At 42.0% G+C, this 57,671-nt stretch carries 50 protein-coding genes, 1 tRNA gene and 2 riboswitches (1 of these 53 running past the window's edge); of the genes, 34 read left to right on the forward strand and 17 right to left on the reverse strand.

The window, feature by feature from the left end; translation table 11 throughout:
• Positions 1-23: 23 nt before the first annotated feature.
• Positions 24-98, forward strand: a tRNA-Val gene (locus Q0993_RS16540).
• 137 nt (positions 99-235) lie between these two features.
• On the opposite strand, the gene murF is transcribed toward Q0993_RS16540, so the two are convergent.
• Positions 236-1,516 (reverse strand): UDP-N-acetylmuramoyl-tripeptide--D-alanyl-D-alanine ligase, encoded by a 1,281-nt coding sequence (gene murF, locus Q0993_RS16545; RefSeq protein WP_299535114.1) that lies wholly within the window; start codon positions 1,514-1,516, stop codon positions 236-238.
• Positions 1,517-1,586: 70 nt separating this feature from the next.
• Positions 1,587-3,257: a gliding motility lipoprotein GldJ gene (gldJ, locus tag Q0993_RS16550; RefSeq protein ID WP_299535325.1), complete on the reverse strand. Its 1,671-nt coding sequence runs from the start codon at positions 3,255-3,257 to the stop codon at positions 1,587-1,589.
• A gap of 422 nt (positions 3,258-3,679) precedes the next feature.
• On the opposite strand from gldJ, the gene porV reads away from it, so the two are divergent.
• From porV to Q0993_RS16580, 6 genes are all read left to right on the forward strand, one after another.
• Complete coding sequence (gene porV / locus Q0993_RS16555) at positions 3,680-4,828, forward strand: type IX secretion system outer membrane channel protein PorV (RefSeq protein WP_299535116.1); 1,149 nt, start codon at positions 3,680-3,682, stop codon at positions 4,826-4,828.
• 89 nt (positions 4,829-4,917) lie between these two features.
• Complete coding sequence (gene cdd / locus Q0993_RS16560) at positions 4,918-5,400, forward strand: cytidine deaminase (RefSeq protein ID WP_299535119.1); 483 nt, start codon at positions 4,918-4,920, stop codon at positions 5,398-5,400.
• A gap of 190 nt (positions 5,401-5,590) precedes the next feature.
• The gene (gene pdhA, locus Q0993_RS16565) at positions 5,591-6,589 is read left to right on the forward strand and encodes a pyruvate dehydrogenase (acetyl-transferring) E1 component subunit alpha (RefSeq protein WP_299535121.1); all 999 of its coding nucleotides are present in this window, start codon (positions 5,591-5,593) and stop codon (positions 6,587-6,589) included.
• A 4-nt stretch (positions 6,590-6,593) separates the two neighbouring features.
• Complete coding sequence (locus Q0993_RS16570) at positions 6,594-8,249, forward strand: pyruvate dehydrogenase complex dihydrolipoamide acetyltransferase (RefSeq protein ID WP_299535123.1); 1,656 nt, start codon at positions 6,594-6,596, stop codon at positions 8,247-8,249.
• Between the two features lie 95 nt (positions 8,250-8,344).
• Positions 8,345-9,373 carry a M28 family peptidase gene (locus tag Q0993_RS16575; protein WP_299535126.1) on the forward strand — a complete coding sequence of 343 codons (1,029 nt, stop codon included), beginning with the start codon at positions 8,345-8,347 and terminating at the stop codon, positions 9,371-9,373.
• Complete coding sequence (locus Q0993_RS16580) at positions 9,373-10,050, forward strand: SDR family oxidoreductase (RefSeq protein ID WP_299535128.1); 678 nt, start codon at positions 9,373-9,375, stop codon at positions 10,048-10,050. Before Q0993_RS16575 ends, Q0993_RS16580 begins: the two co-directional genes overlap by 1 nt.
• A gap of 9 nt (positions 10,051-10,059) precedes the next feature.
• On the opposite strand, the gene Q0993_RS16585 is transcribed toward Q0993_RS16580, so the two are convergent.
• Complete coding sequence (locus tag Q0993_RS16585; RefSeq protein ID WP_299535130.1) at positions 10,060-11,790, reverse strand: hypothetical protein; 1,731 nt, start codon at positions 11,788-11,790, stop codon at positions 10,060-10,062.
• A 161-nt stretch (positions 11,791-11,951) separates the two neighbouring features.
• Here Q0993_RS16585 and Q0993_RS16590 point away from each other — a divergent pair, with 161 nt between their 5' ends.
• From Q0993_RS16590 to Q0993_RS16600, 3 genes are read left to right on the forward strand one after another with little or no spacing between them, the layout of a single operon-like run.
• Entirely contained in the window at positions 11,952-12,554 is a 603-nt protein-coding gene (locus tag Q0993_RS16590) for a SprT-like domain-containing protein (protein ID WP_299535133.1), read from the forward strand.
• A 45-nt stretch (positions 12,555-12,599) separates the two neighbouring features.
• Positions 12,600-13,679: a mannose-1-phosphate guanylyltransferase gene (locus tag Q0993_RS16595; RefSeq protein ID WP_299535136.1), complete on the forward strand. Its 1,080-nt coding sequence runs from the start codon at positions 12,600-12,602 to the stop codon at positions 13,677-13,679.
• Between the two features lie 2 nt (positions 13,680-13,681).
• On the forward strand, positions 13,682-15,151 hold the full coding sequence (locus Q0993_RS16600; RefSeq protein ID WP_299535139.1) for a DUF389 domain-containing protein: 1,470 nt from the start codon (positions 13,682-13,684) through the stop codon (positions 15,149-15,151).
• A gap of 39 nt (positions 15,152-15,190) precedes the next feature.
• On the opposite strand, the gene Q0993_RS16605 is transcribed toward Q0993_RS16600, so the two are convergent.
• Positions 15,191-15,958 (reverse strand): ABC transporter ATP-binding protein, encoded by a 768-nt coding sequence (locus Q0993_RS16605; RefSeq protein ID WP_299535142.1) that lies wholly within the window; start codon positions 15,956-15,958, stop codon positions 15,191-15,193.
• A complete protein-coding gene (locus tag Q0993_RS16610) occupies positions 15,958-16,695 on the reverse strand; it encodes an ABC transporter permease (RefSeq protein WP_299535143.1) in 738 nt (245 codons plus the stop codon). The genes Q0993_RS16605 and Q0993_RS16610 overlap by 1 nt, the downstream gene beginning before the upstream one ends.
• Before the next feature lie 112 nt (positions 16,696-16,807).
• Here Q0993_RS16610 and pafA point away from each other — a divergent pair, with 112 nt between their 5' ends.
• Both pafA and murI read left to right on the forward strand, forming a co-directional pair.
• Complete coding sequence (gene pafA, locus Q0993_RS16615) at positions 16,808-18,490, forward strand: alkaline phosphatase PafA (protein ID WP_299535144.1); 1,683 nt, start codon at positions 16,808-16,810, stop codon at positions 18,488-18,490.
• 10 nt (positions 18,491-18,500) lie between these two features.
• Entirely contained in the window at positions 18,501-19,289 is a 789-nt protein-coding gene (gene murI, locus Q0993_RS16620) for a glutamate racemase (RefSeq protein WP_299535145.1), read from the forward strand.
• 68 nt (positions 19,290-19,357) lie between these two features.
• On the opposite strand, the gene Q0993_RS16625 is transcribed toward murI, so the two are convergent.
• Positions 19,358-19,858, reverse strand: a complete 501-nt coding sequence (locus Q0993_RS16625) for a dihydrofolate reductase (protein ID WP_299535146.1) — start codon at positions 19,856-19,858, stop codon at positions 19,358-19,360.
• Complete coding sequence (locus Q0993_RS16630; RefSeq protein WP_299535326.1) at positions 19,855-20,244, reverse strand: 2TM domain-containing protein; 390 nt, start codon at positions 20,242-20,244, stop codon at positions 19,855-19,857. Before Q0993_RS16630 ends, Q0993_RS16625 begins: the two co-directional genes overlap by 4 nt.
• 61 nt (positions 20,245-20,305) lie before the next feature.
• Here Q0993_RS16630 and Q0993_RS16635 point away from each other — a divergent pair, with 61 nt between their 5' ends.
• On the forward strand, positions 20,306-21,394 hold the full coding sequence (locus Q0993_RS16635) for an aminotransferase class V-fold PLP-dependent enzyme (protein WP_299535148.1): 1,089 nt from the start codon (positions 20,306-20,308) through the stop codon (positions 21,392-21,394).
• 148 nt (positions 21,395-21,542) lie between these two features.
• Positions 21,543-21,839, forward strand: coding sequence for an isoamylase early set domain-containing protein (locus tag Q0993_RS16640; RefSeq protein WP_299535150.1), 297 nt, complete (start codon positions 21,543-21,545; stop codon positions 21,837-21,839).
• Positions 21,840-21,892: 53 nt separating this feature from the next.
• Here Q0993_RS16640 and Q0993_RS16645 read toward each other — a convergent pair whose 3' ends face one another.
• The 8 genes from Q0993_RS16645 to Q0993_RS16680 all read right to left on the reverse strand — a co-directional run bounded on the left by Q0993_RS16645 (position 21,893) and on the right by Q0993_RS16680 (position 29,379).
• Positions 21,893-22,174: a DUF427 domain-containing protein gene (locus Q0993_RS16645; protein WP_299535151.1), complete on the reverse strand. Its 282-nt coding sequence runs from the start codon at positions 22,172-22,174 to the stop codon at positions 21,893-21,895.
• A complete protein-coding gene (locus Q0993_RS16650) occupies positions 22,171-23,148 on the reverse strand; it encodes an L-histidine N(alpha)-methyltransferase (RefSeq protein ID WP_299535152.1) in 978 nt (325 codons plus the stop codon). Before Q0993_RS16650 ends, Q0993_RS16645 begins: the two co-directional genes overlap by 4 nt.
• Before the next feature lie 49 nt (positions 23,149-23,197).
• Positions 23,198-24,358 carry an ergothioneine biosynthesis protein EgtB gene (gene egtB / locus Q0993_RS16655; RefSeq protein WP_299535154.1) on the reverse strand — a complete coding sequence of 387 codons (1,161 nt, stop codon included), beginning with the start codon at positions 24,356-24,358 and terminating at the stop codon, positions 23,198-23,200.
• Positions 24,359-24,429: 71 nt separating this feature from the next.
• Positions 24,430-25,254, reverse strand: a complete 825-nt coding sequence (locus Q0993_RS16660) for a thymidylate synthase (protein WP_299535156.1) — start codon at positions 25,252-25,254, stop codon at positions 24,430-24,432.
• 167 nt (positions 25,255-25,421) lie between these two features.
• Complete coding sequence (locus tag Q0993_RS16665; RefSeq protein ID WP_299535158.1) at positions 25,422-26,882, reverse strand: nucleoside transporter C-terminal domain-containing protein; 1,461 nt, start codon at positions 26,880-26,882, stop codon at positions 25,422-25,424.
• A 9-nt stretch (positions 26,883-26,891) separates the two neighbouring features.
• A complete protein-coding gene (locus tag Q0993_RS16670; protein WP_299535160.1) occupies positions 26,892-27,524 on the reverse strand; it encodes a bifunctional nuclease family protein in 633 nt (210 codons plus the stop codon).
• 95 nt (positions 27,525-27,619) lie between these two features.
• Positions 27,620-28,579, reverse strand: a complete 960-nt coding sequence (locus Q0993_RS16675) for an electron transfer flavoprotein subunit alpha/FixB family protein (RefSeq protein WP_299535162.1) — start codon at positions 28,577-28,579, stop codon at positions 27,620-27,622.
• A gap of 53 nt (positions 28,580-28,632) precedes the next feature.
• Positions 28,633-29,379, reverse strand: a complete 747-nt coding sequence (locus Q0993_RS16680; RefSeq protein ID WP_299535164.1) for an electron transfer flavoprotein subunit beta/FixA family protein — start codon at positions 29,377-29,379, stop codon at positions 28,633-28,635.
• 155 nt (positions 29,380-29,534) lie between these two features.
• Here Q0993_RS16680 and Q0993_RS16685 point away from each other — a divergent pair, with 155 nt between their 5' ends.
• From Q0993_RS16685 to Q0993_RS16700, 4 genes are all read left to right on the forward strand, one after another.
• A complete protein-coding gene (locus tag Q0993_RS16685) occupies positions 29,535-30,512 on the forward strand; it encodes a pyruvate dehydrogenase complex E1 component subunit beta (protein WP_299535166.1) in 978 nt (325 codons plus the stop codon).
• Positions 30,513-30,617: 105 nt separating this feature from the next.
• Positions 30,618-33,113, forward strand: coding sequence for a DUF5686 family protein (locus tag Q0993_RS16690; protein ID WP_299535168.1), 2,496 nt, complete (start codon positions 30,618-30,620; stop codon positions 33,111-33,113).
• A 73-nt stretch (positions 33,114-33,186) separates the two neighbouring features.
• Positions 33,187-33,714: an inorganic diphosphatase gene (locus Q0993_RS16695; protein ID WP_299535169.1), complete on the forward strand. Its 528-nt coding sequence runs from the start codon at positions 33,187-33,189 to the stop codon at positions 33,712-33,714.
• A 120-nt stretch (positions 33,715-33,834) separates the two neighbouring features.
• Positions 33,835-36,222 carry a sodium-translocating pyrophosphatase gene (locus tag Q0993_RS16700; RefSeq protein WP_299535171.1) on the forward strand — a complete coding sequence of 796 codons (2,388 nt, stop codon included), beginning with the start codon at positions 33,835-33,837 and terminating at the stop codon, positions 36,220-36,222.
• A 59-nt stretch (positions 36,223-36,281) separates the two neighbouring features.
• On the opposite strand, the gene Q0993_RS16705 is transcribed toward Q0993_RS16700, so the two are convergent.
• Positions 36,282-36,989 (reverse strand): energy transducer TonB, encoded by a 708-nt coding sequence (locus tag Q0993_RS16705; RefSeq protein ID WP_367279632.1) that lies wholly within the window; start codon positions 36,987-36,989, stop codon positions 36,282-36,284.
• Between the two features lie 170 nt (positions 36,990-37,159).
• Between Q0993_RS16705 and Q0993_RS16710 the strand changes: the two genes are divergently transcribed.
• The gene (locus Q0993_RS16710) at positions 37,160-38,167 is read left to right on the forward strand and encodes an App1 family protein (RefSeq protein ID WP_299535172.1); all 1,008 of its coding nucleotides are present in this window, start codon (positions 37,160-37,162) and stop codon (positions 38,165-38,167) included.
• A 6-nt stretch (positions 38,168-38,173) separates the two neighbouring features.
• Here Q0993_RS16710 and Q0993_RS16715 read toward each other — a convergent pair whose 3' ends face one another.
• Entirely contained in the window at positions 38,174-38,788 is a 615-nt protein-coding gene (locus Q0993_RS16715) for a deoxynucleoside kinase (protein WP_299535173.1), read from the reverse strand.
• Positions 38,789-39,162: 374 nt separating this feature from the next.
• On the opposite strand from Q0993_RS16715, the gene metK reads away from it, so the two are divergent.
• The 15 genes from metK to metH all read left to right on the forward strand — a co-directional run.
• On the forward strand, positions 39,163-40,419 hold the full coding sequence (metK, locus tag Q0993_RS16720; RefSeq protein WP_299535174.1) for a methionine adenosyltransferase: 1,257 nt from the start codon (positions 39,163-39,165) through the stop codon (positions 40,417-40,419).
• A 74-nt stretch (positions 40,420-40,493) separates the two neighbouring features.
• A riboswitch (SAM riboswitch) is annotated at positions 40,494-40,629 on the forward strand.
• Positions 40,630-40,749: 120 nt separating this feature from the next.
• Complete coding sequence (locus Q0993_RS16725; protein ID WP_299535176.1) at positions 40,750-42,024, forward strand: O-acetylhomoserine aminocarboxypropyltransferase/cysteine synthase family protein; 1,275 nt, start codon at positions 40,750-40,752, stop codon at positions 42,022-42,024.
• 121 nt (positions 42,025-42,145) lie between these two features.
• On the forward strand, positions 42,146-45,532 hold the full coding sequence (thrA, locus tag Q0993_RS16730; protein ID WP_299535178.1) for a bifunctional aspartate kinase/homoserine dehydrogenase I: 3,387 nt from the start codon (positions 42,146-42,148) through the stop codon (positions 45,530-45,532).
• Positions 45,533-45,565: 33 nt separating this feature from the next.
• The gene (locus Q0993_RS16735) at positions 45,566-46,732 is read left to right on the forward strand and encodes an aminotransferase class I/II-fold pyridoxal phosphate-dependent enzyme (RefSeq protein ID WP_299535180.1); all 1,167 of its coding nucleotides are present in this window, start codon (positions 45,566-45,568) and stop codon (positions 46,730-46,732) included.
• Positions 46,733-46,815: 83 nt separating this feature from the next.
• The gene (locus tag Q0993_RS16740) at positions 46,816-47,226 is read left to right on the forward strand and encodes an Rrf2 family transcriptional regulator (protein ID WP_299535181.1); all 411 of its coding nucleotides are present in this window, start codon (positions 46,816-46,818) and stop codon (positions 47,224-47,226) included.
• 212 nt (positions 47,227-47,438) lie between these two features.
• Positions 47,439-47,702, forward strand: coding sequence for a DUF2061 domain-containing protein (locus tag Q0993_RS16745; RefSeq protein ID WP_299535183.1), 264 nt, complete (start codon positions 47,439-47,441; stop codon positions 47,700-47,702).
• 12 nt (positions 47,703-47,714) lie between these two features.
• Entirely contained in the window at positions 47,715-48,338 is a 624-nt protein-coding gene (locus Q0993_RS16750) for a phosphoadenosine phosphosulfate reductase family protein (RefSeq protein WP_299535185.1), read from the forward strand.
• 80 nt (positions 48,339-48,418) lie between these two features.
• Entirely contained in the window at positions 48,419-49,345 is a 927-nt protein-coding gene (gene cysD / locus Q0993_RS16755; RefSeq protein ID WP_299535331.1) for a sulfate adenylyltransferase subunit CysD, read from the forward strand.
• A 58-nt stretch (positions 49,346-49,403) separates the two neighbouring features.
• Positions 49,404-50,651, forward strand: coding sequence for a GTP-binding protein (locus Q0993_RS16760; RefSeq protein WP_299535186.1), 1,248 nt, complete (start codon positions 49,404-49,406; stop codon positions 50,649-50,651).
• Between the two features lie 150 nt (positions 50,652-50,801).
• The gene (locus Q0993_RS16765; RefSeq protein ID WP_299535189.1) at positions 50,802-52,895 is read left to right on the forward strand and encodes a HEPN domain-containing protein; all 2,094 of its coding nucleotides are present in this window, start codon (positions 50,802-50,804) and stop codon (positions 52,893-52,895) included.
• Positions 52,896-52,899: 4 nt separating this feature from the next.
• Complete coding sequence (gene cobA / locus Q0993_RS16770; protein ID WP_299535191.1) at positions 52,900-53,724, forward strand: uroporphyrinogen-III C-methyltransferase; 825 nt, start codon at positions 52,900-52,902, stop codon at positions 53,722-53,724.
• The gene (locus tag Q0993_RS16775; protein ID WP_299535193.1) at positions 53,721-54,782 is read left to right on the forward strand and encodes an NAD(P)/FAD-dependent oxidoreductase; all 1,062 of its coding nucleotides are present in this window, start codon (positions 53,721-53,723) and stop codon (positions 54,780-54,782) included. Before cobA ends, Q0993_RS16775 begins: the two co-directional genes overlap by 4 nt.
• A 151-nt stretch (positions 54,783-54,933) precedes the next feature.
• A riboswitch (SAM riboswitch) is annotated at positions 54,934-55,041 on the forward strand.
• Between the two features lie 81 nt (positions 55,042-55,122).
• Positions 55,123-56,133, forward strand: coding sequence for a homocysteine S-methyltransferase family protein (locus Q0993_RS16780; protein ID WP_299535195.1), 1,011 nt, complete (start codon positions 55,123-55,125; stop codon positions 56,131-56,133).
• Positions 56,130-56,408, forward strand: a complete 279-nt coding sequence (locus tag Q0993_RS16785) for a hypothetical protein (RefSeq protein WP_299535198.1) — start codon at positions 56,130-56,132, stop codon at positions 56,406-56,408. Before Q0993_RS16780 ends, Q0993_RS16785 begins: the two co-directional genes overlap by 4 nt.
• A gap of 2 nt (positions 56,409-56,410) precedes the next feature.
• Positions 56,411-57,671: the 5' portion of a methionine synthase gene (metH, locus tag Q0993_RS16790; RefSeq protein ID WP_299535200.1), read on the forward strand. Its footprint extends 1,430 nt past the window's final position; the window shows 1,261 of its 2,691 coding nt (coding positions 1-1,261); its start codon is at positions 56,411-56,413; its stop codon lies off the right edge, out of view.

Below are 57,671 nucleotides of genomic sequence, written 5' to 3' on the forward strand. Positions count from 1 at the left end.
GCCGCCCAAATGATTGGAGTTATGGAGTGTTAGCTCAGCTGGTTTAGAGCACCGCCTTGACAGGGCGGGGGTCGTTGGTTCGAATCCAATACACTCCACTTGAAGGGCTATATTTGCCTATCGATATGGCAGACCGGGGGTACCGTCTGTTATAATGAAGGAACTATGGCCATCATTAGAATCCGTTGTGGCCCTCAGAATATTCGTCTTTTCTGCCACAAGGGTTGCTGTTTTTCTATTCAATAAAATCCAACAATCGTTCCAACGCCATACCTCTTGAACCTTTGATGAGAAATGTTTTGTTTTTAGGGAGTGGCTTACTTTTTAGAAAACCTACGATTTCATCCACCGAGGTGAATTTCTTAAATGGGGTTTGGGCAGCATAAAAGTTTTCCCCGATGAAATAGGCATCTTCCAAGTCCATTTCCAAAACCATATCCACAATTTTTTGATGTTCCTTGTTGGCGACCTCCCCCAGTTCGAACATATCTCCTAAAAGGACAATCTTTGGATTCTCGTCCATCCCCTCGAAACTTTCAAGGGCTGCTTTCATGCTTGTGGGATTGGCATTATAGGCGTCCAAAACTATAATCGATTCACGTTTTTCAATAATCTGGGAGCGATTATTTTGTGGTATGTACGCTTCAATGGCCATCTTTATAGTCGGAAGATTCACATTAAAGTATTTTCCCATACAAATGGCAATAGCGCAATTGGTATAGTTATAGCCCCCGATCAATTGGGAATTAATTACAATATCCTCAACCTTTAATCGTACAAAAGGATTGGCCCCTAGGAACTCTATTTTATAATAGGCTTGCTTATCCTTACTGAAACCATATTTTTGAATATAACTTCCCATTTTTTGAAGTTGAATGGGATCGTCGGCATTGAGGAAAACAGATTTATGGTTTGTACGGAGGTAATCATATAGTTCGCTTTTCCCTATTATGACGCCTTCTACACCACCAAAACCCTCTAAGTGTGCTTTTCCGAAATTCGTAATGTACCCAAAATCTGGCTGGGCGATTTCACTCAAAAGGGCAATTTCCTTTTGATGGTTGGCGCCCATCTCCACTATTGCAATTTCGGTGTCCTCTTGAATGGAAAGTAAGGTCAATGGTACCCCAATATGGTTGTTGAGGTTTCCTTGTGTGGCTATGGTTCTATATTTTTTGGAAAGTACGGCATGTATCAACTCCTTGGTAGTGGTCTTTCCGTTGCTCCCGGTTAAACCTATGACCTTGGCCGAACTATAATTTCGGTGGTACGTGGCTAGATCTTGCAGCGTTTTTAATACGTCATTTACTAAAATATGTTTATCGGAAATAGCGTATTCCCCTTCATCGATTACGGCATAGGCTGCTCCTTTTTCAAGGGCCTCTTTCGCATACCTGTTGCCATTGAAATTATCTCCTTTTAAGGCAAAGAAGATACAATTATCTGTCATTCTTCGGGTATCCGTAGATACACTGGAAAACTCCAAAAAGCGTTGGTGTAGGTCTCTTATATGCATGAATCGAAGATAAAAAAAGTCCCGGCATTTGTGCCGGGACTTTCATAAGAATTTTATGCTCCGATCTGTTTTATTTTACTTTTTTGCCTCTAGGAGTCTTGTTCTTTGTCTTCGATTTTGAACCAACCCTGGACATGGCACATCTAAAACCAATATAATCCGTGGCCATGTATTGAGGCAGATATCTACGTTGGGCAGGATCCAGCCAGTAGGCCCTATCTCTCCAAGAGCCACCTTTGAATACCCGAACCTCATCGTTGATCAGTGTAGTTCTATTATTAGACGTATCGTACTGACGAATCAAGTTTCCGATAGAGTCCCTTTCCACTTTGTGCTTGGGAGAGTTGTACATTTTTTTGCCGTCTTCTTCCTGTTCTTCATCACTAAAGCGATCAAAGAATCTTGAAGAGCCTGGATCACCGTCCCGATACCCTCTATTGTCGCTTTTGGAGAAATTGGTTCTTAGATAGGTTTCCTTTTCATCAATAGGAACCATGGCAATTTCGCCGGGAAGGTTTACGGCCACAATTTTACCGTTTGGCAGGGTATCATAAACAATGGAATCTCGGAGGATATTTACTTTCCCATCCTCGCCAATAGCGGTTTTCATGTAGATATTTCCCCTATAGTAATTAAAGTCGCTCACTTCGTCGTCCACTATGGGTCTATATACATCAGAAACCCATTCCGCTACGTTACCGGCCATATCATACAAGCCAAGGTCATTAGGTTTGTAGGACTTCACTTCGGCCGTGATATCGGCACCATCATCGGACCATCCTGCAATTCCGCCGTAATCTCCCTTTCCTTGTTTAAAATTGGCCAATTGGTCGCCACGGCCAACACGTTGTCCATTTCGGGTATAATCTCCTTCCCATGGATATTTTTTTCTTCCCCTATAGTTGTTGTATTCACGGGAACCTTGATTTGCCTGGGCTGCATATTCCCATTCTGTTTCGGTAGGTAAACGATATTCCGGCATAATCACACCACTACTTCTTTTGGCATAACTAGGTACACTATCTTTCTTCTTACTTCCCTGCAAGGAATCAATTTGTCCATTATAAACGGATTCCGGTCTGTTAAGATAGGCTTCGGTGCTAAAAGTCCCTTCCACTTCTCCGGTAACAGCTTGATATTTTGCATCCTTTGCCAAATACCCTTCCCTTTCCAACATAATTTCGTTAACACGATCGGTACGCCATTCCGCAAATTGCGTAGCTTGTATCCAATTAACACCTACCACCGGGTATTCCGCATAGGCAGGGTGTCTTAAATAGTTATTGGTCATTGTCTCATTGAATCCCAATCTATTTCTCCATACCAATGTGTCCGGCAGTGCCCCGGTATAGATATTGGTATACTTTGGATTTTCGGGAGGATAAACACTTTTTAAATAGTCCAGATATTCCAAGTACATGACATTGGTTACCTCGGTTTCGTCCATATAAAAGGACTGAACGTGCTGGGCTGTGGGAGTATTGTTCCAATCATGCATTACATCATCTTGAACCTTTCCCTTGGTAAAAGTACCTCCTTCAACAAAAACAAGACCTGGAGCGGTTTCTTGCTCCTTAAAATCCGTATTGTATTGGAAACCGCCTTCCTTCGCATTTATCTTCCAACCGGTAGCTCTTGATACATTTTTGGAGGAAGAAGAGGATTTTTTACAACTGGTAACCGTAAAACCTCCTGCAATCACCGCAAAGGAAAGTACAATTTTTAAAAACTGTTTTTTCATCATAATTAGGACTTGAGTTCAAATTGTTAAATCGCCGGAAAGCAATGTTAACAGGTCTTTTGATTTATTAAATGGTTGCTTTTCGGCTAATAGAACGAGGTTTTGCACATAATATTTTGTCACCTAAAAAATATTTTCAACATGTACAATCCTTAGGCCGCAAGCGTTTTCTAAAAACATAACGAAGTAATGCTTGTTATAGTATGGACTTTCCCTTCTTTTTCACGATTAGGGCAATTTGCAAACCTTTGACAGAAACAGGTTCAGGTGTCCCCAAGAAAATCCTGTTGACTTAAGTTCAATCTCAAAATTATTCGCTTTCAATACAAGATATTCTTAAAAACCCCGTTTAAGTGTGAATAAGGTGTGAAAGTTTATTTACGTCGGGGCACATGTATTAATAAAATCCAGATTGTTAAGAGATGAAGAAATTAGCCTTACTCGTTTTGTTTGCATTGGTTTTTAAGGTGTCCGCCCAGGAAGACCAAAGGGTTATTACTACTGCAGTTCCCTTTTTGACCATTGCCGCGGATGCCAGGTCTGCAGGTATGGGAGATATTGGGGTGGCTACTTCCACGGACGCATTTTCCCAACAGTGGAACCCGGCAAAATTTGCCTTTGCGGAACGTAAAATGGGTATCGGTTTAAGTTATACCCCTTACTTGGAAAGTATAATTACCGACATATCCCTTTTAAATGCCAGTTTTTATAATAAAATTAATGATCAGAGTGCCTTTGCCCTTAGTTTGCGTTACTTCACTTTGGGAGAGATAGAACTGAGACAATTTGCAAACGATCCCGGAACTTTGGCCAAACCTAACGAACTGGCTTTGGATGGGTCATATTCGCTTAAACTGAGCCCTACATTTTCAATGGCCGTGGGAGGTAGGTTTATCCGTTCAAATCTTAGATTACCACAGCAAGGAGATGTAGACTCACAGGCGGCTAGTTCATTTGCGGTTGATATTGCAGGATTTTATAGATCTAGGGAAATTGCATATAGCAAATTTGATGGACGCTGGCGAGCAGGTTTCAATATTTCTAACTTAGGAGGCAAAATACAGTACGATGAAGGTGGACAGGAAAACTTTTTGCCCACCAACCTGAAATTTGGATTTGGATTTGATTTCATTCTAGACCAGGATAATGTTATTGGCCTTACCTCAGAGTTTAATAAGTTATTGGTGCCCACGCCAAGGGATTTCGATGGTGATGGCGATGTAGATTCAGCGGATAATGATGAGTACCAGAACATCGGGTTCTTTAATGGTGTTTTTGAATCGTTTGGCGATGCTCCGGATGGTTTTAGCGAAGAGTTGAAAGAATTTACTTGGGCCTTAGGCGCCGAATATGTATATCAGGATGCATTTATGGTACGTACAGGTTACTTCAATGAAAGTGAGGAAAAAGGTTCCAGGAAGTTCTTTACCTTGGGTGCGGGGTTTCGCTTTAAAGCTGCCCAAATAGATTTATCCTATCTTTTTTCCACATCACAAGTAAGAAACCCTTTGGAGAACACCTTGCGGTTTTCACTCACCTTCAATTTAGGAGAGGAATATCTTAATGACTAAAGAATTCATTTTCGATACAAATAATAACACAAAACCTGCTTTTGAGCAGGTTTTGTTATTTTTATGGAAGGTCTACTCATCGCTTACCTATGAAGAAAAAGAGAGTGTGTTTTGAATTGCAGGTGTTCGACACAATTGATGAGCTTTCCCAAGAAGGCCAAGAATTAATGCAAAAGGCGGTAGCGGCTCGAAAAAATGCCTATGCACCCTATTCCAATTTTCAGGTCGGTGCAGCGGTTCTTTTGGAAAATGGTAAAGTGGTTATCGGCAACAATCAGGAAAATGCCTCTTTTCCCTCGGGCCTATGTGCGGAACGTGTGGCCGTATTTCAAGCTGGCGCCAAATACCCTGGGGAGACTATCAAGGCCATTGCAATTTCGGCGGCCTCAAATAAATACACCGTGGACAAACCTGCCGCCCCATGTGGCAATTGCAGGCAATCCATATCTGAATATGAGGTGAGGCAGAAGAGCCCCATCGAACTCTTCCTAATGGGAGAAATAGGGCAAATAATATGGTGTGCGTCCATTGCCGATATTCTTCCCTTGGCTTTTGATACCTCTTTTTTATAGGAGTTCATTTTTCATCAACAATATAGTGCTTGGGCCATGAAGGTTTCCCCGCTCTGATTAGAGGTTGCCTTTTGCTTCAATTTTTTTTATCCATTCATTTATATGTGTATTTTTGTTTTTCTTTGAATGCCCCAATTTTTTCAAAAAGATCGGGACTGGGCTGATAGAAGTATCAATAAAAAATCGGTTAATGGAAAAAATCACTAAGGAAACCTATCTGAAATGGTATGAAGACATGCTTTTTTGGAGGAAATTTGAGGATAAGCTTGCAGCTGTTTATATACAACAAAAGGTCAGGGGTTTTCTTCATCTGTATAATGGACAGGAGGCGGTATTGGCTGGAGCGCTACACGCAATGGACCTTACAAAGGACAAGATGATTACGGCCTATCGAAACCATGTGCAACCTATTGGCATGGGCGTTGACCCTAAATTGGTAATGGCGGAGCTTTATGGTAAAGTAACCGGTACATCAAGAGGAATGGGGGGATCCATGCACATTTTTTCAAAGGAACATCGGTTTTATGGTGGTCATGGTATTGTAGGAGGTCAGATACCTTTGGGTACCGGACTTGCATTTGCCGACAAATATTTTAAGCGGGATGCCGTAACCTTATGCTATATGGGAGACGGTGCCGTAAGACAGGGTTCGCTGCATGAAAGCTTTAATTTGGCCATGCTTTGGCAACTTCCAGTGGTCTTTGTGTGCGAAAACAATGGATATGCCATGGGTACCTCGGTCGCGCGTACATCCCATAGTACGGAGATTTGGAAGCTTGGATTGGGTTATGAAATGCCTTGTGGTCCCGTGGATGGAATGGACCCTGTGACCGTGGCAAAAGAAATGCATAAGGCCATTGAAAGAGCCAGAAAAGGCGACGGTCCTACCTTTTTGGAAATGAAAACTTATAGATACAGAGGGCATTCCATGTCCGACGCACAGCACTACCGAACCAAAGATGAGGTAGAGGAATATAAAAAGATAGATCCCATTACCCAGGTCTTGGATGTCATTAAGGAAAACGAATATGCCACGGAAGACCAGATCAAAGAAATCGACAAACGGGTTAAGGACAAGGTTCGGGAATGTGAAAAGTTTGCTGAGGAATCGGAATATCCACCCGTGAGTCAGTTATATGATGTAGTATATGAGCAGGAAGATTATCCATTTGTACAACATAAACAATAGTTAAATGGCGGAAGTGATAAATATGCCCCGTTTGAGCGATACCATGGAAGAGGGTACCGTGGCCAAATGGTTAAAAAAAGTAGGCGACAAAGTTGAGGAAGGTGACATACTTGCCGAAATCGAGACCGACAAGGCCACCATGGAGTTTGAATCGTTTCATGAGGGGACATTACTACATATTGGTATCCAAGAAGGAGACGGAGCTCCCGTGGATACTCTTTTGGCCATTATCGGTGATGAAGGTGAGGATATTTCGGGATTTTTGAACGGTACTTCCCAGGCTGCTGCAACGGAGGATTCCTCTTCCGGTGAGACGTCCAAGACGGATGATATTTCGGAAAGTGCTGCCATGGAAGTTTCCGGGGAAATACCAGAAGGGGTCGAAATTATAAAAATGCCCCGTTTAAGTGACACTATGGAAGAAGGTACGGTCGCCACTTGGTTAAAAAAAGTAGGCGATACTGTAGAGGAAGGCGATATTTTAGCGGAAATTGAAACGGACAAGGCCACTATGGAGTTTGAGTCGTTTTACTCCGGTACATTATTGTACATAGGAATCGAAGAAGGAGGTTCTGCTCCGGTTGACGAGGTTTTAGCCGTCATTGGACCCGAAGGAACTGATGTAGATACGGTCTTAAATGCCAAGCCTTCTACGGGGATGGCTAAAGAGGAGGCAAAGTCTGTTACAAATGAGGAAACGGTTTCGGAACTAAAGGCGGAGGGCACAACAGAAATAATATCGGCAAGCGATGGACAACGTATTTTCGCGTCGCCCTTGGCTAAAAAAATGGCCCAGGAAAAAGGGATAGACCTGAGCGCGGTAAATGGCAGTGGGGATCACGGGCGAATCATTAAGCGCGATATTGAGAACTACCAACCTTCGCAATCCCCTCAACCTGTTACACAACCGGTTACAAGTACATCAGAGGAAGTTCCAGCGAAACAGCCCGTAGTACCGATTAATCTTCCGGTAGGGGAAGAAAGTAGTGAAGAGATCAAGAACTCCCAGATGCGGAAGGTGATTGCCAAACGTTTGGGAGAGTCCAAATTTACGGCGCCTCACTACTATTTGACCATTGAGGTGGATATGGACAATGCAATGGCCTCAAGAAAACAGATTAATGATTTGCCGGATACCAAGGTCTCTTTCAACGACATGGTGGTCAAAGCTTGCGCCATGGCTCTGAAAAAGCATCCACAGGTAAATACCACATGGGGCGGGGATACTACAATTTATAAGCATCATGTACATATTGGAGTAGCTGTTGCCGTAGATGAAGGCTTGGTAGTACCTGTACTTAAGTTTACCGACCAAATGAGCCTCACACAGATTGGAGCCTCAGTGAAAGATTTGGCAGGTAGGGCTAGAAACAAAAAATTGACTCCGGCAGAAATGGAAGGTAGCACTTTTACCGTTTCTAATTTGGGGATGTTTGGAATTGTGGAGTTTACTTCCATTATCAATCAACCTAATTCGGCCATCCTATCTGTTGGCGCCATAGTTCAAAAACCAGTGGTCAAGAACGGTGAAATTGTAGTAGGAAATACTATGAAGGTCACCTTGGCCTGCGACCATAGAACAGTTGATGGGGCGACGGGAGCACAATATTTATTGACCCTACGCTCATATTTGGAGAATCCGGTCACCATGTTGGCTTAATTTGAACCCTTCTTTGTTTGAAGGAAAGCTTTCAAAAAATTTGGCACCCGTTTTTGCGGGTGCTTTTTTTATCTTTATGGTCAAAATTATTTCATATGAAATTTTTCTTTCGGCTTGTGGTCTTGTCTATTCTAATGGGTTGTGGGGCCAAAAAGCTTCAAGAAATTGATGCTGATGCCATTCGAAAAGCACCAGAATCTACCGAAGCAAATGTAGCTGTCCCATCAACTGATGTCAAATCCACCGATTTGAAAATCCGGTTTTCGGACGCTACCCGGGTAAAGGGGATTTTGAATTATTTAGCTTCAGATGAATTGGAGGGGCGAGATCCGGGAAGCGAGGGCATGGAAAAGGCGGCACAATTCATTGAGGGGATATTTATCCAAAACAAACTTGCGCCCTATTTTAACTCTTATAGGGATACGCTTACCAATTTTAAGCCTACTTCGTATAATATGGTGGGCTGGATAGAAGGGAGCGATCCCGTACTTAAAAATGAATTCATCCTCATAGGGGCACATTACGATCACATCGGGAGAATTGAGCCGGAAGGTGGGGATTCCATAGCCAATGGAGCCAATGATAATGCTTCGGGGACCACTACGGTCCTAGAATTGGCCCGCTACTTTGGAAATACCAAAACCAACAAACGCAGTCTTATTTTTGTACTGTTCACTGCTGAGGAAAAAGGGCTTTTGGGATCAAAACATTTGGCCGAAAAATTAAAGGCGCAAAATCTAAACCTATATCTGGTCCTTAACTATGAAATGGTGGGTGTGCCTTTGGTGGATAAAGAATATCTTACTTATGCCAGTGGATATGAGAAATCTAACCTGGCCCAAGTATGCAATACCTATGCCGGAAAGGAATTGGTCGGATTTTTGCCCACGGCCCAGAAATTCGGTTTATTCAAACGATCGGACAACTATCCTTTTTATGAAGCGTTCAATGTACCTGCACATACCTTTTGTACCTTTGACTTCACCAATTTTGATCAATATCATAAAGTTGGGGACGAAGCCGATCTCATGGACTTCCAACACATGGCCCATTTGGTGAATCTATTCATACCGGTTGTGGAAGGAGTGGCCAACGCACCTCAAAAGGAAATACAATACAATTAATGGCAAATGTTATCATTACCGGATGTAGCCGGGGTATCGGATTTGAGCTGGCCCGTTTATTTTCGGACAAGGGGCATCAGGTTTTGGCCCTTTCGCGAAATTCAGATCCGATACTTGATTTAGGCCATTCCAATATTTCCGCATTCCCTTTTGATCTTTGTGAACAGAACGATTTGCAAAAATTGGACGAGTTTTTAAGGGAAAGGGAGGTGGTTGATATTCTCATAAATAACGCCGGAATGTTAGTGAACAAGCCCTTTTTGAAAACTACCTCCGAAGAATTTGAAAAAATCTACAAAGTGAATGTGTTTGGAGTAGCGGAAATTGTAAAAGTCGTTCTTCCTAAGATGCCTAAAAATGGGCATGTAGTAAATATCAGTTCCATGGGAGGCGTTCAAGGGAGTGTAAAGTTTCCCGGGCTTTCCGCCTACAGTTCCAGTAAAGGGGCGTTAATTACCTTAACGGAACTTTGGGCAGAGGAATTCAAGGAAACCGGACCATCCTTTAATGTTTTGGCTTTGGGCGCCGTTCAGACCGAAATGTTGGAAGAGGCTTTTCCAGGCTATCAAGCCCCGACCACCCCTTTGGAAATGGCTACCTACATCAAGGAATTTGCCTTAACCGGGCACAAGCTCTATAATGGGAAAATATTACAGGTGAGCACTAGTACCCCTTGATTTTTTACTTTATAAAATGGAGTTCTCAATTTCCAAATCGGCATGTTTCCAAGCATTTTCAAATTCCTCTTTAATTTTGCCTGCTTCATCCATTTTGCCTTGGGCCTTTAAACTTTGGTATAGCCCCATTAATGACCACCCATTTTGTCTGAGTTCCTGTAGGTCCTCTTTGTAGATTTTCTCGGCTTCTTCATACTTTTCTGCCTTCATCAAAGCGAACCCTAAGGTTTGACGTGATGGAATATGCCACGGGGAAGGTTCACTATATATCAGCTGGTCTTCCAGGACCACGGCCTTTTCAAGATGTTCAATAGCCTTTGAATCGTTTCCCTCATACAAGGCAATTTCACCGGCTACTACCGCATGGGCCACCTTGGCAATACTTGAAGTTGGATTGGTGTAATTCGCGATTACATTCTCAAGTTCAGGGTCATCCTTCATAACGGCAATGGCCTGTAACTCCTCTTTGGCTTCTTTTAGGTTGTTCTTTCTAAGAAAAGCTATGCCACGGGCGTAATGCCATATCAGTTTCAGATGTTTGTAATCGTCCCCTTGATTGGGAATGGTCAGTACTTCATTCCATTTTCCAAATCGGGTATAAGCCAGAAGTGGAGTCGATGCAAAATCCTGTAGGAAAGGTAAGGTCCTTAATTCCGAAATAGGAACTTTCTCCGCAGTTTTTTGGGCGGCTTCTATGGCCATTTCGCTATTCCCGAGCAAACTTGCTGCGGACCATAAAAAATGTAGGTTATGTGGATAATATCCCAAAGGATACATCCCTTGCGAATAACATTGTGAGATATAATCCTCATCTGCAAGTATAGCCTTTTGGTTTGATTTTACAGCATCAAGATACCGACCAACACGAATGTAAATATGAGAGGGCATATGCACGAGATGTCCTGCGGCCGGCATGAGCCTACCCAGTCTGTCCGCACTGGGAATCGCTAAGTCAGGTTGGGGCAACTCTACCATGTGAATATAGTAATGGTGCGCCCCCGGATGGTCAGGATTAATGTTTATGGCCTTTTCCAGGGCGGCCTTTCCCCTTAGGGTATTTGGGGCAGGATTTCCATCGGTATCCCAATAGTTCCAGGGCATGGTGTTCATAATGGCGGCCGCATATAAGGTTTGGATATCGGCATCTTGGGGAAACCTCTCGGCTACCTTGGCCATAGCGTTCATATAGTCCTTGTTCAATTCAACGATATCCTCCTCTAAATCGGCACTATAACGGGAGGCCAAAGCTGAAATGAGTTCCTGTTCTTTTGAGCTTGCCCGGCCGGCTAATTTTTGTGCATGCTGCAACGCTTCAAAGGCCTTCGTCTTTCGTTCATCATCGGGTAGGGCATCATTGATGTTAGGGCCAAGGGCATAGGCCTGTCCCCAAAAGGCCATGGCCGCATTGGGATCCAAACGAGCAGCTTCCATGAAGGATCGATGGGCCTCTGCATGGTTAAAAGCATAGGTTAGGCGTAGACCTTGGTCAAAAAAATCCTGTGCCTTGTCTACGGAGGTAGAAATTTCATAACTGTGATTTCCCAAATTTTCGAAAAGTGGGGCAATCTGTTGGGTAGTGTCAACGGTACTCAACATAAACTTGGCAACGGTACACTTCATAAAGTTCATTGAAGCCATTTGTGGAACTGGCTCGTCTTCTTGCTTGGTTTCTGAAAAAATGAAAGTGGCAACCGCCAAAACGCCCATTGCCCCCAAAATCATGATTTGTCCTTTTTTCATGGTAATGGTAATATATTGAAATTGCTGTAATAAATTGGATGTATAATCCTTTCCGGGGAGAACTGCTTGAAAAGCTCTGTATTTGAGACCTTTAAATATAGGAAAATTTGATGAATTTTGCTTTGGAGAGAACCCAATGGAAAATTCCTATTTTTGTGCCAATGGATAACCCCCTTCGTAAATATCTACCAGAACGCGCGGTAGAACCTTGTTTTGAACTTATCAGAACCTACAGGGTACAGCTTAAAATTGTAAACCATCGCGTTACACGTCACGGAGACTATAGGATGCTACCCAACGGATTGCACCAAATTACGGTAAATGCTACCTTGAATCCCTATCGTTTTTTGATTACTTTGGTCCATGAGATTGCTCATTTAGTAGCTTTTGAAAAACATGGTAGACGAATAAAGCCCCACGGTCCGGAATGGAAGCATACTTTCCAATATTTGATGCTGCCCTTTATTCGCCCGGAAATTTTTCCCTCCAAATTATTGCCGTTATTGGCCAAACACTTCAAAAACCCCAAGGCCAGTAGTGATACGGACACCCATCTGTCCTTGGCCCTCAAGCAATTTGATGTTGGGCATTCAGATAAGACCTACATTTTTCAGTTACCTTTGGGAAGTGTTTTTCGCATTTATAACGGTAAATTGTTCAAAAAAGGAAATAAACGCGTAAAACGCTATGAATGTGTAGAAATTGCTACCGGTAAGGTATATTTATTTCAGCCCAATGCCGAGGTGGAATTGATTACCGATTAAACGGTAATCGTGCACAGTAAGTAAAACTGATTTTTGATTGATACTATGAATACAAACTATTACGCCGTATTGATGGCCGGAGGTGTGGGGTCTCGTTTTTGGCCGATAAGTACGTCCACTTATCCCAAACAATTCCATGATATGTTGGGTACCGGGGACACCCTCATTCAAAAGACTTTTAAACGTCTTAATACCTTTATACCCAAGGAGAATATCCTTGTTCTAACCAATGAAAGGTATAATGATTTAGTATTGGAGCAATTACCTTTGGTAAAGCCGGAGCAGGTAGTGCTGGAACCGGCCATGCGCAATACGGCCCCTTGCATATTATATGCCGCATTAAAGATTCAAAAGATGAATCCCAATGCCGTAATGGTAGTGGCTCCCAGTGATCATTGGATAGAGGATGAAGAGGCCTTTGCCCAGGATGTCATTGCATGCTTTGATAAGTGTGAAAAAGAAACTGCCCTATGTACGCTGGGAATTGTACCAACCTTTCCGAATACGGGATTTGGTTATATAGAATATGAGAAGGAAACGAATGGAAAATTAAAAAAAGTCCATCAATTCCGGGAAAAACCGGATTATGAAACCGCCAAGGAATTCTTGAACCAAGGCAATTTTCTCTGGAATGCCGGAATTTTCATTTGGAGCGTAGATACTATAATAAAGGCTTTTCAGGAGTATCAGCCTACACAATATGAATTGTTTTCCGAGGGTATTTCCTGTTATAACACGGCCGATGAAAAGAGCTTTATTGCCAATAATTATGCAAAAGCCGAAAATATCTCCATTGATTATGCTATTTTAGAGCGTTCCAAAGCCATTTATGTACTACCAGCCTCATTTGATTGGAACGACTTAGGTACTTGGGGTTCCCTGTTCGATAAACTGGACAAGGACGAAAACAACAATGCCCTTGTAAATTGCCAAGTGATATGCGAGGACGCATCGGGGAATATGATTCGGTCCCCAAAGGGAAAGATTGTGGTGGTGGACGGATTAAAGGAATATATTATCGTAGATAAAGAAGAAGTGCTATTGATTTATCCCAAATCCAAGGAGCAGGACATTAAAACGGTGTTGTCTAGAGTAAAGGATACCTACGGGGATAAATATGCATAACAATGAACAACAATCAGAACCAAGAAAATAGCGCTCCCATAGGAAAACCGCAGGACAGTGGAGACGATGTAAAAAAGAATTTTCAAGGACTGTTGGGGAGCACCAAAAAGTTCCTTTTTGAATTGCTGGACATCCGGAGCAATACGGATCAGAGCGCAACAAAGGAAGCCATTATTGCTGATATTCCTTTCAAGGGGCATACATCATGGATTTTGATATGTTCCATTTTTATTGCCTCGGTAGGCCTCAATGCCAATTCTACCGCTGTCGTCATCGGAGCCATGTTAATTTCCCCACTAATGGGCCCTATTTTGGGTATTGGTATGTCCGTAGCAATCAATGATATTGATACCTTAAGGCGTTCTCTCAAGAATTTTGCGGTTATGGTGGTCCTGAGTGTACTTACGGCATATCTGTTTTTTAGGTTCTTTCCACTCCGCGATGAATCCTCCGAACTTTTGGCTCGCACCGCTCCGGATATTAGAGATGTATTGATTGCTTTTTTTGGAGGTCTCGCGTTGGTAATCGCACGGGCAAAGAAAGGAACTATAGCCTCCGTAATTTTCGGCGTTGCCATAGCCACGGCCCTGATGCCTCCTTTGTGTACCGTTGGCTTTGGTTTGGCCATTGGAAATTGGCAATACGCCTGGGGCGCCATGTACCTCTTTATCATCAACACGATTTTTATCGCTTTGGCCACTTTTTTGGTGCTGAAATTACTGCGTTTTCCAATGGTTCGGTATGTGAATTCCAGAAGGCGCAGACTGGTTTCCAGGGTCGCTTCCATTATTGCCATCTTGGTCATGGTACCCGCAGGATTCACATTTTATGATGTCTTTCAAGAATCATTATTTCGGAATCAGGCCAACCAATTTATTACCGAAAAAATAGCGCCATACCAATTTTCAGGTGAAGGTCGCTTCCTGGAGGATTTTTCCGATATAGAATTCAACCATGGCGAAAACCCTTCCATAGAGTTGGTGTTTATGGGCAATGAGACGGTGCCGGACAATATCATAGCAACTTGGAATTCCCAAAAGAATGAATTTTCAAAATTGCAAAACTGTGAATTACGCATTATCCAAGGTTCCAAAAATGACGAATTCGATCAATTGAAATATGTAAACGAACTATATGAATCCCAAAAAGAGGCCTTATTGGGTAAGGATGAAAAGATAGAGCTGTTGGAGTTGGAAGTAAATCGATTAAAACAGTCGGCCACGCAGCAAGTTCCCTTTCGCGAAATCAGTGCAGAAGCAAAGACCAACTATGAGAACCTTTCCACTATGGGCTTTTCATACCTTATAACAACTGACTTCAGTAAAACAGATACTATCCCTATTTTTGAAGTAAAATGGAAGCAAGGCATTTCCACCAATCAAAAAACTAAGGACACCAAAAAACTAACGGATTGGTTAAAACTCCGATTGAACAATAAGAACATTCAGCTGAGGGAAGCTGCCCAAGACTGATTTTTATCGTTTTCGCGAAAACGAATCATCACTAATAAGTTAGTTACGTTCCTCAATATACATCTGCCGCACCTTCTTAAAAAGTTCCGAGGAGTACACAAAATTGGTCACGGCCTCATTATCCGTCTTAAAAATCTCCTTATTGGTCCCCTCCCATTCCTTAATGCCATTTTTCAAGAAAATAATCTTCTCCCCAATTTCCATAACGGAATTCATGTCATGGGAGTTTATTACTGTGGTAATATTGTATTCCTGGGTGATTTCTTGGATAAGATTATCAATCAATATGGCCGTTTTCGGATCAAGCCCGGAATTGGGCTCATCACAGAATAGGTATTTGGGATTCATAACAATGGCTCTGGCAATGGCCACCCTTTTTTGCATTCCACCCGAAATTTCGGAAGGATATTTGTGATGGGCGTCTACCAAGTTCACCCGCCTAAGCACAAAATCTACACGATCTTGCATTTCGGAAACGGACTGTTTCGTAAACATTTCCAAGGGAAACCTTACATTGCCTTCCACGGTCATGGAATCAAAAAGGGCACTTCCCTGGAATACCATCCCCATTTCTTGTCTTAAATTCCGCTGTTCACTGATTGACAATTCGGAATATATCTTACCGTCATAGCTTATGGTACCCTCCTCGGGGGTGAACAGCCCTAACAGACATTTTATAAAAACGGTCTTTCCCGAACCGCTTTGGCCTATAATAAGATTGGTCTTTCCTTTATCAAAGCATGTAGTAATTCCTTTCAATACATGGGCATCACCAAAAGATTTATATATGTTGTCCACTTCAATCATTAGCCCAGCAAAAGTTGTGTTAGGATATAATTTAGAATTATGATAACCACACTGGTCCAAACAAAGGACGTAGTAGCCGCTTTGCCCACTTCCAAGGCGCCTCCCTTCATGTAAAATCCGTGAAAAGAGGGAATAGTGGCCAGTATAAAGGCAAACACCAAGGTTTTGATAAAGGAATAGGTTACATGGAAGGGCCTAAAATCCAGTTGGAGACCTTCCACGAAATCCGCACTGGTACTAAATCCCCCAAAGACTCCAGCTACCCAACCCCCTAAAATTCCAATGTACATGGATATGGCTATGATAAAGGGATAAAACAACATGGCAATAATTTTAGGGAATACCAGATAGTTTAATGCATTGACGCCCATAACCTCCAAGGCATCGATTTGTTCGGTCACCCGCATGGTACCTATGCTTGAGGTGATATAGGAACCCACTTTCCCGGCCATAATTATGGAACAGAAAGTAGGGGCAAATTCTAAGATAATGGATTGTCTGGTGGCAAAACCCACCAAGTACTTGGGAATGATTTCACTAGTAATATTTAAGGCCGTTTGTATGGCCACTACCCCTCCAATAAAAAACGAGATAAAAATAAGGATGCCTAAAGATCCATAGATAAGTTCGTCTATTTCCTTTAAGATCAACGACTTCATTATGCTCCACTTTGTCGGCTTTTTAAAAACCTCCTTTACCATAATTGCATAACTGCCGATCGATGCTATATAATTCATGGATTAAAAATAGACTTCTCGTCGTAAAAATAACAATAAAGGAGTTCATTTCACCTGTATTTAAAGTTTTAAGGGGTATTTTACATACTTTTGTTTTTTGAAAAATATAGGTATGCTTCTGAAAAAAAATCGTCCTTTTTTATGCCTCCTTTTCGTAATTTTTGTATCCACAACTACTCTTGGCCAAAGAAAATCCAAAGCTGTCCCTAAGCAAAAACAGCAGGTGGAGTCGCAAACTTTGCCGAGACTTGTGGTAGGTATAGTGGTGGATCAGATGCGCTATGATTATCTTACCCGATTTTGGAACCATTTTGAGGAAGGCGGTTTTAAAAGAATGATTAGGGGAGGGTTTAATTGTAAGAACAACCATTTCAACTATGCACCTACAAATACCGGTCCTGGGCATACATCGGTCTATACCGGGACCACGCCCGCCACGCATGGCATTATTGGAAATGATTGGTACGATAAGGAATCTGAATTAATGGTGTATTGTGCCGGTGATACAAATTATACATCCATTGGTACAATCTCCAATGCTGGACAAATGTCCCCTCACCATATGAATGTAACTACCATAACGGATGAACTGCGCTTACATACCCAAATGAGAGGAAAGACCATTGCAATTGCCCTAAAGGACAGGGGAGCCGTATTGCCCGGGGGCCATACCGCAAATGCCGCTTATTGGTTTCAAGGTGGAGACGAGGGCAAATGGATCAGCAGTTCATATTATATGCCGGAACTTCCAAATTGGGTCAATGATTTCAATACATCCGGGAAAGCACAAGACTATAAAAGGGCCTGGACTACACTAAAGGACATAAATCTGTATGTGGAAAGTGGTCTGGACAATACGGACCACGAAGGCTTATTTGAGGATGAGACCGCTCCTATTTTTCCACATAGCACACCGAATCTATTGGACAAGAACAAGGATTTTGAAATTATAAAGACTACGCCCTATGGTAACAGCATTACTATTGATTTTGCTATGGAGGCCATAAAACATGAGAATCTAGGCGAGGATACGATAACAGATTTTTTGGCGATTAGTTTTTCCAGTACCGATTATATTGGGCACAAGTATGGGGTTAATTCAAAGGAAGTTCAGGATACCTATTTGAGATTGGACCGGGATTTGATTCGACTTTTCAACGCTTTGGACGAGAATGTCGGAATCGGTGAATATACCCTGTTTTTAACAGCTGATCATGGGGCTATTGATGTACCATCTTATTTAATAGATCAAAAGATTCCTGCTGGTTATTTGGGATGGGAGAATTTAAAACCGGACTTTGAGCAATTTTTGGAGTTTACCTATGGAACAAGCGACATCGTCAAAAACTTTTCCAACTACCAGTTTTTTTTGGACCATAAGATTATTTCCAACTTGGATCTGGATTTACGGGAGGTTCAAGAGACAATCGGGAGGGAACTATTGGGATATGAACCAATTGACGGGGTATATACGGGCTATCAAATGTGGCAGAATCAATACACTTCGGGGATTCCCTATATTCTGCAAAATGGATATCATCAAAAACGATCAGGGGATATTCTGCTAGTATTGAAGCCGGGATATATTGGTTCGCCTAGAAAAGGTTCTACCCATGGATCCCCACAAATTTATGATACCCATGTTCCTTTGTTGTTCTACGGTAAGGGAATTAAAAAGGGTACTACGGTGAAAAGGACCGAAATCCCTGATATAGCTCCAACTTTGGCCGCTTTACTTGGGGTTGCCTTTCCTAACGGCAGTACAGGAAAACCAATTGAAGAGGTTTTGGAATAATCCTTTTGAAATGCAAGATAGTCCAATAGGTATTTTTGATTCTGGAGTTGGGGGGACTTCCATTTGGAAGGAAATTCAAAAGTTACTTCCCAATGAAGATACCCTATATCTTGCTGATAGCAAAAATGCTCCCTACGGCGAAAAACCTAAGGAGGAAATCGTTCGATTGAGCCGAAAAAACACGGAATTCCTTTTACGGAAAAAGTGTAAATTAATCGTAGTTGCCTGTAACACGGCTACCACAAATGCGATTACCCACCTAAGGGAAAATTATGACCTTCCGTTTATCGGCATTGAACCGGCCATAAAACCCGCTGCCCTGAACTCAAAATCCAAAACAGTGGGAGTTTTGGCTACAAAAGGCACATTGGCCAGTAGTCTTTTCCACAGTACCTCGGAAAACCATGCCTACGGTATTCAGGTAATGGAACAGGAGGGTACCGGGTTAGTAGAGTTGATCGAAAGGGGAGAGCTCCAGACTGCAAAAACAAGAGATTTGCTTAAAAAATTTCTAGATCCCATGCTGGATAAGGGAATCGACTATTTGGTTTTGGGTTGTAGCCATTACCCCTATCTGATTCCTCTAATGGAGGAATTACTTCCGCCACATGTAAGGATTATTGATTCCGGGGAAGCCGTGGCCCGGCAGACCAATGCAATTTTGTTGGAACGTAACTTATTGAATGCCAAAAGTGGCCCGGTAAGGCATCAGTTTCTCAGTAATACGGATAACACTGTCTTAAAAAATTTGCTCTTTAATGTGGATGCTGAAATGGAGTTTTCTTGTTTGACTTTTTGATGGCAAATTAAAAAATGTCTTTTAGGAAACCTTAGGTAAACGGTGAATTTGCTTTATGGACAGAGCCATTAATTATTCCTAATATAAGTCAAATAGGTAAAATCAAACTTGTGTTTGGCATCCTTGGGATGATATTCCTGGGAGGTTAATTTCCAGATGTTTTCATCGATTTCCGGGAAAAAGGTATCTGCATCAGGAAAGGTAGTGTGGATTAGGGTCAATTCTATTTTATTGGCAAATTGTTCTCCCTGCCTGTATATTTCGCCTCCTCCAATAATAAAGGACAGCGTATCATCCTTTACCAGAGCAATAGCCTCTTCCATACCGTGTACCGTGATACAATTTTCATACGGGGTCTTATAGTCTTTATCCCGGGTAACAATGATATGCAATCGATTAGGTAGGGGTTTGGGGAAACTCTCAAAAGTTTTTCGCCCCATAATTATTTTATGGCCCGTAGTTAGATTCTTGAAGCGTTTAAAATCATCGGGAAGATGCCATAGCAAATCATTATCCTTTCCAAGGGCTTTGTTTTCGCCTATGGCCGCTATCATGGCAATGGTATTCACAATTCTTTTTTTTTGTTGATTTTGGAAAGTGGAAAATCTGTTTCAATTTCCTTTTGGAGTTCAGCTATCCGTTCTTTCTGTTTAGCTACCAATTTTTCACGTTGTTTTCGCTCCCAGTCCCTTCCCATGAATTTTTGGGTCACAAGGACATTGAAAGCATGTAGGGCAAACAAAAAGGCCCAAAAAGTAATGCCCCATAAAAACCAATCATATTCTTCCCAATATTTTAAGATTTTATTGATCAGTATCAAAAAAACACTCCCGATCAAAAAAACTACAAAATGGGCATACAACCTTTTCTTCTGCTTTATGCGGTGCTGTGCCGTTTCCAAAAGCTCGTGCTGTTCCTGGTCCAAATGCCCCTTGTTTTTATTTTTGGAGAACATGCGAATAGCTATCTTTAACAACAAAGATACGGTAATTGTGGCGTATCTGAAGTTATCGGCAATGGAGAACATACGCAAGGACTTTCCCATATTGAACACCTGTGTTTACCTCAACACGGCTACCTCAGGACTATTGTCCAGGAGTCTCCTGGATTGGAGACATCAGCATGATCGATCTTTTTTTGAGGAGGGAAGTGCAATGAAAGTAAGGGCCATGATGGGTCTTATTCCTGAAACGCGGAGTACGATTGCACATTTTTTTAGTTGCAAAACGGACAATGTTGCCTTGACACCCAATTTTTCACTAGGAATGAACCTTCTGTTGGATGGATTGGACAAAAAACACAAAGTGCTGCTTTTGGAAGAGGACTATCCATCTGTAAATTGGCCTTTTGAAAAAAGAGGTTTCCAAATTGATTATGTTGAGATCGATGAGCATTTGGAAGAGAAAATCTACAAAGAAGTAAAGTCCAAGAAGATTTCCATATTGGCCTTAAGTATTGTTCAATGGTTAGATGGAATTCAAGTCGATCTGGATTTTTTAAAAAACCTAAAAAAGGAATTCCCCGATCTTTGCATAATTGCTGATGGCACACAGTTTTTGGGTATTAGCGATTTCGATTTTGAGGCATCGGCGATTGACGTATTGGGTACAAGTACCTATAAATGGTTGCTATCGGGCTATGGAAACGGTTTTTTTCTTTTCAAGAATAGGGCAAAGGAACTGTTTTCGGTGAGTTCCCTAGGATTCAATTCCGTGAGTGGTGACCTTTCCAGGAAAGGAAAAGTAGAATTTGCAAAACATCTAGAACCAGGTCATTTGGATACCTTCAATTTTGGAAGCTTAAAATTTTCTCTGGAATCCATGAAACGTATTGGAATGCATACTATTGAAGATCAAAATCGACGACTTCGAAAAAAGGCAATGGATGAACTTGGTGGTTTGGGGTTGTTAAAGGAAAGTATTCTTAATAGGAAAAATCATGGAAATATCCTTAACATTTTGGGTGATGAAAGATGCTTTCAAGAATTGACATATAACGGGATCGTTTGTGCACAAAGGGGAGACGGAATCCGATTGAGCTTTCATTATTACAATAACGAAAACGATATAGAGACAGTCATAAATGTCTTAAAAACAAGGGCATAGGATTGGTTCTTTTAAAAATACGTTGCCCTTTTTTATTGAACCTCGTTAAATAGTACTAAAATATTAAGAAAATGATAAAAATGATTTTCATCATTGTAAATGAGCATTTTATTGCATTAGTTTTGCGCCAAACTTAAAACAGAATATCATGGCGATTGCAAAACAATACCTAAAGACCAAGCCGATTTGTAAAGTAACCTTTACCGTACCGGCAGAAAATGCTAAAAAAGTAGCTGTTGTTGGAGATTTCAACAACTGGAATCCTAAAGGAAGTACGTTAAAAAAATTGAAGAACGGTACCTTTAAGGGTACTTTTGATTTGCCCAAGGAAAATGCTTATGAATTTAAGTATTTGGTAGATGGCAACTACGTAAGCGAAACCGAGGCCGATCGTTTCCAGTGGAACGATTTTGCCGGGTCTGAGAATCCAGTATTGGAGGTTTAGAACAAAAAGGAATTATAAGGGCAGTGAAACTCAAAGTGTTTTCACTGCCTTTTTTATTTTGTAACGGTCACACCCTTCCAAAAGGCCACATGACCTTTTATAGCTTTGGCCAGTTCGCTTACCTCTGGGTAGTACCAGGCCGCGTCCTTGTTTTCGGCCCCGTTGACACTTACGGTATAGTACGAAGCTTGGCCTTTCCAAGGGCAAGTGGTGTGGGTCTTACTTTCCTTAAAGAATTCTTTTTTTATACTTTGTGGAGGGAAATAGTGATTGTTCTCCACTACAATAGTATCATCACTTTCCGCAATTACGGTATCGTTCCAAATGGCTTTCACGATCTTTCTTTTTTAAATAAATAGTCTTTGTAAAGATTGGCTTGGTCGCTAAATTGAGCCACAATTTGTAGCCCGGCCTTTTCCGCAAGCCAATTAACGACTTCGTCATCATATTTTTGTGATATCTCCGTATGTATGGTCTCCCAAGGTTTAAAATCAATTTTCACGTTCAATTTTTCAATACACACGGATTGTTTTTCCTTGGACACCAAATAACTCTTGGCCGTACCTGTTTCAGGGTCGTATACTTCCCAATGCAAAAACTTTTCTAAATCAAAATCGGCCCCTAGCTCCCTGTTAATACGGGCCAAAATGTTCTTGTTAAAGGCCTCTGTAATTCCAGTTTTGTCGTTATAAGCGTCCAAGATGGTTTGTGGGTTCTTTTTTTGGTCAAAACCGACAAAAAAAAGATCATCCTCATTCATCAGATTTTGAACACTTTTTAAAAAATCAACGGCCTGAGGATGTAGAAGATTGCCAATATTGGAACCTAAAAAAAGAATAACCTTTCTGGACCCGTTATCGGAATGGATGTCCGCCAAAGTCTCAAAATAGGTTCCCTGCCTAGGCTCCATAGAAAGATCAGGCAGTTCCTCATGCAAGGATTTTTCGAGCTGATCCAAGACATTTTGACTAATATCAATAGGCTTATAAGTGAAATTGACGTTATTGCCTATTAAGTATTTCAATAAGATCTTGGTCTTTTTGCCATCACCGGCACCCAGTTCAATAAGGTTAAAACTCTCTTTTTCTGAAGAAAACCATTGGGCAATTTTATCCTTATAGGTATCCAGAATTTCAAACTCCGAATCCGTCAAATAATATTCGGGCATATTCATGATGTCCTGAAACAGCTTGTCTCCTTTGGCATCGTAAAAATATTTGGACGATAAATGTTTTGGGAAATCGGTAAGGCCTCTATAGACTTCCTCTTCAAATAATGTCTCAAAAATAGTGTCTGTTTGTTCTTGCATGTAGCCTAAGTCGAAATTAGAGGGGATACCCTACATTGAAGTTAAAGGATTATTTTGCCAATCGAAGACCGGTAAATTGCCAACGTAGTTGGGCATGGAAAAAATTGCGGTACGTAGGCCGCGTATGTTTTTTGGGTGTCGCCACCGAGCCTCCGCGAAGCACCTTTTGGTTTACCATGAATTTGCCGTTGTATTCGCCCAGGGCTCCCTCCGCTTTTTGGTAATTGGGGTAGGGTAAATAGGCACTTTCCGTCCATTCCCAACGGTTGCCCCAAGGAAAATAGGCTTGGGCAACTTCCCATTCAAATTCCGTAGGTAGTCTACAGCCCTTGAATTGGGCAAAGGCAAAGGCTTCAAAATAGGATATATGGGTCAACGGGGTGTTCGGATTTACTTTTTGTAGCCCGTTTAGGGTATACTGATGCCATTCACCATCCATTTTGTGCCAGTACAGGGGAGCGGAAATGGCATTCTGGTTTACCCAATCCCAACCTTCTGCATGCCAAAGGTCAAATATTTTATACCCTCCGGCCTCCATGAATTCCAAGTACTCGGAATTAAAGGTCAATACATTGGATATCTGGAAAGGATGTAAGTATATCTTGTGCCTACCCAGCTCATTATCATAACAGAAACCATCGGATTTATGCCCTATTTCGTAAATTCCCTCTTCAATGGAGATCCATTCCCTAGGATGTGCCTCCGGCACATGTTCTTCCAAATGGACCGAGTACACCGGAAGTAATGGATTGTTTCCCAAAATATATTTGATATCCGTCAACAGGAGTTCTTGATGTTGCTTTTCGTGGTGGATGCCAATTTCAAGTAGACCATACAATTCTTGACCCTCATTTTCCTCAAATAGTTTTTTTATGGCCTTGGTCACATAACTGCGATATGCATATACTTTCTGCACGGACGGTCTTGAAAGATTACCCCTGTCCGAGCGGATTACCCGTTTTCCAACAGTTTCATAATAGCTATTAAAGACGAATGCAAAATCGTCATCGAAGATTTGGTAATTCTTTGCATAAGGCTTTAGGATAAACTCCTCAAAAAACCAGGTAGAGTGTCCCAAATGCCATTTAGGTGGCGAGACATCCACAATGGGTTGAACCACATAATCCTCAATTTCAAGAGGCGCACATAGTTCTTCTGTATACTTTCGGGTTTCCAGAAAAAAATCCAGGAGGGAATCGGTAAGTAGCATAGTATATGAATTAGGCTAAAGATACGAAATAAGATGTTTAGCCTTTGCCCCTATTTGGGCAAAAATTGTTTTTAAACGGCTACAGCTCCCTTAATGTGAGGGTGTGGATTATAATCAAGTAATGTAAAGTCCGCAAAGGTAAAATCAAAGATGTCCTTGACCCCGGGGTTCAACAACATTTTGGGTAAAGGGCGGGGTTCCCGACTTAATTGGAGTGTTACCTGTTCCATATGATTGGTGTAGATATGGGCATCTCCAAATGTATGGACGAATTCACCGGGTTCGTAACCACAGACTTGGGCCATCATTAGGGTGAACAAGGCGTAGGAGGCAATATTAAAAGGTACCCCCAAAAAAATATCAGCACTACGTTGATAGAGTTGACAGGATAATTTTCCATCTGCCACATAGAATTGGAAAAATGCATGACAAGGGGGTAGGGCCGCCTTGCCACGCGCCACGTTTTCCGAGAATGACTTGGACGTATCCGGTAGTACACTGGGGTTCCAGGCCGAGACCAACATGCGCCTGCTGTCCGGATTGTTTTTTAACGCCTGGACCACTTCCTTGATTTGGTCAATTTCCTCGTTGTTCCAATTGCGCCATTGGTGACCATATACCGGGCCCAGGTCTCCATTTTCATCGGCCCATTCGTTCCAGATGCGTACCCCGTTTTCTTGGAGGTATCCAATATTGGTATCGCCCTTAAGAAACCAAAGAAGTTCATGGACTATCGATTTCAAATGCAATTTTTTGGTGGTTACCATCGGAAAGCCTTTACTCAACTCAAACCGCATCTGATAACCAAATACACTTAGGGTTCCAGTGCCGGTTCTATCCTGTTTTTCGTTGCCGTTTTCAAGAACGTGCCGCAATAAGTCGTGGTATTGTTTCATGACGTCATACCGTATCCTCCCTATAGGGAAAAGGAACTTTTTAAAAGTTAATCAACAATAGTAAAAATAAATAAACACTTTGTTTGCCCATAGACTCTTTCCCGTATAATTATCAAAAAATTATTAACGTAGGATTTTAGGCTGCCTTTTCAGAAATGTAGCGGTAACTATCCCAAAATCATTCCAGCTATGGTTGCGGATAGTAGTGATGCCAGAGTGCCGCCCAGAACAGCCTGCAGCCCAAATTCTGAAAGTGTTTTGCGTTGTCCCGGAGCAAGAGATCCGATTCCGCCGATCTGGATGCCAATTGACGCAAAATTGGCAAATCCGCATAACATGTAGGTGGCCATTATTACGGATTTGTTAAAAGTGAAATGCGTGCTATTAGCCATATCCTTTAATTGGGTAAGTTGTACATATCCTACAAATTCACTAGCCGCCAGTTTTATGCCCAATAATTGCCCCATTAGCATGATATCCTCTTTTGCCACGCCAATAAGCCACATTAGGGGTGCAAATAGGGTTCCCAGTATAGCTTCCAAGGAAAGCTTTTCATATATCGTATTAAGTGCTATCCATTCATTGAGCGAACCAATATTACCGGTCCACTCCAATATGCCATTTATCATGGCGATAACGGCCAGAAACACCAATAGCATGGCCCCCACATTCACCGCAAGTTTAAGACCTTCGGTGGTTCCATTCGCTATGGCGTCCAATAGATTGGAGCCAATTCTTTCGGATGAGACACGGACATCGGTATTTACGGCTTCGGTCTGTGGATAGAGTATTTTAGAAACCACTATGGCCCCTGGTGCGGCCATTACCGAGGCGGCCAGTAGATGTTTGGCGAACAAGAGCTTTAAGGCTTCGCTTTCGCCTCCCAAGAAGTCAATATAGGCCCCTAACACAGCACCGGCTACTGTTGCCATGCCCCCTATCATAACCAAGAGTATCTCCGATTTGTTCATTCGATCCAAATAAGCCTTGATCAATAATGGGGCTTCGGTCTGACCCAAGAAAATGTTGCCGGCAACGCTTAGACTTTCTGCACCTGAAATTCCAAAGCTTTTTGTCAATAGCCATGCCAAGGCTTGGACAACTTTTTGGATAATGCCCAAGTAAAAAAGCAATGAGGTCAAAGCTGAAAAGAAGATAATGGTTGGCAAAACCTGAAATGCAAAAATGTAACCAAAGGTATTGGTGTCTACCACCAGACCTTCAAAAAGGAATTTGCTACCTACTTTGGTAAATTCCAATATTTTTATGAAAACCTTGCCAATTTGTTCAAATACAATTTGAACGAAAGGTACTTTTAAAACTCCTACGGCTATCAATAACTGCAATGAAAGACCGATACCTACGGTTTTCCAATTGATGGCATTTCTGTTAGCGCTAAACAGGAAAGCGATCAGGATTACGACGCACATTCCCAATACTCCCCGCCATAGGCTATGTATTGTGAATCCCTGATTGGGTGTAATATCTACGGTTTCCTTGGATACAAGATCATTGACCAGGGCAGTATCCAAAATCGGGGCGATAGTATCCTGGGCATTAAGGTGTTGGGTGAGAAAAGGAAAGGAAAAAAGACAAACAAACAGAAGTACCCAACTACTTTTTCGCATAAAAGAGTCTTATCTGTTCCGTTTGGAAATCTCATCTCGAAGTTTGGCAGCCTTTTCGTAGTCTTCGTTCGCAACTGCTTTATCCAATTCCTTGTGCAGTTCTTCCAAGCTAAGTTCCTTATAGGCTTCGGAAGCCCCGGTGTCTATTTCCACGGTTTCCCCTTCCTGTAGGATTTCATCCACCATAATACTATCGTCATTCTCATCCTTATCCTTTTCCTTGGATGAGAATTTTAAAAAAATACCCGCTTTGTCCAAAATGGTCTTATAGGTAAATATTGGCGCATTAAATCGCAGTGCAAGGGCTATGGCATCGCTGGTGCGGGCATCAATAATTTCTTCTATTTTATCCCGCTCACAAATAATGCTGGAATAGAATACACCATCGACCAACTTGTGTATGATTACCTGTTTAACTACGATATCGAATCGGTCGGCAAAATTTTTAAAAAGATCATGTGTTAGGGGCCTTGGGGGCTTTATTTCCTTTTCCAAGGCTATGGCTATGGATTGTGCCTCAAAAGCACCGATAACAATGGGAAGCTTACGGTCACCTTCAACCTCATTTAAAATGAGGGCATAGGCCCCATTTTGTGTTTGGCTGTACGATATTCCCTTTATTTTTAACCGAACTAAACTCATATATGGTCATTAAGCCATAAAAGGCTGTTCAAACAAAGGGACAACCTAGTTTTGAACAGCCCTTTAAAGGTCACAAATTAACAAAAATTAAGTGTTTAGGCCTTAAAATCCTTCAATTTTTCGATGAGTTTGGGAACCACCTCAAAGGCATCCCCGACTATTCCATAGTCTGCAGCCCTAAAAAATGGAGCTTCTGGATCTGTATTGATAACCACTTTGGTCTTGGAGGCACTGACACCGGCTAGATGTTGAATGGCACCCGAAATTCCTATGGCGATGTATAAATTACTCGCAACCGGTTTACCGGTTTGTCCCACATGTTCCCCGTGAGGTCTCCATCCCAAGTCCGATACCGGCTTGGAACAAGCCGTTGCAGCGCCAAGTACTTCGGCCAGTTCTTCTATCATTCCCCAATTTTCAGGACCCTTTAGTCCCCTGCCACCGGAGACCACAATGTCTGCATCGGCAATAGTTGCCTTTCCGACCACTTTGTCCACTTCAAAAGATTTTACCGAGAAGCATGATTCGTCTATCTCAGGATTAAAACCTTCTATTTCAAGATTCAATTTCTTTTCGTGTTGGCCAAATGCATTGTTGGATACACCTACAATTTTAATGTCGGTATTGATTTGCGTGTGGGCAAAACCTTTGTTACTAAAGGCTGTTCTTTTTACGGTAAAAGGGTCTACGTTTTCCGGTGCGGAGACAACGTTTGGAACATATCCCGCCTTAAGTTTTGCCGCCAATAAGGGTGCCATAAATTTGGTGTCGGCGCTGGAACTGACAATGACCGCCTTGGCATTTTCCTTTTTAACAGCTTGGGCAATTGCATCCGCAAATGCCTTTGCACTAAACGTTTTAAGATGTTCATTGGAAACCTTCAATACCTTGGAAATTCCATATTCCCCCAAACGCTCATCATCCTGAACATTAAATGATATTGCTATCGCAGAAGTGCCTAGTTGACTTGCCACCTCATTGGCATAAGAAGCTACCTCAAAGGCGTTTTTTTTGAATTTACCGTTTTCGGACTCTGTATATACTAAGACTGACATATTCTTTAACAAATTTCAATTATAAAATTATAAATCCAATAGCGAGCAGGTTATTAAATGACTTTGGCCTCGTTGTGCAATAAATCTATCAATTCTTCAATGTTATCGGAATCTACCAGTTTTACTGCACCCTTGGGGGTAGGCCTTTCAAATTTGATGTCTTCCGTACCTCGTAAAGCATTTACGGGTTCTACTACATTCAACACTTTTTTCCGTGCCATCATAATACCGCGCATGTTGGGGATTCTTAGGTCACTTTCCTCTACCAGCCCTTTCTGTCCTCCTACCACTAAAGGTAGGGTTGTGGTCAGTGTCTCTTTTCCGCCATCAATTTCCCGAATAGCGGTGACCGCATCCCCATCAATTTCCAAACCTATACAGGTATTTACAAAGTTCATATCCAGCAATGTGGCCAGAATTCCAGGTACCATACCTCCGTTATAATCAATGGATTCCCTACCGGCTATAACGAGATTATATTGCCCATCTTTCACTACCTCGGCCAATTGTTGAGCCACAAAAAGCCCATCCGTAGGGGTAGCGTTTATGCGAATGGCCTCATCGGCACCTATGGCCAACGCTTTCCTTAGGGTAGGTTCCACGGAGGCTTCACCCACGCTGGCAACATGAATTACAGCTCCTTGCTTTTCCTTAAGCCACATGGCACGTGTTAACCCAAATTCATCGTTTGGATTAATGACAAATTGAACCCCATTGGTATCAAATTTGGTGTCATTTTCCGTAAAGTTTATCTTGGAAGTTGTGTCGGGAACGTTACTTATACAGACTAAAATTTTCATTAGTAAAAGTCATTTTAAATATGGGCACGAAGATACATATTAATTTCCAAATTTACTATGCGCGCATAGTAAATTTTTGCTTCTTTTTTTGATTCCATAGTTCCTTGGTTTGCCATATATTTTCCTATTTTTGCTTGCATTTGAAATTTGACTTGATGAAAACATTACAGTTTAGGGAAGCTATTGCCGAGGCCATGTCCGAGGAGATGCGCAGGGACGAAACCATTTATCTGATGGGCGAAGAAGTTGCGGAGTATAATGGCGCTTATAAGGCCTCTAAGGGCATGTTGGACGAGTTTGGTCCCGAGCGGGTTATTGATACCCCTATTTCAGAATTGGGCTTTGCCGGAGTAGGAGTTGGATCGGCCATGAACGGTAACCGACCGATTATAGAATTCATGACGTTCAATTTTGCATTGGTCGGAATTGATCAGATAATAAACAATGCAGCGAAAATCAGGCAAATGTCGGGTGGACAATTTAACTGTCCTATAGTATTTAGAGGACCTACTGCATCTGCAGGTCAACTGGCGGCTACACATTCCCAAGCTTTTGAAAGCTGGTATGCCAATTGTCCGGGTCTTAAGGTAGTGGTGCCCTCCAATCCAAATGATGCAAAAGGATTGCTAAAATCGGCCATACGGGATGATGACCCGGTTATTTTTATGGAGTCCGAACAAATGTATGGGGACAAAGGTGAAGTGCCCGAGGGCGAATATACAATTCCCTTGGGAGTAGCGGATATTCGGAGGGAAGGAACGGACGTTACTATCGTTTCTTTCGGAAAAATCATCAAGGAGGCCGATAAGGCCGCTGACGAACTTGCCAAAGAGAATATCAGCTGTGAAATCATTGATTTGAGGACCGTTAAACCCATGGATTCCGAAGCCATTTTTAAATCCGTAAAAAAGACCAATAGACTGGTCGTTCTTGAAGAGGCCTGGCCTTTCGGTAATGTGGCCACGGAAATCACCTATCAGGTGCAATCCACTATTTTTGATTATCTGGACGCTCCCATTGTAAAGATCAATACTGCGGATACTCCGGCACCGTACTCTCCCGTTTTATTGGAAGAATGGCTTCCTAGCTACAAGGACGTCGTAGAGGCCGTTAAAAAAGTGTTATATAAATAAGGTAAACCATATTGTAAAGGTATATTAGCTTCCTCGACTAAAATCGGCGAAGCTTTTTTATTGGTACGCTATTTGATTTAGGAACAGTTGCGAATATTCCACTGCATGAAAAAAAACCTTTTCCTACTCTTCTTCCTTTTCTCCTTTATCGCTATTTCACAAACCAAGGTCGGGGGTGTTGTTCTGGATGAATCCGGAAAACCTGTAGCATTTGCCAACGTACTGTTTAAAGACTCTATGGAAGGGACCATTACCAATGACAATGGTCGTTTTTATATGGAATCGGATAGTAATTACGAAGTACTGACCGTGTCTTTTATTGGATACGATACTCAAGAGATTCCATTGACTTCCAGTGTCAGTTATAATATGGAGGTGATGCTAAAGGAATCCACCGAACAACTGGATGAGGTAGTCGTATATTCCGGGAAACAGTCGAAAAAGAATAATCCCGCCGTAGAAATTCTAAAGAAGATTTGGGCCAAAAAAAGGGAAAACGGCGTACGAAAGTTCAGACAATATCGATATGATAAATATGAAAAGGTAGAGTTCGACCTTAATACCATAGATAGTGCCCTTATGAAAAGTAAGATTTTTAGGGGGCTGGAATTTGTTTTTAAGGATTTGGATACCTCTCGCATTACCGGCAAAACCTATCTTCCCATTTTTTTGAACGAAACATTTTCCAAGGTCCATGGCGATAATCTTTTGAACGAGGAAAAGGAAGTGGTGCTGGGAAACAAAAATTCGGGCTTTGATAATAATCAGGCCATCATCGCATTCGTAAAAGATCTCTACCAGAACTATGATATCTATGACAACTACCTTAAGTTTTTTGATAAAAGCTTTACCAGCCCTTTATCTAGAACAGGTGTAGATACCTATAATTATGTTCTGCGGGACAGTGCTTTCATAGAAAGTAAATGGTGCTACAATATAGTCTACTATCCCAGGAGGAAGAACGAACTTACCTTTAAGGGGGATTTTTGGGTAAACGATTCTACCTATGCCATAAAGAACATTAATCTGGAGGTCACCAAAAGTGCCAATATCAACTGGGTCAAGGAAATTTATATTGAGCAGGATTTTGACGTTGTCAACGATTCTGTATTCCTCTTAAAACGGGATTATATGTTAAGTGACTTCAGTTTTCAGAAAAAAGAGGAATCCCGTGGAATCTATGGAAAACGCACAACGGTTTATGACAATTATGAATTCGATCTCCCAAAACCAAAAAATTTCTATAGAGCTGAAGGGAATCCCTTCGATCCTCAAATTTTGGACCGCGACAGCATTTTTTGGAAGAATAATAGGCTAGAGGCACTAAATAAGGATGAAAAAGGCATCTATCAACTATTGGACACCTTGAAAACCGTTCCCAAGTTTAAGACCTACTACAATTTGGTAAGTGTGCTGGGATCGGGATATATCGAAATTGATAAATGGAATCTGGATATAGGGGATGTCTACAGCATTTTTGGTTTTAACGATGCGGAAGGTGTACGCTTACGGGGTGGAGCCCGTACCTATTTTGGACAAAATGATCCTTGGCGTCTGGAAGGGTATATGGCCTATGGTTTCATGGATAAAAAAGTAAAACATGGATTCTCGGCCAAGTTTTTATTGGATAAGAAAAGTAGATTAATCGTTTCAGGTGGTAATAGGAGAGATATTGAACAACTAGGTATTAGCCTAACCTCTACCAACGATGTTCTAGGTAGAAGCGTGGCCTCGTCCGCCATTTTTACCGTAGGTGCCAATGATAGATTGACGAATATTAATCTGAGCACCTTTAATCTGGAAATAGAGCCATTGACCAATTTTAGGATACGTCTGGGCAGTTCTTTCCGGACATTGAGTTCAGCATTACCAGATGCCTTTAGCTTGGAATATGTAGATAGCGAATCACCAACAGGAATTTCATCGGAAATAAAACAATTTGACCTCAGTACCCTGCTTATTTACACCCCGGGTAAAAGGACCATAGGTTATGGGGTGGAACGTAAGGATATCAATGATAACTATAGTACCTTGCTTTTGAACTATACCCGAGGAATCGATGGTTTTTTGGAGAGCGACTTCAATTACAGTAAAATTCAATTTTCGTATACCCAACCTTGGCAATTGGGAGGATTTGGAAGATTGTTCAGCACCATTGAAATTGGGAAGACCTTTGGAGAGGTTCCGTTAGGGTTGTTAAATGTAGTACCTGGTAATCAGACTTTGTTTTCTATATACAATACCTTTCCTAATTTGGATTTTTACGAGTTTGTTACAGATACCTACGCATCGGTTCATTTGGAGCATAATTTTAATGGACGTTTGTTTTCTAGAATACCTTTATTGAGAAAATGGAATCTTCGGGAAATTGTAGGGTTACGCGGAGTATGGGGCGAGCTTTCCGATGAAAACATAGCCTTGAGCGCTCCTACGAACATTCCGCTTCAGGCACCTGATGAAAGAATCTACTATGAATATTCCGTGGGGATAGGAAACATCTTCAAAATATTTAGGATCGACTTCAATTTTCGTGGAAATTATTTGGATAACCCTAATGCCCGACCTTTTAGCGTCACGGGGACTTTTGGATTTAATTTCTGATTTTCCGTAACACCATTGCCTATATTCGGGAAGTCCATTTTTGTAGTTTTGTACGTCTAAAACCCATGTTATTATGAAACCCGAAGAAGTATCTTCTTTTGATGTTTTGATAGAAATTCCCAAAGGGAGCAGAAACAAATATGAATATGATTTTAAGCTCAAAAAAATTCGATATGATCGCATGATATTTTCTTCGATGATGTATCCTGCGGATTACGGCTTCATTCCAGAAACCTTGGCTTTGGACGGGGACCCATTGGATGTCCTGGTTTTGGTTACCGAACCTACTTTTCCAGGATGTGTTATGGAAGTAAAACCTATTGGTGTGTTCCATATGGCCGATGAGAAGGGACCCGATGAAAAGGTCATTTGCGTTCCTATTTCAGACCCTATTGGCAACAAGACCAAGGACTTAAGTGATTTAAACCCCCACTTGATAAAGGAGATTGAACATTTTTTTAAGGTCTATAAAGATTTGGAGAAGAAAAAAGTAGATGTTGGTGGTTGGGGCAATGTCGATCAAGCCAAGGATATCGTGGCCAAATGTATCAATAGATTTGTGGAAAGCGATATTCCTACAAAGCAGGTCAGCATTAAATGAAAACTACTCTTTATAACTGCTTAAATAATAGCAATATCCGGTAGAAGATATTGCTTTTTTATTCTGTTCTATTTTACTACTTTTGCCCCCGTTCTAAAAAATTATAAACAACTAAACAAAATGGAATTAATCGTAAAGTTTTTACCTGTTTTTGGAGTACTGGCTCTATTGTTCGTGTTTATTAAAAACATGTGGGTATCCAAACAAGAAGTCGGCGATGCCAAAATGGCGAGAATCGCTAAAAATATTGCCGATGGGGCTATGTCCTTCTTAAAGGCGGAGTACAAAATTCTTTCGATTTTCGTTGTAGCCGTCGCTGTACTTCTCTTCTTTAAAGGGAGCAATGAGGAAGGATCAAATGGAATGGTTGCCATATCCTTTATTGTTGGTGCCATTTGTTCAGCTTTGGCCGGATTTATTGGGATGCGAGTTGCAACAAAGGCAAATGTAAGAACCACACAGGCCGCACGAACTTCTTTGGGAAAAGCCCTGGAAGTGGCTTTTGCTGGAGGGTCTGTTATGGGATTAGGCGTCGTAGGTTTAGGTGTTTTGGGTCTCAGCGCCCTTTTTATGGTTTATAGTGGACAAGGATGGGAAATTGGTGAAGTCTTGAATGTGCTTTCGGGATTTTCTCTGGGGGCCTCCTCAATTGCCCTATTTGCCCGTGTAGGTGGCGGTATTTATACCAAGGCTGCGGACGTCGGAGCTGATTTGGTAGGAAAAGTGGAAGCCGGAATTCCAGAAGATCATCCTCTTAATCCTGCCACCATTGCGGATAATGTAGGTGATAATGTGGGTGACGTTGCGGGTATGGGAGCCGATCTTTTTGAATCTTATGTGGGGTCAATTATCGGTACAATGGTTCTGGGAGCTGCATTTACCCAAATCCCTGCTTTTACCGATGCCTTTGATGGTTTGGGAGCAGTGTATCTCCCATTGGTTCTGGCCGCAGTGGGAATTATCATGTCCATTATTGGTTCGTTTTTTGTAAAGGTAAAGGACGGTGGAAATCCCCAAACGGCCTTGAACATAGGGGAATTTGGGTCGGCTGGCCTTATGTTGGTGGCTTCCTACTTTATTATTACGCAAATGCTTCCCGAAAGTTGGACTTTCGGGGGTGCCGAATATACATCCTTGGGGGTTTTCTTGGCAGTTCTTGCCGGGTTAATTGCAGGTCTCGCCGTAGGTAAGGTAACGGAATATTACACGGGTACGGGAACAAAACCCGTTAATGCCATTGTAAGACAATCCGAGACTGGTGCGGCTACCAATATTATTTCCGGTCTGGGTGTAGGAATGATGTCCACGATGTTTCCTATTTTATTGATTGCCGGCGCCATCTTGGTATCTCATCATTTTGCCGGATTGTATGGTATTGCCATTGCAGCCGTCGGGATGTTGGCCAATACCGGAATCCAATTGGCCGTTGACGCCTACGGACCAATATCCGATAATGCTGGGGGAATAGCTGAAATGGCCGAGTTGCCAAGTGAGGTCCGTGAGCGCACCGATAAATTGGATGCGGTTGGGAACACAACAGCGGCCATAGGTAAAGGTTTTGCCATTGCATCGGCCGCCTTAACGGCATTAGCGCTTTTTGCAGCCTTTATGCAAACGGCCAACGTAACAGCAATAGATGTTTCAAAACCAACAGTAATGGCCGGTCTTTTGGTAGGAGGAATGCTGCCTTTTGTGTTTTCGGCCCTTTCCATGAATGCCGTAGGTAGGGCGGCCATGGCGATGATTGAGGAGGTGCGACGTCAGTTTAGGGATATTCCCCAATTAAAAGCCGCCCTGGAAGTAATGCGCGCGGTGGATTCGGATATGTCCAAAGCTACTCCGGAGCAACGTGATGTCTTCGACAAAGCGGATGGTCTTGCCGAATACGAAAAGTGCGTTGCTATTTCTACAACTGCTTCCATCAAGGAAATGGTATTGCCCGGCCTTTTGGCCATTGCGGTTCCTGTAGCCGTAGGGTTCATTGGTGGAGCAGAAATGCTAGGAGGGCTTCTGGCCGGTGTTACTACGGCAGGGGTATTAATGGCTATCTTTCAATCAAATGCCGGTGGTGCTTGGGACAACGCCAAGAAAATGATCGAGGAGCAGGGACGCAAGGGAACCGATGCTCACAAAGCGGCTGTTGTGGGAGATACCGTTGGCGACCCTTTTAAGGATACCTCTGGACCATCTTTGAACATTCTTTTAAAGTTGATGTCCGTTGTGGCTTTGGTAATAGCACCCAGCATTGCCCTAAATGTTAGTGGTGTGGCCACCAAGGCGGATACAAAGGAAATAAAAATGGGAATGAGTACGGAAAATATGGATTTGGCAAAGGCTACTATCACTTACACCGATGCGGTGAACAGTGAAAAGGCGAACGAGGAAAAAACGCTTAAGGGAACCCAGGCTGAAATAGGGACTCAATTGGAGGATTTGGAAAACGGCACAACGGAGACACAGGCCATAACTATTAAGGCTACAGCGGAGGAAGGCGATAGTAGAGAATAGAAAAAATCTTGAAAATAAAGAAAAGGCAAACCGCAATGGCTTGCCTTTTTTGTTTGCCATCATCGCAATTTAAAAGCTATGGGAATACTGAAGGGTACTCTTACCGGATTCCCAGCTTGCTCTCCAGGGATCATTCTAGGCAATTCATTAATAATTCTTGTGGCTTCTGCACCTAAGTTCTTATCTGGACTCCTGGCAATTTTCACTTCTCCGATACTTCCATCTTTTTGAATGACAAAATTCATGTATACCTTTCCTTGTATACCCATTTTTTGTGATATTTCAGGATACCGAAAGGTCTTTTTAACATGTTTTAGAATCATTCTGTTAAAGCATGCCCTCTTGTCTTTTTCCTGTTCGCATCCTGGAAAGATGGGAACAATTTCAACGACCGAAATAGGAATGGGGATATCTTCTTCAATTTCTTCATATACCACATCTTTAACTTCATAGATTTCTTTGTACTCATTGCTTTCCGTTGATTCAATTATAATATCCTCAATAGGATTGTCATCTTTAACTATCTCTATAATATCAGGAGTAACAGCGGGCGGCGGAGGTGGAGGTGTAAAATGTATCGTAAGGGGGACTTCTTCGATTAGCTCATCGGTTAGGTTCATTCCCTCCAAATTGTAGTCAATTGTATCATAACTCTTCCATTCCAAAGCGATATAGGTCAACAGTAAAATTAGGGTAAGACCGGCTACAAAAAACATCGCGCTGTCTTTGTTCAAATCGATTTTTGGGTTCTTTTTTGATTTCATCATATTGCCATTTATAGTTTCCCTAAATCTATTGCCTGTGTATCATCTATAAAAGGAGTAATGCGTGAAAGTGGCCTTTGATCGAGGGAAAGGATTTTTTGCTTAAAAAACCATAACAATTTATTGCCAATGAATGGGTTTTGATCCGTACGGATATTGCCTATTTTTGGGTTATGGCCCTATTTTCAAAAAAGGATAAGCTTCAAATCATTGCCTTTCAAACCTACGGCACCAATGAACATTTGTACGCCAGGGGTAGGGCATTGGAAGATGAGCAAATCGATCTTTCCGAAAAAGGTTTTCTTAGCCTGTTAAGGAACACATATAAACGTTTCGAGACGGATGAAATCCGTAATACTTCAATTACCTTAACCCTTCCTGATCAAAGAACAGTAAGTTGGCAAACCGATAATGAGGGCTATTATCTTATTGACGAGTCTTTTGAAAACTTAGGAAACCTTACCAATGACGAGGGCTGGTTAAAGTATAGAATTTCATATTCGGACACCAATCTTAAAAGGGAGATATTGCATCAGAACCAGTTTCCCGGAGAAGTTTTGATACCTTCCCAAGATGCCGATTTTGGTGTTGTCAGCGACATTGACGATACCATTCTTCATACAGGCGTGGTCTCATCTTTAAAGTGGCGGGTTATATTGAATACCGTTTTTAGGAATGCCGTTCATCGGAAACCTCTCGAAGGTACGGCCGACTTTTACAATCTTTTACACACAGGAGCATCCGGGCAAAAGGCGAACCCCATTTTTTACGTGAGCCATAGTCCATGGAATTTATATAGGTATCTGGAATTGTTCCTGAGGACCAACAATTTTCCTAAGGGCCCCATAATTTTACGAAGGATGTCCAGTTTTAACCTCAATAAATCCAAAGCCGGCAAGCCCCAAAAGCAAAAAGAGATTGCAAATATTCTTGAAACCTACCCAAATCTTCCTTTCATTCTCATTGGGGACAGTGGTGAACGCGATGCCGATATCTATATTAATATTGCTAAACGTTATCCGAACCGAATAGCTGCCATTTACCTTCAGAGCGTTCCGGATAGAAAACGAATGCTACGGGTTAATGAGCTACTCGAAAAATTCAGGGCTACACCAACCTTAGTGGTCCGCAAAAGTGAAGAGGCCATAACGCATGCGCGTAAGAACGGATTTATCCAGTAGTCAATTCTAGAACAGTCCGTTGATTTCCGCATCTATTTTATGGATGACCTGTCCCAAATCCTCTGGCTTATCCACAAAATTAAGCTGGTCTACATTGATAATAAGCAAATTTCCTTTCTCATAGCCATGAATCCAGGCTTCATATCTTTCGTTGAGTCGGCTGAGATAGTCAATGGAGATGGAATTCTCATATTCCCGTCCCCGTTTATGTATCTGTTCCACCAAATTTGGAATGGAACTACGCAGATAAATAAGAAGTTCAGGGGGTTGTACTAGGCTTTCCATCAACTCGAAAAGACTCTGGTAGTTCGTGAAATCGCGATTGGTCATTAGTCCCATCGCGTGAAGGTTAGGTGCAAAGATGTAAGCATCCTCATAAATGGTACGGTCCTGGATTACTTTTTTGCCACTTTCCCTGATTTTTAAAATTTGCCTATACCGGTGGTTTAAAAAGTAGATTTGGAGATTGAAGCTCCACCGTTCCATTTGAGTATAAAAATCGTCCAGATAAGGATTGTCTACGACATCTTCAAAATGAGCTTCCCACTTGTAGTGTTTAGCCAATAATTTAGTTAAGGTAGTCTTTCCGGCACCTATGTTTCCTGCTACGGCTATGTGCATTTAGATTGCGATTTCGATTAGGCTTTTTAAAAGGTAATGCCTCACAATATACAAAGTATAAAAGGTTTGCAAAAGAAATCATTGTTGAAATGCCCAATGAAATAAGTAATCCGTCGAGTAGTATTCTTCCATTGGAAGCTTCTCGTTTGCAGTTCAACGTTTTTTTTTACAATTCCCTGATCTATTGTTAATCGGACAAAACAATTTTGCTATTTTCGCCTTCGCAAACAACAGAGGAAAGATTTGACTGATTGCAACCTCCAAATCCCAAACAAGTTTAGGGATAAAAATGCTAAAACAGGAAATGTCTTCTTTTAGGCACCTAGTTTCTGGTTAGGTTACAATCTCTCCTCCTCTGACTTAATATAATACACATGTCATATTTATTTACTTCAGAATCCGTTAGTGAAGGCCATCCCGATAAGATTGCTGATCAAATCAGTGATGCATTGTTGGACAATTTTTTAGCTTTTGACCCAGAAAGCAAAGTAGCTTGTGAAACATTGGTCACTACAGGCCAAGTAGTTTTGGCAGGGGAGGTTAAAAGTCATACCTATTTGGATGTGCAGAACATTGCGCGTGAGGTAATCAATACAATTGGCTATACAAAAGGGGAATACCAATTCAGCGGGGATTCATGTGGTGTTATTTCCCTTATCCATGAACAATCGCAGGATATTAATCAAGGGGTGGATAGAGAGACAAAAGAGGAGCAGGGTGCCGGAGATCAAGGGATGATGTTTGGTTATGCCACTAAGGAAACGGAAAATTACATGCCCCTGGCCTTGGATATTTCGCATAAAATACTTCAGGTTCTGGCCGATTTTCGGAGAGAAAATACTGAAATAACATATTTGCGTCCTGATGCAAAGGCACAGGTGACCATAGAATATTCAGATGAAAATGTACCACAACGTATAGATACCATTGTTGTTTCCACCCAACATGATGCCTTTGATACCGATGACGATAAGATGTTGGCAAAAATAAAAGATGATATTATTCAAATTGTATTGCCCAAAGTAATCGAACAATTGCCAAAAGAAATACAGGCTTTATTCGATGAACAGATACAATATCACATTAACCCTACTGGAAAATTTGTAATTGGAGGACCACATGGAGACACCGGTCTAACTGGAAGAAAGATAATTGTGGATACTTACGGTGGAAAAGGAGCCCATGGAGGTGGTGCATTTAGTGGGAAGGATCCCAGCAAGGTAGATCGGAGTGCGGCTTATGCCTCTAGGCATGCTGCAAAAAATTTGGTTGCGGCCGGTGTGGCCGATGAAATTTTGGTTCAAGTAAGCTATGCCATTGGCGTAGTGGAACCTACTTCGATATTCGTGGATACCTTTGGTACTGCCAATGTTGATCTCACGGATGGCGAAATCGCTGAAAAAGTTTCTCAATTGTTCGATATGCGTCCTTTTGCCATAGAAGACCGCTTAAAACTAAGGAACCCGATTTATCTGGAATCTGCTGCCTACGGACATATGGGAAAACAACCCAAAACTGTGACCAAAGTCTTTGAATCGCCTTATAATGGCAGGATAGAAAAGGAGGTGGAACTCTTTACATGGGAAAAGCTGGATAGCATTGAGCAAATAAAATCAGCTTTCAGTTTGTAATTTTTAATTAATTATTAGGATAATCCAAACGTCCCTCCTTATATTTGTGTCTCAAAGTTCAAACACGTATTGAAAAGTTATCAAGAAAGGTGGAGGGAATAGACCCTTTGAAGCCTTAGCAACCCTTTGTTCCCCGATTGCTAAATCCCAACAAAGAAGGTGCTAAATTCTACCTGTGCAGAACCCGTTCGGCATCTTGGCAGATAACTCGAACAATTACTTCCGTAATTTTCTTTCTTCTTAACTCTTTGATTGTATCCGATTGCAAAATTGGCAATGGATTTTCGTGTTGTAATTTGTCCTAATTAATAACTTAAAAAAATTAGAATCATGAGCGATCAAAAGTTTTCTACCAATGCCTTACATGCCGGACACGACACAACTATCAATGGAGGTACAAGAGCTGTTCCCATTTATCAGAGTACGGCCTATGTATTCAACGATTCCGACCATGCGGCAAATCTTTTTGGCTTAGCTGAATTTGGTAACATTTACACCCGGATAAACAATCCTACCAATGATATTTTGGAGCAACGCCTTGCGGCCTTGGAAGGTGGAGTTGCCGGTCTGGTGACAGCCTCTGGCACAGCAGCTGTAGCCAATACGCTTTTGGTATTGTTGAAAACTGGGGATCATATTGTGGCTTCCAATAGTTTATATGGAGGTACCTATAATCTTTTAAGTGTAACCCTGCCCCGATTGGGAATAACGACTACCTTTGTCGATCCTTCCGATCCGACCAACTTTGGAAAAGCGGTACAGGACAATACAAGGGCCATTTTTGTAGAATCACTGGGCAACCCCAAGTTGGACGTATTAGACTTAAAGGCAATTTCTGCTGAGGCAAAAAAGGCCCAAATTCCCTTTATTGTGGACAATACCGTGGCTACTCCGGCATTATTGAAACCCATTGAACATGGCGCAAATATTGTAATCCATTCGCTGACGAAATACATAAACGGAAATGGAACGGCCTTGGGCGGGGCTATCATCGATGCCGGGACATTTGACTGGGCCAATGGTAAGTTCCCGGAGTTTACGGAACCTTCGCCGGGATATCATGGCTTAGTTTATCATGAAGCCGTAGGCCCTATAGCATTTATTATTAAGGCGCGGATAGAAGGGCTGCGAGACTATGGAGGGGCCTTGAGTCCGTTTAACGCATTTCAGATACTGCAAGGATTGGAAACACTGACCGTACGGATGAAACAACATAGTGAAAATGCACTGGCCTTGGCCCAATGGTTAGAGGACAGGGAGGAAGTAAGTTGGGTAAACTATCCCGGACTTAAATCAAGCAAATATCATTCCCTGGCAGCGGATTACCTACCTAACGGCCAAAGTGGTATAGTGACATTCGGCGTAAAAGGTGGGTTCGAATCGGCCAAAAAAGTTGTGGATGCCACAAAAATATTTTCGCTCTTGGCCAATATTGGAGATACCAAATCGCTAGTTATCCATCCGGCCAGTACAACACATCAACAATTGGATGATGCTGAACAGGAATCTACCGGAGTAACCAAGGATTTGATACGGTTATCCGTTGGATTGGAGGATTTGGAGGACTTAAAAGCGGATTTGGAACAGGCCTTTGCGACTATTTAGCTTAGAGTACGAAAGAGTTGAAGCCCTTCCCCTAAAATTGGGGAAGGTGCTCCAATGTAATGTGAAGAATGCCCCAAGAATTTAAAATAAAGATCCAAAAAATAATTACCCAGGCTCTCCCATGCTAAAGCATCTAAAGTTAAATACGTTCACTACCCTTAGTGGTGTTTCCCAGGATATCCAGTTGTCCTATCAGTTATTTGGAAAACCATTACATAGTGCACCTATTGTGTTGGTCAACCATGCATTAACGGGAAATTCCAATGTAACAGGTGACAACGGTTGGTGGTCCGCCCTTATCGGCGAAGGGAAGTGTATTGATACGCTTAACTATACCATACTTTCATTCAATATCCCAGGGAATGGGTATGATGGATTTGTAATAGACAATTATAAGGATTTCGTGGCCGGGGATGTTGCCCGAATGTTTCTGTTGGGCTTGGAACAGCTCAAGATAAAAAAATTGTTTGCTATTATTGGCGGCTCACTGGGTGGCGGTATCGCCTGGGAAATGGCTGCGATAGATCCGGCAATTACTACACATTTGATTCCCGTCGCCTCCGATTGGAAATCAACCGATTGGTTAATTGCCAATTGCCAAATACAGGAACAATTTTTGGTGAACTCCAAACAGCCGGTACACGACGCCCGAATGCATGCTATGCTTTGTTACCGTACCCCGGAATCCTTCAAGGTGCGGTTTCAAAGGAGTACTAATGAGGAGCTTCAGGTTTTTAATGTGGAAAGTTGGCTGATGCACCATGGAAAGAAGTTACAGGAACGGTTTCAATTATCGGCCTATAAATTGATGAACCAGTTACTGAAGACCATAGACATCACCCGCGGGGATGACAAGGCTTTTAAAGAATTGGAGAACAGCGAGACCAATATCCATATCATCGGAGTGGATTCTGATTTATTCTTTACGGCTAAAGAGAATAAGGAAACGTTTAAGCGCTTGGCACAGGCCAATAGTAATGTCACCTATGGGGAGGTACAATCCCTTCATGGGCACGATGCCTTTTTAATAGAGTTTGAGCAAATGCAAAAATTGCTCAACGGAATCTTTAGCAAGAACGGAAAATCAAAAAAAATCAAAATCCTAAAGTTTGGAGGTAAGTCGCTTAGCAATGGTGAAGGTTTGGGGCGTGTGTTGGAAATTATCACTACCAAAGTAAAGGCTGGTGATAACGTTGCCGTTGTACTTTCAGCAAGGGAAAAAGCTACGGATCAACTTGAGACTATTTTGGAGAAGGCAGCCGCCAATACCGATTATCAGGAAGATTTTGAAGCTTTTGAAAGGTACCAGAAACACACTTTTGCGAATGTAAACCTGTCTACGGAATTTAAGGAATTGGCCAAGTTATTCGAAGGAGTTTCGCTTCTTGGGGATTACAGTGCCAAAATTAAGGATGAAGTATTGGCCTATGGGGAATTGATTTCGGCCAAATTGATAACCAAACTACTTATCGGTAAGGGAGTGGCAGCACAGCTGCTAGATTCCAGAACCCTGATTAAGACTGATGATACCTTTGGTGATGCCAAACTTTTGGAAGATGTTTCAAGGGAAAACGTGCTTCTTCGGTTTTCGGAATTGAATAGGGACAATGTGCCCGTTATTACGGGATTTATCGCTTCAACGGTTGATGGGGAAACCACAACATTAGGAAGAAACGGAAGCAATTATACGGCGGCTTTGCTGGCCAATTTTTTGGACGCGGAAGAACTTCAAAATTACACACATGTTGATGGAATTTTTACCGCCAATCCAGATTTGGTCCCAGAAGCTAGGCGTATAGCCAATCTTTCCTATTCGGAGGCCAATGAATTGGCCAATTTTGGAGCTACCATTTTGCACGCCAAAACTATTATCCCCTTAATTGAAAAAAATATTCCGTTACGCATACTCAATACATACAAGGATGATAACGAGGGCACATTGATCAGTGCCCTATCCAGCAAGGAGGGAATTAAGTCGCTTTCGGTGATAGAGGATGTTTCACTTATCAATTTGGAAGGTAGGGGCCTTTTGGGAAAAATTGGAATAGACGCCCGTATCTTCAAAACTTTGGAACAACACAATGTCAACGTAAGTATTATTTCCCAAGGATCTTCGGAGAGGGGAATTGGCCTGGTAGTCAAAAGAAATAAGGCACAAAAGGCAAAAAAAGCCTTGGATGAGGAATTTAAAAGTGATTACAAGTCAAAGGATATTAATACGATAACCGTTGTAGATGATGTTTCCGTGGTATCCATAGTGGGTCAGGATTTGAGCACATTCCACAAACCATATAACGCACTGATAAAAAACCAAATTGTCCCACTTCTTTTTAACAACACCATTTCCGGAAAGAATGTAAGTCTGGTGGTAAAAAAATCGGACTTAAACAAGGCATTGAACGTAATGCATGGTCAGGTTTTTGGCATCAGTAAAAAGGTTAATCTGGCCATTTTTGGGCATGGCAATGTTGGAGGAACATTGATAGACCAGATTTTAGAATCCGCAAAGAACATCGAAAAACGAAAAGGAATTGATTTAAAGGTATTCGCCGTAGCCAATTCCCGAAAAATTCTGCTGAACAAAAAAGGAGTTCCAAAAAGTTGGAAAACAGCCATAAAGGAGAAGGGTAAGAAATACGTGTTGTCGGATGTTTTTGAATTCGCCAAAAAAAATCATTTGGAAAACTTAATTACGGTAGACAATACGGCAAGTGAGGAATTTGTAGCGAATTATTTTGATTTTGTGGACAATGGGTTTGACTTGGTTTCATCCAACAAAATAGCGAACACCCTGGGATTTGATTATTATCAATTATTGCGCGAGGAATTGGCCAAAAACCAAAAACAGTATCTATACGAGACTAATGTAGGAGCAGGTCTTCCACTTATCGATACCATAAAATTGTTGCACCTATCCGGAGAAAACATTACTCGGATAAAAGGAGTTTTTTCAGGCTCGTTGAGTTACATTTTTAACACGCTTTCGGATGTTGAGGCTCCCTTTTCCAACATCCTTAAGGACGCTATTCGAAAGGGATTTACCGAGCCTGATCCTCGTGAGGACCTTTCCGGAAACGATGTTGGAAGAAAACTTCTGATTTTGGCGCGGGAACTGGAATTAAGTAATGAATTCTCGGATATTAAAATCCAAAATCTAATCCCGGAGATATTACAAAAAGGGACAGTGGAGGAGTTCCTGAAGCATTTGGATGTCTTGGACGATAAATTCAATGAGATCAAGAAAAATCAGAAAAAGGGCCACGTACTCCGTTATGTAGGGGATCTTCATGGAGACCTGCAGAAGGAAAAAGGTATCTTGGATGTAAAACTGATTTCTGTTTCCAAGGAGAGCGCACTGGGCCAAGTAAAAGGTTCCGATTCCATAATTGAGATTTATACGGAGTCCTACGGCAAACACCCATTGGTAATTCAAGGCGCCGGAGCTGGAGCCGCGGTTACCGCCCGAGGTGTTTTTGGCGATATTTTACGTATTGCCGAAAAGGGATAGGTTACCATGAACAAATGAACGAGAGTCGTTAAAATGATGAAGAAAAAATTTGAGACCAATGCTATTCGCACACAAGTTGCGCGTTCGCAATTTCTAGAACATTCCAATCCAATATACTTGACTTCGAGCTTCGTTTTCGAGGATGCAGAGGATATGAGAGCTTCCTTTGCGGAGGAAAAGGATAGGAACATATATTCTCGGTATTCCAACCCCAATTCTTCGGAGTTTATTGACAAGGTTTGTGGAATGGAAGGGGCAGAAGACGGTTTTGCATTTGCCTCGGGTATGGCGGCTGTCTTTTCTACCTTTGCCGCTTTGCTGGATAGTGGGGACCACATCCTTTCGGCACGGAGTATTTTTGGATCTACCCATTCCTTATTCACCAATTTTTTTCCAAGGTGGAATATTGACCATAGTTATTTTAAATTTGATGCGCTGGATCAAGTCGAAAAATTGATTACCCCCAAGACTAAATTGATTTACGCTGAATCACCGACAAACCCCGGGGTAGACATTTTGGATTTGGAAGCCCTAGGCATCATAGCCAAAAAACACAACCTCATTTTTGTTGTGGACAACTGTTTTGCCACACCCTATCTGCAGCGTCCTATTCAATTTGGAGCGGATTTGGTGATTCATTCAGGCACTAAACTTATGGATGGCCAAGGAAGGGTCATGGCTGGGATAACGGTTGGGAAAAAAGAGCTTGTGGATAATATTTATCAATTCTCAAGAATAACCGGTCCGGCCCTTTCCCCTTTCAATGCATGGGTATTGTCCAAAAGTTTGGAAACTTTGGCTGTAAGGGTAGACCGGCATTGCTCCAATGCATTGCGACTGGCAGAGTTTTTGGAAGGACATGAAAAAGTGAATTGGGTAAAATATCCTTTCCTAAAATCGCATCCCAACCATGAACTGGCAAAAAAGCAAATGAGCGCTGGGGGCTGTGTCGTTGCGTTTGAAGTAAAGGGGGGGCTAAAGGAGGGACAAAGATTTTTCGATGCTATCCAATTACTTTCCTTGTCGGCAAATCTAGGGGATTCAAGAAGTATAGTGACCCACCCAGCTTCCACCACCCATAGCAAGCTCTCCAGTGAAGAACGATTGGAAACGGGCATTACGGATGGTACGGTACGGATATCCGTGGGATTGGAGCATATAGATGATATCATTTCCGATATCGGCCAGGCATTGGGGTAATCCGGCAACTGTCGTTTTCTCCCTTGGGCTTGCCCCATTAGGCTAGGGAATCCCGAAATGTTAAATTTCCCTATCTTCGTACTATGCTCTCCAAAAAAACAAAATATGGACTAAAAGCACTGGCATATTTGGCATCCCAAGGGGATAATGACCCAGTACAGATTGCCGAAATAGCAAAGCAAGAGAACATTTCACAGAAGTTTTTGGAGAGTATTTTACTCACTTTACGAAAGACTGGATTTTTGGGCTCCAAAAAGGGTAAGGGGGGCGGTTATTATTTGATCAAAAAACCCTCTGACATTTTAATGACCGATGTGATGCGTGTTCTAGAGGGGCCCATTGCCATGGTTCCCTGTGTTAGCCTTAATTTCTACGAAAAATGTTCCGACTGCCCAGATGAGAATGCCTGCTCCGTGAATAAACTGATGCTGCAGGTGAGGGACGCCAATCTGGAAGTATATCGTAACAATACTCTGGCGGATATTCTGGTATAAAGACAAAAAGGCCAAAGCCTCCTTATTCTAAATTCTTAAAACTTCAATGATTTGATCTGGATTTGTTCAAAATATAGAGCAAATCACGAATAATCTACTAAATCGATGGGGTAAAAGTAATATTTAGCAACTTTTAACGTCTTAGTTAAGGAAATAATCTTATTTTTGAATTCCTATTAAATCACTAGACTAATTCGAAAAGTACTTTTTTCATGATTGCAGACCAATTGATTTTAGATAAGAAGTCCACCAAGACCAATTACAAGGAGGACAGAAAATCGGAGAAACCGATTCGAAGTATTGCTAAAGCCATAAGTTGGCGCATTATTGGTACTTTGGATACACTTTTGGTCTCCTACCTTTTTACTGGAAAGGTTGTATTGGCGGCATCCATTGCGTCTATTGATTTTGTGACCAAGATGGTTTTGTATTTTTTTCATGAAAGAATTTGGAACCGGATTGGCTGGGGAAAGTAATGCTTATAACTTATGGCTTTTACGCAACAACAAATAAAAAATCTAAACGTGCAATTTAAAGGCATTCCGCCAGAGGAAATTATTTCCTGGGCCATTAAGAATGCCGAAAAACCCGTGGTAACTACTAATTTCCGCCCATATGAAGTTGCCATCCTCAATGCGGTTACCGAGGTAAAGGACAGTATCCCCGTAGTTTGGTGCGACACGGGATATAACACACCGAATACCTACAAGCATGCGGAAGAATTGATTCAAAGGCTGGGCCTTAACATCGACTTGTACGTTCCAAAACAAACATCGGCATATCGAGATGTGATAATGGGAATTCCTCAAATCGATGACCCACGGCACCAGGAATTCACAGAGCAGGTAAAGTTGGAGCCGTTCCGTAGGGCCATGGAGATTCATAAACCAGATGTGTGGTTTACCAACTTGAGGAAAGGTCAGACAGCACTTAGGGATAGTTTGGATATCCTAAGTTTAAGCAAGGATGGAGTTTTGAAGGTTAGTCCCTTTTACTATTGGAGCGACACCCAGCTCGATGCGTATTTGGAGGAAAGAAATTTACCTAATGAACATAAGTATTTTGATCCGACCAAGGTTTTGGAAAACCGGGAATGTGGATTGCATACCTAACTTAAGAATATACAAATGCTACCTCTTAATGCTATTGAGAGGTCTTTAAAAAAGTTGATTTGGAAACAGTACTAGAAGAAATACAACCGACAGGAACATTTAAGAATGGGGATAGACCCAATGCAAATGCCCTGGAACACGAGGCCATATACATTATGAGGGAGGTGGCCGCCCAATTTGAACGCCCTGTGTTGTTGTTTTCCGGTGGAAAAGACTCCATAACCTTGGTGCGTTTGGCGCAGAAAGCTTTCTGGCCTGCGAAAATTCCCTTTCCGTTAATGCATATAGACACTGGACATAATTTTCCCGAGACCATCGAATTTCGTGATAGATTGGTCAGGGAATTAGGTGTGGAATTGATTGTACGAAATGTGCAGGACTCCATTGATCAGGGCAAAGTGGTGGAGGAGACCGGTAAGTACGCCAGTCGTAATATTTTACAGACAACAACACTTTTGGATGCCATTGAAGAATTTAAGTTTGATGCTTGTATAGGTGGTGCCCGAAGGGATGAGGAAAAGGCACGCGCTAAAGAGCGTATTTTCTCAGTTCGGGACGATTTTGGCCAATGGGATGAAAAAAACCAGCGCCCTGAACTGTTCGACATGTTGAACGGTCAGATTGAAATGGGACAAAACGTTCGGGTGTTTCCCATAAGTAATTGGACCGAATTGGATGTATGGAGCTATATCCAAAAGGAAAATATTGAAATTCCATCCATTTATTTTGCACATAAACGCAATACTTTCTTAAGGGATGGTCTTATTTGGTCTGCAGAGGACGATGTGGTCTTCCGCGCAGAAGATGAAACCGTGGAGGAACGTATGGTCCGTTTTAGAACTGTTGGAGACATGAGTTGTACGGCAGCTGTTGAGTCGCATGCGGATACCATTGATAAAGTGGTATCTGAAATACGGGATTCCAAGATTTCAGAAAGAGGTGCCCGGATAGACGATAAGAGGTCCGAAGCGGCTATGGAAAAAAGAAAACAACAAGGGTATTTTTAAAATTGTCGTAAGCTCCTTGTGTTTACGCACGAGTAGCTATCGATTATCAATTAAAAAAATGGAAGTACTAAAAATAGCAACGGCAGGAAGTGTAGATGACGGTAAAAGTACCTTGATCGGTAGATTATTGTATGATACCAAATCGTTGACAGACGATAAGCTCGAAGCCATAGAAAAAACCAGTAAACTAAAAGGTTACGATTATCTGGATTTTTCCCTGGCAACGGATGGTCTCGTGGCCGAACGTGAGCAGGGAATAACAATAGATGTGGCCCATATCTACTTTTCTACCGCATCTAAAAGTTATATCATTGCTGATACTCCGGGGCATGTAGAGTATACACGGAATATGGTTACGGGTGCTTCCACCTCACAAGCTGCTATTATTTTGATAGATGCACGAAAAGGAGTCATAGAACAAACCAATCGACACTTCTTCATCAACAATTTGTTACGTGTAAAAGATGTTGTGGTCGCTATAAACAAAATGGATTTGGTGGATTTTTCGGAAGAACGATACAATCAAATTAAATCCGATTTTGAACGGCTTATGGAAAAAAGGGATTATGAAGATCAGAAAATAACCTTTATTCCGGTAAGCGCCCTTAAGGGTGATAATGTCGTGAATCATTCGGATAACACCCCATGGTATACCGGGCAAACACTTTTGGAGCATTTGGAAGAGTTGGACTTGCAGGATATTTATAACGTAGGTACACCTCGTTTCCCAGTGCAATATGTCATTCGGCCAAAAACGGATGATTTTCACGATTTTCGAGGATTTGCAGGTAAAGTTTATGGAGGGGAACTCAACGTTGGTGATGAGGTAGTAATTTTGCCGTCTATGACTAAATCCAGGATTAAGGGTATTTACTTCTATGACAAAGAATATAAAACCGCTCCAAGACGCTCTTCAGTTACCATTACGTTGGAAGATGAAGTGAATGTAAGTAGAGGGGACATGTTGGTAAAGGCGGGTGATTTGCCAACCATTGATAAGCAATTTACGGCAACGGTTTCATGGATGGATTCGGAGAAGTTAACGACCGGGGGTAAATACGTTGTGCAACATGGTATCAACAAAGTATTGGCAAAAGTAGATAGTATAGAGCATAAGATTCTTCCGGACTATTCAGGTATAGAAGAAGGAGTGGTCGCATTGGACATGAACGATATTGCTCAAGTGAAATTTAGATTGAACAGACCTATATTTTATGATGCCTTTAAGGCGCATAGGACCAATGGTTCGTTCATCCTACTGGATACCCGGACCAATAATACGGCCGGAGTAGGATTCATCAATTGATAAAACTGATTTTTCCTGGCAATACGGTAAAGTTCTATGGGAAGTATTTAGTTTTTAATGATTGTAAAAACAGTTTTAATTCCTATAAATCCTATAGGTATTATAGAAAGAAATTCAGATTGGAATAGACGAACATCATAACTTAAAGATATGCAAAGCTTTAGAACGGAAATAGAGAATCCGGTTGTAGAAAAAGACATTATAGAACTGGAGAAAAAGATTAGGGAGTTCAAGGAAGGAAACATGGATGAAGAGAAGTTCCGCAGTCTACGCTTGGCAAGGGGAGTCTATGGCCAAAGACAGCAAGGCGTCCAGATGGTCCGTATTAAGCTACCTTACGGAAAAGTAACCTCCAATCAATTGCATAGGATTTCCGATGTTTCGGATGAGTATTCCCGAGGCCGTTTGCATATCACTACCCGTCAGGATATCCAGATTCATTATGTGGATTTGGAACGCACCCCGGAACTTTGGGCAGAGTTGGAAAAAGACGATGTAACACTACGCGAGGCTTGTGGTAATACGGTTCGGAACGTTACGGCCAGTGAAACCGCAGGAATAGATGTGGACGAACCTTTTGACGTGTCTCCATATGCCCATTCCCTTTTTGAGTATTTTCTTCGAAATCCAATAGGTCAGGAAATGGGGCGCAAGTTCAAGGTTTCATTTTCGGCAAGCGATGCGGATACGGGACTTTCCTACATGCACGATCTTGGTTTTATCGCGAAAGTTCAGGAAGGTGTAAGAGGTTTTAAGGTATTGATCGGTGGTGGATTGGGCTCTCAACCAAGGCATGGTGATGTGTTGTTCGAGTTTCTTCCCTCGGACAGGATTATTCCCTTAATGGATGGTGTAATACGAGTTTTCGACCGTTATGGTGAACGTAGAAGTAGGGCCAAGGCTCGGATGAAATTCTTGTTAAAGGATGTTGGCCTGGACGGATTTAAGGAATTACTGCAAGCAGAACAAAAAGCTGTTCCCCATAAGTCGTATCCCATTGATGCACAATCTTATCCCAAGATTGTAGTTTCGGAAAAATCGGCTCCAGAAGTAATAATTCAGGATAAAGAGGCCTTTGAAAAATGGAAGTCCACCAATTTGGTTCCTCAAAAACAAGAAGGTTTTGTGGCTATTGGCATCAAGGTTTTGTTAGGCGATTTTTATACGGATAAGGCAAGATTATTGGCGGATTTGGTCGAAAATTATGCCGCTGGTGAAATTCGGTTATCGCTGCGTCAAAATATCCTTATTCCCTTTGTAAAAGAGGAATCGGTCCCATTTTTCTACACTGAATTAGAAAAATTAGGATTTACCGAAATAGGTTACAACAAAGCCGCGGATATTACCGCCTGTCCTGGAACGGATACATGTAATTTAGGGATTGCAAGTAGTACGGGAATTGCCGAAGAGCTAGAAAGGATAATTAAAAAGGAATACCCTAACTATATTCAGAATCCTGATGTGGTCATAAAAATTAGTGGATGTATGAATGCGTGCGGTCAACATAATATGGCCAATATCGGATTTCAAGGCATGAGTATCCGTACCAAGGATAAATTGGTGGCGCCTGCATTGCAAGTTCTGCTAGGAGGTGGAAACGATGGTAATGGTAATGGACGGTTTGCCGATAAAGTAATAAAGATACCTAGCAAAAGGGGTCCTGAAGCATTAAGACTTATTCTAGATGATTTTGATGCAAATGGCAAGGGCGCTCCCTTTGCGGATTATTATGCCGAGAAGGGTCAGATATATTTCTACGACTTTCTAAAGCCCTTGACAGAAATAGATAACCTTACCCCGGAAGATTTTATTGATTGGGGAGCAACGGAACGTTATAAAAAGGCAATTGGTGTAGGAGAATGTGCGGGAGTTGTCATCGATTTAGTGGCGACCTTGCTTTTTGAAAGTGAGGAAAAAATTCAAAATGCAAAGGATACTTTTGACCAAGGAAAATGGGCCGCCAGTATTTATTACTCCTATACCTCCATGGTAAATTCGGCAAAGGCCTTGCTCACTGCGGAGAATACCAAGGTGAATACCCATTCCGGTATCATAAAGGATTTCGATGAAAAATTTGTGTCATCAGGAAGGATTAATCTGGGTAAGGGATTTGAGGAATTAGTCCTGCAACTAAACCAAAACGAACCTTCGGAATCGTTTGCCAAAAACTATTTGGAAGATGCCAAAGGCTTTTTAAAGGAAGTGGAGCAACTCAGGGAGTTGGAATTGGCCCAAGTATCGTAGAGAAATGAATTTAGAAAATAACATATCAAAAGAGGTTTATACCAAAGTTCTTCCTTTAACTGGGAAAGCGCCCCTTCTTACGGTAATTGGTGCGGGTCCTGGAGATTTGGAACTCATAACCGTAAAGGCCATCAAAGCCCTGGGTATGGCAGATGTGGTATTGTATGATGCCTTGGTAAATCCGGAATTATTGGAATATTCCCCTAAAGCCGAGCATATTTTTGTGGGCAAGCGTAAAGGATGTTATGCCTATCAACAGGAACAAATCAATGAATTGATCGTTAACAGGGCCAGAACGCACGGGCATGTGGTTAGGTTAAAGGGAGGTGACCCTTTTGTTTTTGGTAGAGGTGCAGAGGAAATGAAATACGCTGCGGATCATGGGATTCCGACCAAAATGGTACCAGGTATTTCTTCCTGTATTGCAGTGCCATCGGCTCAGAACATACCGGTAACAAAGCGAAATTCGGCCGAAAGTTTTTGGGTTATTACAGGGACCACCAAAGAGCATAAATTGTCCCAAGATGTATATTTGGCCGCTAAATCAAGTGCCACGGTGGTTATTCTAATGGGAATGTCCAAACTTCCTGAAATTGTTAACCTCTTCAAAAATGAAGAAAAATGGGATACTCCCGTTGCCATTATTCAAAATGGGACCAGAGAGGACGAAAAAATAGGGATTGGGACAATCGATACTATTTTGGAGGTCGTTCAGAAGGAAGAATTGGCCAATCCGGCCATTATTATCATTGGTGAAGTAGTAAATCATAGGGCGTCCGTACGAAAGGTCGTTGAAAATAATATACACGAGTTAAGTTCAGAATTATGATTAAAACAGATATAATTATTATAGGAGCAGGTCCCACGGGACTGTTCACGGTATTCGAGGCCGGATTACTAAAGCTTAAAACCCACCTTATCGATGCGTTGCCGCAACCGGGAGGCCAATGTTCGGAAATATACCCGAAAAAACCCATCTATGATATTCCGGCCTTTCCAGAAATTTTGGCGGGCGAATTGGTAGATAATCTTATGGAACAGATAAAACCTTTTGCGCCAGGATTTACTCTGGGTGAACGTGCAGAAACCTTGGATAAGCAGGAAGACGGTTCGTTTATCGTAACTACAAATAAAGGGACAAAACATCAGGCGCCCGTAGTAGTTATTGCCGGTGGATTAGGCTCTTTTGAGCCCCGTAAACCTCCTATCGAGAATATTACGGATTTTGAGGACAAAGGGGTTGCTTATATGGTTAAAGACCCTGAAGTTTATCGGAATAAAAAAGTAGTTATCGCCGGGGGTGGTGATTCTGCCTTGGATTGGGCCATTTTCTTGTCCGATATTGCCTCTGAAGTCTCTCTGGTTCATCGTAGAAATGAATTCAGAGGGGCATTGGATTCCGTTGAAAAAGCATCGGAATTGGCCAAACTTGGAAAAATAAAGCTCTATACCGAAGCCGAGGTAAAAAAATTATATGGGGACGAACATTTGGAAGCCGTGGTTATAAAGCATAACGATGCGTCCAAAGGCGAAACCTACGTGGAGACGGACAATTTTATCCCTCTCTTTGGCTTGTCGCCAAAATTGGGGCCTATTGGGGATTGGGGCCTTGAAATTGAAAAAAACGCCATTAAGGTAAACAATGCCAAGGACTACCAAACCAACATTCCCGGGGTATTTGCTATTGGCGATGTCAATACGTATGAGGGCAAATTAAAGTTGATTCTGTCCGGTTTCCACGAGGCGGCGGTTATGTGCCAATATGCCTATCAGATTATAAATCCGGATAAGCGTTATGTAATGAAGTATACAACAGTAGGCGGGGTTCAAGGTTTTGACGGGACCAAAAAAGAAGCCAAAAAAGAAGTGGTCCAGAGCATATTATAGTATCGATTTTCCGTTCTTATTTGAATTTTAACCCTCTTACAAAATTTGTTAGAGGGTTTTTCGTTAAGGCTATATGTTAAAAAAACAAGGGATTGTTTGCATTTAAGAGTACCTTGACGTTACTTTGCACCAGTTCATTAAAAAATTGAAATCGTTATCAAGAAAGGTGGAGGGACTAGACCCTATGAAACCTTGGCAACCCTTTCCTGTAAAGAAGGTGCTACATTCTATCACTCTATCATGAGGTGGCAGATAACAAGGATCAAGTTTTCGTCCAACATTCCCTTTCTTAGTTAACATTAAATCTGTGCAGCTTTTAATATTGCACATAGGGGTTAATATGAAAAAAATTCAAGACATACTTCAGGAGCGTATTCTGGTATTGGATGGGGCCATGGGAACAATGCTCCAGCGCTACAAGTTTACCGAATCCGATTTTCGTGGAGAACGCTTTAAGGATTGGGAACATCCATTACAAGGCAACAATGACCTATTGTCCATAACACAACCGGATGCTATCGCGGAGGTCCATGGAAAATACTTCGCGGCTGGTGCCGATATCGTGGAAACCAATACATTTTCGGGTACCTCAATCGCCATGGCGGATTACCATATGGAAGAACTGGTCTATGAACTTAATTATGAATCGGCTAAAATAGCGAAAAAAGTAGCAGAAGAGTTTACTGGCTTGGAACCGCATAAACCTAGGTTCGTTGCGGGCAGTATTGGTCCCACCAATAAAACGGCTAGCATGTCCCCGGATGTGAACGACCCTGGATTTCGCGCCATCTCCTTTGACGAACTTCGCCTTGCCTATAAAGAACAAATAGAGGCGTTGTTGGACGGTGGAGCGGACATTCTATTGGTCGAAACCATTTTTGATACGCTAAATGCCAAAGCGGCCTTATTTGCGATAGAGGAGGTAAAGGAAGAAAGGAAAATAGATGTTCCCATAATGGTCAGCGGTACCATTACCGATGCTTCTGGACGAACATTATCCGGGCAGACTGCGGAAGCCTTTTTGATATCCGTTTCGCACATCCCCATTTTATCCGTCGGGTTCAACTGTGCTCTGGGAGCCAGTCAATTGGTACCACATCTTGAGGTAATTTCCGGTAGATCGGAACATTTTATTTCCGCCCATCCCAATGCCGGCTTACCCAATGCTTTTGGTGAGTATGATGAATCCCCGGAACAAATGGCAGCCCAGATCAAGGAATATGTGGAAAAGGGACTTGTAAACATTGTGGGTGGATGTTGCGGGACCACACCGAAGCATATATCGGCAATTGCCGAATTGGTAAAGGAATATGGCCCTAGAAAATTGAAAGTAGCATCTGTATCGGTATGATTTTGGAAGTGACCATTTTAAATATAGGGCAAGGCTTATCAAAAGAATTTGAACAAAGTCTTGCTCAAGCCACTTCAACAATTACTAAGACAAAGGGGTATGGCGCACATGAACTTGGAAGATGTATTGAAACAAAAGACCAGTATATTTCATTAATGAATTGCGACACCTTGGAAAATAAGGAATTTGATTTTCAACAATCTCCGGATTATCATAATGGGAAGAATGCCCTACGCCGTTCTTATAAATTTTTTCCAGAAGTATTATATCATTAGTAATGACGGAAACAAAACCAAAATATCTTAAACTATCAGGTCTTGAACCTTTGATCGTAACCCCGGAAAGTAATTTTATCAATGTGGGTGAACGTACTAATGTGGCCGGTTCAAGGAAGTTTCTTCGGTTGATTAAGGAGGAAAAGTATGAGGAGGCTCTGGAAGTAGCTAGGGATCAAGTGGAAGGTGGTGCCCAGATTATAGACATCAATATGGATGATGGTCTTATCGATGGGAAAGAGGCCATGGTAAGGTTCCTTAATTTGATAGTCGCTGAACCGGACATTGCCAGGGTACCCATTATGATAGATAGTTCCAAATGGGAAATTATAGAGGCCGGGTTGCAGGTAGTCCAGGGAAAATGTGTGGTAAATTCCATTAGCTTAAAGGAAGGCGAGGCTGAGTTTATACAGCATGCAAAATTAATAAAACGGTACGGGGCCGCCGTTATCGTCATGGCCTTTGATGAGGTGGGGCAAGCGGACAACTACGATCGCCGTGTAGAAATTTCCAAAAGATCCTATGATATTTTGGTAAAGGAGGTGGCATTTCCCCCGGAGGATATCATTTTTGACCTCAACATATTCCCGGTCGCCACGGGAATGGATGAACACAAACGCAATGCATTGGATTTTATCGAAGCCACCAAGTGGGTGCGCGAGAATCTACCCCATTGCAGCGTTAGTGGAGGGGTAAGCAACGTTTCATTTTCGTTTCGGGGCAATAACCCGGTCCGGGAAGCCATGCACTCCGTGTTCCTGTATCATGCCATAAAATCTGGTATGAACATGGGTATTGTAAACCCGACGATGCTTGAGGTCTATGACGATATTCCCAAGGACTTACTCGAATATGTAGAGGATGTCGTTTTAAATAGAAGGGATGATGCCACGGAACGTTTGTTGGATTTTGCCGAAACCGTTGTCGGCAAGGCCAAGGAGAGTAAGGTAGATTTATCTTGGCGTGAAGAACCCTTACAGGAAAGGATTACAAGGGCATTGGTAAAGGGCATCGACCAATACATAGAAGCCGATGTAGAGGAGGCCCGGCAGAGTGTCGATAAACCTATTGAAGTAATCGAAGGTCATTTGATGACAGGAATGAATGTGGTAGGCGATCTCTTTGGAAGCGGAAAGATGTTCTTGCCGCAAGTAGTGAAATCTGCCAGGGTCATGAAAAAAGCGGTGGCTTATCTACTCCCATTTATTGAGGAGGAGAAATTGAAAAACCCTCAAGTCGGGAACTCCAGTTCTGCAGGTAAAA

It is taken from the genome of Ulvibacterium sp. (assembly GCF_028285715.1).
In the GTDB taxonomy this organism is placed as follows: Bacteria; Bacteroidota; Bacteroidia; order Flavobacteriales; family Flavobacteriaceae; genus Ulvibacterium.

Excerpts from the sequence above, each read along its gene's own strand:
- murF (WP_299535114.1), bottom strand. The coding sequence starts at position 1,516 with ATGCATATAAGAGACCTACACCAACGCTTTTTGGAGTTTTCCAGTGTA.
- gldJ (WP_299535325.1), bottom strand. The coding sequence starts at position 3,257 with ATGAAAAAACAGTTTTTAAAAATTGTACTTTCCTTTGCGGTGATTGCA.
- porV (WP_299535116.1), top strand. The coding sequence starts at position 3,680 with ATGAAGAAATTAGCCTTACTCGTTTTGTTTGCATTGGTTTTTAAGGTG.
- cdd (WP_299535119.1), top strand. The coding sequence starts at position 4,918 with ATGAAGAAAAAGAGAGTGTGTTTTGAATTGCAGGTGTTCGACACAATT.
- pdhA (WP_299535121.1), top strand. The coding sequence starts at position 5,591 with ATGGAAAAAATCACTAAGGAAACCTATCTGAAATGGTATGAAGACATG.
- Q0993_RS16570 (WP_299535123.1), top strand. The coding sequence starts at position 6,594 with ATGGCGGAAGTGATAAATATGCCCCGTTTGAGCGATACCATGGAAGAG.
- Q0993_RS16575 (WP_299535126.1), top strand. The coding sequence starts at position 8,345 with ATGAAATTTTTCTTTCGGCTTGTGGTCTTGTCTATTCTAATGGGTTGT.
- Q0993_RS16580 (WP_299535128.1), top strand. The coding sequence starts at position 9,373 with ATGGCAAATGTTATCATTACCGGATGTAGCCGGGGTATCGGATTTGAG.
- Q0993_RS16585 (WP_299535130.1), bottom strand. The coding sequence starts at position 11,790 with ATGAAAAAAGGACAAATCATGATTTTGGGGGCAATGGGCGTTTTGGCG.
- Q0993_RS16590 (WP_299535133.1), top strand. The coding sequence starts at position 11,952 with ATGGATAACCCCCTTCGTAAATATCTACCAGAACGCGCGGTAGAACCT.
- Q0993_RS16595 (WP_299535136.1), top strand. The coding sequence starts at position 12,600 with ATGAATACAAACTATTACGCCGTATTGATGGCCGGAGGTGTGGGGTCT.
- Q0993_RS16600 (WP_299535139.1), top strand. The coding sequence starts at position 13,682 with ATGAACAACAATCAGAACCAAGAAAATAGCGCTCCCATAGGAAAACCG.
- Q0993_RS16605 (WP_299535142.1), bottom strand. The coding sequence starts at position 15,958 with ATGATTGAAGTGGACAACATATATAAATCTTTTGGTGATGCCCATGTA.
- Q0993_RS16610 (WP_299535143.1), bottom strand. The coding sequence starts at position 16,695 with ATGAATTATATAGCATCGATCGGCAGTTATGCAATTATGGTAAAGGAG.
- pafA (WP_299535144.1), top strand. The coding sequence starts at position 16,808 with ATGCTTCTGAAAAAAAATCGTCCTTTTTTATGCCTCCTTTTCGTAATT.
- murI (WP_299535145.1), top strand. The coding sequence starts at position 18,501 with ATGCAAGATAGTCCAATAGGTATTTTTGATTCTGGAGTTGGGGGGACT.
- Q0993_RS16630 (WP_299535326.1), bottom strand. The coding sequence starts at position 20,244 with ATGTTCTCCAAAAATAAAAACAAGGGGCATTTGGACCAGGAACAGCAC.
- Q0993_RS16635 (WP_299535148.1), top strand. The coding sequence starts at position 20,306 with ATGGAGAACATACGCAAGGACTTTCCCATATTGAACACCTGTGTTTAC.
- Q0993_RS16640 (WP_299535150.1), top strand. The coding sequence starts at position 21,543 with ATGGCGATTGCAAAACAATACCTAAAGACCAAGCCGATTTGTAAAGTA.
- Q0993_RS16650 (WP_299535152.1), bottom strand. The coding sequence starts at position 23,148 with ATGCAAGAACAAACAGACACTATTTTTGAGACATTATTTGAAGAGGAA.
- egtB (WP_299535154.1), bottom strand. The coding sequence starts at position 24,358 with ATGCTACTTACCGATTCCCTCCTGGATTTTTTTCTGGAAACCCGAAAG.
- Q0993_RS16660 (WP_299535156.1), bottom strand. The coding sequence starts at position 25,254 with ATGAAACAATACCACGACTTATTGCGGCACGTTCTTGAAAACGGCAAC.
- Q0993_RS16665 (WP_299535158.1), bottom strand. The coding sequence starts at position 26,882 with ATGCGAAAAAGTAGTTGGGTACTTCTGTTTGTTTGTCTTTTTTCCTTT.
- Q0993_RS16670 (WP_299535160.1), bottom strand. The coding sequence starts at position 27,524 with ATGAGTTTAGTTCGGTTAAAAATAAAGGGAATATCGTACAGCCAAACA.
- Q0993_RS16675 (WP_299535162.1), bottom strand. The coding sequence starts at position 28,579 with ATGTCAGTCTTAGTATATACAGAGTCCGAAAACGGTAAATTCAAAAAA.
- Q0993_RS16680 (WP_299535164.1), bottom strand. The coding sequence starts at position 29,379 with ATGAAAATTTTAGTCTGTATAAGTAACGTTCCCGACACAACTTCCAAG.
- Q0993_RS16685 (WP_299535166.1), top strand. The coding sequence starts at position 29,535 with ATGAAAACATTACAGTTTAGGGAAGCTATTGCCGAGGCCATGTCCGAG.
- Q0993_RS16690 (WP_299535168.1), top strand. The coding sequence starts at position 30,618 with ATGAAAAAAAACCTTTTCCTACTCTTCTTCCTTTTCTCCTTTATCGCT.
- Q0993_RS16695 (WP_299535169.1), top strand. The coding sequence starts at position 33,187 with ATGAAACCCGAAGAAGTATCTTCTTTTGATGTTTTGATAGAAATTCCC.
- Q0993_RS16700 (WP_299535171.1), top strand. The coding sequence starts at position 33,835 with ATGGAATTAATCGTAAAGTTTTTACCTGTTTTTGGAGTACTGGCTCTA.
- Q0993_RS16705 (WP_367279632.1), bottom strand. The coding sequence starts at position 36,989 with ATGATGAAATCAAAAAAGAACCCAAAAATCGATTTGAACAAAGACAGC.
- Q0993_RS16710 (WP_299535172.1), top strand. The coding sequence starts at position 37,160 with ATGGCCCTATTTTCAAAAAAGGATAAGCTTCAAATCATTGCCTTTCAA.
- Q0993_RS16715 (WP_299535173.1), bottom strand. The coding sequence starts at position 38,788 with ATGCACATAGCCGTAGCAGGAAACATAGGTGCCGGAAAGACTACCTTA.
- metK (WP_299535174.1), top strand. The coding sequence starts at position 39,163 with ATGTCATATTTATTTACTTCAGAATCCGTTAGTGAAGGCCATCCCGAT.
- Q0993_RS16725 (WP_299535176.1), top strand. The coding sequence starts at position 40,750 with ATGAGCGATCAAAAGTTTTCTACCAATGCCTTACATGCCGGACACGAC.
- thrA (WP_299535178.1), top strand. The coding sequence starts at position 42,146 with ATGCTAAAGCATCTAAAGTTAAATACGTTCACTACCCTTAGTGGTGTT.
- Q0993_RS16735 (WP_299535180.1), top strand. The coding sequence starts at position 45,566 with ATGATGAAGAAAAAATTTGAGACCAATGCTATTCGCACACAAGTTGCG.
- Q0993_RS16740 (WP_299535181.1), top strand. The coding sequence starts at position 46,816 with ATGCTCTCCAAAAAAACAAAATATGGACTAAAAGCACTGGCATATTTG.
- Q0993_RS16745 (WP_299535183.1), top strand. The coding sequence starts at position 47,439 with ATGATTGCAGACCAATTGATTTTAGATAAGAAGTCCACCAAGACCAAT.
- Q0993_RS16750 (WP_299535185.1), top strand. The coding sequence starts at position 47,715 with ATGGCTTTTACGCAACAACAAATAAAAAATCTAAACGTGCAATTTAAA.
- Q0993_RS16760 (WP_299535186.1), top strand. The coding sequence starts at position 49,404 with ATGGAAGTACTAAAAATAGCAACGGCAGGAAGTGTAGATGACGGTAAA.
- Q0993_RS16765 (WP_299535189.1), top strand. The coding sequence starts at position 50,802 with ATGCAAAGCTTTAGAACGGAAATAGAGAATCCGGTTGTAGAAAAAGAC.
- cobA (WP_299535191.1), top strand. The coding sequence starts at position 52,900 with ATGAATTTAGAAAATAACATATCAAAAGAGGTTTATACCAAAGTTCTT.
- Q0993_RS16775 (WP_299535193.1), top strand. The coding sequence starts at position 53,721 with ATGATTAAAACAGATATAATTATTATAGGAGCAGGTCCCACGGGACTG.
- Q0993_RS16780 (WP_299535195.1), top strand. The coding sequence starts at position 55,123 with ATGAAAAAAATTCAAGACATACTTCAGGAGCGTATTCTGGTATTGGAT.
- Q0993_RS16785 (WP_299535198.1), top strand. The coding sequence starts at position 56,130 with ATGATTTTGGAAGTGACCATTTTAAATATAGGGCAAGGCTTATCAAAA.